Source organism: Bacillus sp. B1(2022) (assembly GCF_040259625.1).
GTDB lineage: Bacteria > Bacillota > Bacilli > Bacillales > Bacillaceae > Bacillus > Bacillus velezensis.
On the sequence record NZ_JANIFO010000002.1, the window covers coordinates 398,998 to 456,668 of the forward strand.

The following is a 57,671-nucleotide window of genomic DNA, read 5'->3' on the forward strand; positions in this document are numbered from 1 at the left end:
CTTCGGCAAAGGCTGCAAATGAGCATGACCGGCAGCTACGGCTTCTTGATCCATCTCTTTTATATCACTTGCCTCTAAAAAAAGATGGCGGTTATGAAACAGGCGTTTCTGCTCCAGCACGAAACCGAGAAACCGGCCGTCCAGAGAGAAACATACATCCGATATCATCCCGAGACTGCGCCCGGTGTTTTCGTCATATACTGTTCGTCCTTCAGCTGCATGGCATGTTCTCAAAGTGTGATCAACCACCTTTTGTTGAACACGTATAGGTTTTGCCAAGAAGCCGGGCAGCATACTTTGAAATGACTTCCACAGGCGAAAACCCGGCGCATGTTTATGCTCCGGGTTTTATTTACGCTTTTTCTTCCATAAAGTCAAACGGCGTGATGCCTTCCATTCCGATGTTCGCATCATATACACTGAACGGCAGCTCTTTTTGCAGGGCGGCCAGTTCTGCATCCATCTCTTCAGTCTGCTCTGTGAGCCTGTTTTTAAGCGACGTCTGTCTGACGGTGGCATCATTGTTTTTGACGCCCCATTCAAGCGCTTCTTCTTCTCCGCAAAGAATCAGAAATTTTTTCGCCCTTGTTATGGCGGTATAAAGCAGATTTCTCCTGAGCATTCGATAGTAGCCTTTGACGACAGGCAGGACGACAATCGGGAATTCGCTCCCCTGCGACTTATGAATGGAACAGCAGTACGCGTGGGTAAACTGGCTGAAATCCTTTTTCGTAAAGGTGATTTCGTTGCCGTCAAATGAGACGACGACCATGTCTTCTTTTTCCGTATTTTCTTTGGCATAAAAAATGGATACGATTTCGCCAATATCGCCGTTAAACACATTGTTTTCCGGCTGGTTGACAAGCTGTAATATTTTATCGCCCGTCCTGTAGACGACATCACCGAATTTCAGCTCCCGCCTTTTTTCTTTCGGCGGATTCATGATGTCTTGAAGAAGCATATTCAGCTCGTTAATTCCCGCTTTTCCCCTGTACATCGGGGCAAGCACTTGAATATCCCTGGAGGTATACCCCTTTTTTAACGCGTTCGAGACGACCTGATCCACGACTTCTTTAATCTGTGAAGAATTACAGCGGATAAATGAGCGGTCCTTAGTCGGCGCGGTCAGCCCCTTCGGAAGCAGTCCTTTTTTCATATCATGCGCAAGTTCCACAATGGATGATCCTTCAGCCTGACGGTAAATATCTGTCAGGCGCACGGTCGGCAGCACCTCAGAAGCCAAAAGGTCTCTGAGCACCTGCCCCGGTCCTACTGAAGGAAGCTGGTCTTCATCACCGACGACAATGAGCTGAATGTGCTTAGGAAGCGCCTTAAACAAATGGCTGGCGAGCCAGATATCGAGCATACTCGCTTCGTCTATAATGATCAGTTTCCCTTCTATCGGCTGATCTTCATTGTAGGTAAAGCCTTCAGCGCCATTCCAGCCGAGCAGCCTGTGTATCGTAACAGCCGGCAGACCCGTAGATTCGCTCATCCGTTTTGCGGCTCTTCCCGTCGGCGCGGCAAGCAGCACCGGGAACGCCTCGTCTTTTTTATAATCACCGGGGTCAAGCGATACTCCGTGCAGTTCACTGTATAATTCCACGATTCCTTTAATAACGGTCGTTTTCCCCGTCCCAGGTCCTCCGGTCAGTAAAAGCATCGGTGAAGACAGCGCTTTTTGAATGGCATCCTTTTGGCTTGGTGCGTATTGAACATTCATCCGTTCTTCCAGTTCACCGAGTGCAAGCAGAAATTCCGATTCAGGAAATTGATCGGCATACTCCGTCTGAGCCGCAATGTCGAGCACGCGTTTTGCGACATTTTGTTCGGCGTAAAACAAGGACGGAAAATAGCAGCGTTCTCCTTCTATGACGATATCCTTACTCTCCCCGAGGGCGATGATGCCGTCAGCCGCATCCATTTCCGTGACGCGGCCGCCTTCAGCTGACTGATTCAGGAGCGTTTGCGTATTGATTATCAGCTGCTTTGTTTCTATGTACGTATGGCCCTCTGAAAGACAGGTCGATTCAATTGTATATAAGATAGCCGCTTTGATCCGCTCCGGGTGGTTTCCTGACAGACCCATTTTTCCGCCCAGCTCGTCAGCTTTCACAAAGCCGATGCCTTCAACGTCTTTTACAAGCTGATAAGGATTTTCCTGAATTTTCTCCAGTGTTTCCGTTTCGTAGGCCTGATATATTTTCATGGATAGCTGGGGCCCGAAACCGTATTGGTTCAGAGAGATCATAATCTGCTCAAGCCCCTGATGCCGCTGCAGCTCTCCGGCAAGCTTATCCGCTTTCTTTTTCGACATTTTCGGCACATCGTAAAGCACCGACGCATCCGTCAGAATTTTATTGAGCGCGCCGTCTCCGAGCTTTTTGACGATTTCTTCCGCCGTTTTTTTTCCGATTCCTTCAAACAGATCACTTGATAAGTAGTGAATGATCCCTTCTTTTGTGGTCGGAATTTCTTTTTTAAAGTGTTCAGCCTGAAATTGCAGGCCGAACTTAGGATGCGTGGCGGTTTTTCCGTAAAATGTGTAGGTCTCATCTTCTTGCAGCAGAGGGAAGTAGCCCGTTACGGATACGACCTTGTCTTCGATCGCCTCAGACGTTTCTGCAACCTTGACTTTCAGCACTGTATACAGGTTGGTGTCATTGTGATAAATGACCGTATGAATGACGCCTTTTACATACGGCTGTTCTTCGATGTTCAGCTGATCCACGAGCCTTCCCTCCTTTTGTTATGACTGGGTGATAAGCTGTTTCGCATGAAGCGCAAGCATATGATCAGGCTGTATGCCGATTGCGCCTTCCAGCATCTCAAGCGCCTTTTCACGATTTTCTTTGTACGCGTAAGCGACCCCGGCATTATAAAATGCGTCCGCGTGGCTTGGGTCCTGCTCGATCACCGTCTCAAACTGCGCCAGAGCTTCATCCAGCATTTCTTCGTTTGCGAGGCACATTCCGAACTGGAAGCGTGCTTCCGTGTCATTTTCGTTTAATTCAACGGCACGCTGCAAATATGGCAGTGCAAGCTTCGGCTGCTCTAATTTAACGAGAACGGTCCCCAGCATATAAAACAAATCTCCGTTTTCCATTCCGGAGCGAAGCGCTTTTTCAAACATATCCTTCGCTTCGGAAAACGATTCTTTCATCACATATACGTTTCCCGCACCGTAATAAGCGGCTGCCGCCGAATTGTCCAATTCAAGCGCTCTGTTATAGAATGCAAGCGCCCGTTCGAGTTCGTTCACAGAAGAAAGCAGATTTGCGAAGTTGATATATGGCACCGGATCTTGGCCGTTTTCCTCAATCGCTTTCGTAAAAGCCTCTGCCGCTTTTTCAAAATCGCCCTCCTGCATGGCGTCAATCCCGATTTTATTATAATCCATTTTTAACTTCCTTTCGCTAAAAAACCCCAACATGCGAGTTGAGGTTTTTTACATGTGTTATACGTACCACAGTTTTGTTCCGTCTTTATAAACGTCATCTATCGTTCCGCCGCCGAGGCACTCTTCTCCGTCATAAAAAACGACGGCTTGTCCCGGCGTAACGGCGCGTACCTGCCCGTCAAAAATGACTTCCGCTTCATCATCACCCGTCATTTTCACCGTTACTTTGTGATCTTCCTGACGGTAGCGGAATTTCGCCGTGCATGTCATTTCGCCGCCGTCCATCAGACCGGGACGCGTCCAGCTGACATTTGTCGCCGTGATCTTATCAGAATACAGAAGCGGATTATGGAATCCTTGATCAACATACAGAATGTTTTTTTCAAGATCTTTACCGACGGCGAACCACGGCTCGCCGCTTCCGCCGATTCCAAGACCGTGGCGCTGTCCGATAGTATAATACATCAGACCGTCATGACGCCCTTTTACTTCTCCGTCCATTGTCATCATATCGCCCGGCTGAGCGGGGAGATATTGGCTGAGAAACGTTTTGAAGTTGCGTTCGCCGATAAAGCAGATTCCCGTGCTGTCTTTTTTCGCAGCTGTCGCAAGTTCCGCTTCTTTGGCGATTTCCCGCACGCGGCTTTTTTGCAGATCACCGATCGGGAACATGACTTTGCTGAGCTGTTCCTGATTGAGCTGATTCAGAAAATAAGTCTGGTCCTTGTTTTCATCCAGACCGCGGAGCATGCGCACTGTACCTGCGCTTCTGTCCACGCGGGCGTAATGGCCCGTCGCAAGATAATCCGCGCCGAGTGACAGAGCATGATCCAAGAAAGCCTTAAACTTAATTTCTTTATTGCACATGACATCCGGATTGGGGGTTCTTCCGGCTTTATATTCATCAAGGAAATATTGAAATACCTTTTCCCAATATTGCTTCTCAAAATTGACGGCATAATACGGAATTCCGATCTGGTTGCAGACCCGGATGACGTCTTCATAATCTTCCGTCGCCGTGCAAAAACCGTTTTCGTCCGTATCATCCCAGTTTTTCATAAAGATTCCGATTACATCGTAGCCCTGCTCCTTCAGCAGAAGGGCCGCCACGGAAGAGTCCACACCGCCGGACATGCCGACTACGACTCTTGTATCCTCCGGCCGTTTTTCCATTTGCATTCACTCCATTAAAAACGTAAGTCCGCCGTTTTAAGCAAGCCGTTTAACGACGGCGGCAAGCTTTTCGGCGGCTGTTTCGATTTGTTCCGCCGTATTGCCGAGGCCGAAGCTGAGACGGATTGACGAAGTCAGCCTGCCGCTCTCACTTCCGAACATGGCCGTAAGCACATGGGACGGAAGAACGGATCCCGCTGTACAAGCAGATCCGCTGGAGACGGCAATGCCTTCCATGTCAAGATTGACCAGCAGCGCTTCCACCGGCACACCGGGAAAGTAAAGGTTTAAAATATGAGGCAGGCATTTCTCGGCATCTCCGTTCACCTCCGCTGTGACGCCGGATTTTTCCAGCGTGCTCATGATAATGTTCTTAAACTCCTTATACTTCGCTGTTTTCTCTTCCCTCTCACGGTTTGAAAGGACGACCGCTTCTTTTAAGCCGGCGATGCCCGGTACATTTTCCGTCCCCGCGCGGCGCTTTCGTTCCTGCTCTCCCCCGAGAAGAATCGGTGACAGCTTCACCTCTTGATTTACATATAAAAAGCCTGTCCCTTTAGGCCCGTTAAGCTTGTGACCGGAAACAGACAGCATGTCAATTCTGCTTTTTTTCACGTCAATCGGCATATAACCGAATGCCTGGACGGCATCTGTGTGAAAATAGGCCTGATGCCCGCTTAACAGCTCTCCGATTTCGTCAATCGGCTGAATGGTACCGACTTCGTTATTGCCATACATGACGGTAACAAGGATTGTATCATCACGGAGCGCTTCTTTCACCTGATTTGCACTGATCCGTCCTGAAGGGCCGGGGATGAGGTATGTCACCTCAAAGCCGTCTTCTTCCAGCTTTTCGCAGGCGTGCAATACAGCATGATGCTCAATAGCGGTCGTAATGATATGCTTACCTTCATTCTTCCGGGCGGCAGCCGTTCCGAAAATCGCTAAATTATCAGCCTCCGTGCCGCCGCTTGTGAAAATAATTTCCTGTTCTTTCGCACTGATTTCGCGCGCGATGTCCGCTCTCGCTTCATCGACCCATTTCCGGGATTCTCTCCCGAATGAATGAATGCTTGACGGGTTGCCGAAACTGCCGAAGAAATGGGGCTTCATTTCTTCGAGCACACGCTCATCCATCGGGGAAGTCGCGGCATGATCTAAATAAATCCGTTCCATTGTCTGTACACCTCTGGTTTAAATATAGAACATATAAGCTTCCTGCTCGCCGTCCGTGTAGCTCGCAAGGTCTTCTAACGTCGTGCTGTCCAGCACGTCTTTTACAGCGTCGCGGATGCGGATCCATAACTCCCGCTTGGCAGGCTCTTCATCCTCAAGCACTTCTACCGGGCTGATCGGCCCTTCCAGCACTCTGATAATATCTCCGGCCGTTATCTCTTCAGGCTGGCCCCCGAGTACGTACCCCCCGTAAGCGCCTCTGATGCTTTTTACGAGTCCGGCGTTTCTGAGCGGTGATACAAGCTGTTCCAAGTAATGCTCAGAAAGGCTGTTTGTTTGGGCGATGCTTTTGAGCGACGTCGGACCGTCTCCGTGCTTTTTCGCCAATTCAATCATAATGGTGAGCCCGTATCTTCCCTTTGTCGATATTTTCAATATGAACACCCCAGTCAATTCTAATTGTTAATTTATACAAGTAAATGGATATGAATAATCTGTTTAGTATCTTATAGACCAACTGTTATTATAACATAACTTATCCTAATTTTCATTGAAACACAGGGCCCGCCGCAATTCGCTTTTCTAATCGTCCGTTTTCCGTTACCCTGTATATGTAAGGAGAGATGTACATGAAACCACTGGCGTATCGGATGCGGCCTGCCAATATCGAAGACATTATCGGCCAGGAACATTTGGTCAAAGAAGATAAAATCATCGGCAGAATGGTGCGTGCAAAGCACTTATCATCCATGATCCTGTACGGACCGCCGGGCATCGGAAAAACATCCATCGCCACAGCGATCGCAGGATCGACAAGCATCGCATTCAGGAAATTGAATGCCGTCATTCATAATAAAAAAGACATGGAGATTGTCGTACAGGAAGCGAAAATGTCAGGCCAGGTCATTTTAATCCTTGACGAAGTGCACAGGCTTGATAAGGGAAAGCAGGATTTTCTGCTGCCCTATTTAGAAAACGGCATGATTATTTTAATCGGCGCGACGACCGCCAACCCTTATCATGCCATTAACCCGGCCATCAGAAGCCGGACCCAGATATTTGAGCTTGAACCGTTAACACCCGATCTGATCAAGCAGGCATTGGAAAGAGCGCTCACAGATGAACACCGGGGGCTCGGTTCCTACAGCGTTTCGGTGGACGACGACGCGATGGATCATTTCGCGCAAGGGTGCGGAGGAGACGTCCGCTCCGCTTTGAACGCACTTGAGCTTGCCGTGCTCTCCACAAAGGAATCAAGCGACGGCACGATCCGGATTACACGGGAGACGGCGGAAGAATGTCTGCAGAAAAAAAGCTATACTCATGATAAAAACGGCGATGCGCATTATGACGTCTTATCCGCCTTCCAAAAATCGATCCGAGGCTCGGACGCAAACGCCGCCCTTCATTATCTGGCCCGTCTGATCGAAGCCGGCGACCTTGAAAGCATATCAAGAAGACTTCTCGTGATCGCCTATGAAGATATCGGCCTCGCAAGCCCGCAGGCAGGCCCCCGGGTGCTGAGCGCGATTCAGACCGCAGAACGGATCGGCTTTCCGGAAGCGAGAATTCCGCTGGCCAATGCGGTAATCGAATTATGCCTCTCGCCAAAATCAAACTCCGCCATCTCAGCCGTTGATGAGGCGCTCAAAGACATCAGGACGGGTAAAATCGGCGATGTGCCGAAACATTTAAAAGACGCCCACTATAAAGGGGCCCAAGAGCTCGGACGCGGGATCGGCTATCAATATCCACATGATTTCGAGAACGGATGGGTCGAACAGCAATATTTGCCCGATCCGTTAAAAAACAAACAATACTATAAACCGAAACAAACTGGGAAATTTGAAGCCGCCATAAAGCAAGTGTATGAAAAACTGATGAAGCAGAAAAAATAACCGGACAAGGACACCCTATGTGTTCTTGTCTTTTTTGATACCGGCCAAAATCTTTCGTGTAAACGGCGGATTCAAATAAAAAAAACAGCCTTTCCTGAAGAAGGCTGTTTTTCTTTTTATTTATCTTTAACCCGTTTAATGTCGATGTCCTTTAAGAGCTCCATGACAACATGTCCGCCCATAATCAGACCGGCCACTGACGGAACCCAGGCGTTGGAAGACGGCGGCATTTGCGCTTTGCGGATTTTCGCTTCATCATTCCCGACTTCTTTTCTGACGTCCTCACGGATGACGATCGGGCTTTCATCAGAAAAAATGACCTGTACGCCTTTTTTAATGCCCTCTTTGCGAAGCCTTGTGCGGACGACTTTGGCAATCGGATCGGTATGGGTTTTTGAAATATCAGCAATCTGAAAGCGTGTCGGGTCTGTTTTATTCGCCGCTCCCATGCTTGAAATCAGCGGAACATTCCGTTTCAGACATTCTTTCATCAGATGAATTTTATAATGAATCGTATCCGACGCGTCAATGACGTAATCAAGCGGATGCTCAAAGAACTGCTCATATGTCTCTTCCGTATAAAACATTTTTAAGGCGACGACATCGCAATCCGGATTAATATCCGCGATCCGCGCTTTCATCAAGTCTGTTTTCGGCTGTCCCACCGTCGACAAGAGCGCATGCAGCTGGCGGTTTACGTTTGTAATGTCAACATCATCTTTATCGACAAGCACGATCCGCCCCACTCCGGACCTCGCCAATGCTTCGGCTGCGAATGAACCGACTCCGCCGACGCCGAGAACGGCCACCGTGCTGTTTTTTAACGTGTCCAGCCCTTCTTTTCCAATCGCTAGCTCATTTCTGGAAAACTGATGTAACAAGAACCTCACTCCACATTCTGGTTTTATAAACTCGGCTTGTCAAAAAGCCGCTGGTTTTAGCGCACAAAAAATAAAGTCCCAATTGTGCCGTTGCAGCTTTCCTTCGTTTTGAACCCGCTCTCAGCAGGTGGGTGCCCTTTTTTAAATCTTGTAAGTCCTCTTAACGAATGAAAAGAGGCATGTACGCCATTTAAAAATGCGGGCTCCCAAATCAAAAAAATGTTCGGTCAAAACTAGGTGTACAACTAACACATCAGGACTTTATTTAACTTGTCAAAATCATATCACAGCAGATTTTGATTTTCAAGAAACAAACTGCTGATCTTTACTGTTTCACTTTTCTTTTGACAGAAAGGTGAAGTTCTTCAAGCTGGGCGTCGCTCACTTCGCCGGGCGCTTCCGTAAGAAGGCAGCTTGCGCTTGCCGTTTTCGGGAAAGCGATCGTATCTCTTAAGTTTGTGCGGCCTGCAAGAAGCATAACCAAACGGTCTAAGCCGAGCGCGATTCCGCCGTGCGGAGGGGCGCCGTATTCAAAGGCTTCAAGAAGGTATCCGAACTCCTCCTCCGCTTCTTCTTTTGTAAAGCCGAGAAGCCCGAACATTTTTTCCTGAACGTCTTTTTCAAAAATACGGATTGAGCCTCCGCCGAGTTCATAGCCGTTTAAGACAAGGTCGTAAGCCTGCGCTTTCATATCTTCAGGCGCCGTTTCAATCAGGTCAAGATCTTCACGGACAGGCATTGTAAACGGATGGTGAGCCGCATAGAAACGGCCTTCCTCCTCGTCATGCTCCAGTAACGGCCAGTCCACAACCCACAGGAAGTTGAAGAGGCTTTCGTCAATCAGGCCGCGTTCTTTGCCGAGCTTTAAGCGAAGCGCGCCGAGGGATTGGGCCACAACCTCAAACTTATCAGCGCCGAACAGGAGCAGATCGCCTTCAGAAGCATCAAGCGCTTCAGCCAGTTTTGCCTGCTTCTCTTCATCAAAGAATTTCGCAATCGGGCCTTTTACGCCGTCGGCTTCAACTTTCACCCAGGCGAGACCTTTCGCGCCGTAATTTCCGGCAAAAACGCCGAGCGCATCGATATCTTTTCTGGAATAGTCGCCGGCAGCGCCTTTGACATTGATCGCTTTTACAACGCCGCCGTTTGCCACGGCTGATGAGAACACCTTAAATTCAGTATCTTTCACTATGTCTGACACGTCCGTCAGCAGCATGCCGAAGCGGGTGTCAGGCTTGTCGGAACCGTAGCTGTTCATCGCTTCTTCATATGTCATTCGCGGAAGCGGCAGCGGTACTTCAACACCTTTTGTTTCAAGCATGACTTTCGCCATCATCTCTTCCGCCAGAGCCATGATGTCCTCTTGACTCATAAAGGACATTTCGATATCAATCTGCGTAAATTCCGGCTGGCGGTCGGCACGCAAGTCTTCATCGCGGAAGCAGCGGGCCACTTGATAATACCGTTCAAAGCCCGACACCATCAGAAGCTGTTTAAAAATCTGCGGCGATTGCGGAAGGGCGTAAAATTCTCCTTCATGCACCCGGCTCGGCACTAAGTAATCACGGGCGCCTTCGGGAGAGCTTTTTGTTAAAATCGGTGTTTCAATATCAAGAAATCCGTTTTCATCCAAGAAATGGCGGATGGATTTTGTGACTTGGTGGCGCATTTGCAATGTTTGAAACATCGCCGGGCGGCGCAAATCCAAATAGCGGTGTTTTAACCGGACGTCTTCAGAAACCTCAGCCGCCTGGTCACTGATCGGAAACGGAGGCGTTTTCGCCGTACTGAGCACCGTCACCGCTTCAGCTTTGATTTCAATTTTACCGGTTTTCAGGTTGGGATTCACCGTGCCTTCTTCACGGGCAGAAACCGTGCCTTCGATATCAAGCACATATTCGTTTCTGATTGCTTCCGCTGCGGCAAGGGCTTCCTTCGATACGTCAGGGTTGAACACAACTTGCACAATACCCGAGCGGTCGCGCAAATCAATGAAAATCAAGCCGCCGAGATCGCGCCGCTTCTGCACCCACCCTTTCAGTTTGACGGTTTCGCCAATCGCTTTTTCAGTTATCTCGCCACAATAATATGTTCTTCCAAACATAGCGTTCCTCTCCTTCACTGCTTTTGATCTGCCTTTAACACTTGTATCAGCTCGTCTAACACCACTTCACGCTGCTCTCCTGTTTCCGCATCTTTTACATTGATTTTATTTTGGGCAAGCTCATCTTCCCCTAAAATCGCAATAAAACGTGCGCCGAGACGGTCAGCTGTTTTAAATTGGCCCTTCATCTTTTTATTTTCATAATCGATTTCACTTGAGATGCCCGCTTCTCTCAGTTTGTACACGAGGGAAACGGAATAATCCTTCGCTTTTTCTCCGAGCGTCACGATGTAGCAGTCAATCCCCTGATTGACGGGAAGCTCTGTTTTCTCAGCGTCAATGGCTGCCAGCAGACGTTCGATGCTCATCGCAAATCCGATACCCGGCGCTTCAGGTCCGCCGATCTGTTCAACAAGCCCGTCATAGCGGCCCCCGCCGGCAAGGGTTGTAATCGCTCCGAATCCTTCGGCATTGCTCATAATTTCAAAAGCGGTATGGTTATAATAATCAAGCCCTCTGACAAGGTTCGGATCTATTTCGAACGGGATGCCGAGATCGTTTAAGTATTGTTTTACTTTCTCAAAATAAGCGGCTGATTCTTCATTTAAGTAATCAAGAATGGACGGAGCCGTTTTCATCAGTTCATGCTCTCTGTCTTTCTTGCAGTCAAGAATTCTGAGCGGGTTTGTGTGCAGGCGCGACTGGCAGTCTGAGCAAAACTCTCCGATGCGCGGTTCAAAATGTTTGACGAGCGCTTCCCGGTAGGATTTGCGGCTGTCCTGGTCACCAAGGCTGTTCAGCACAAGCTTGACATGTTTCAAACCGGCTTTACGGTAAATACTCATCGCAAGCGCAATGACTTCTGCATCCACGGCCGGATCTTTGGAGCCGATCGCTTCAATTCCGAATTGATAGAATTGGCGGAAACGCCCTGTCTGCGGACGTTCGTAACGGAACATCGGTCCGACATAATAAAGCTTCGTCGGCTGCACCGGGTTCGCAAATAATTTATTTTCATTGAACGCGCGGACTGCGGCGGCTGTTCCTTCCGGCCGAAGCGTCAGGCTTCTCCCTTTACGGTCTTCAAACGTGTACATTTCTTTCTGCACGATATCTGTAGACTCACCGACGCCTCTTGCGAACAATTCCGTATGTTCGAAGATCGGCGTGCGGATTTCTTTATATTGATAAGTGCGGCACGTCTCCCTCATAATTTGTTCGACGAACTGCCATCTGTCTGATTCACCCGGCAGTATGTCCTGTGTGCCTCTTGGAATGTGATATGCCATGTTACAGGCCTCCTTAATGTCTTTCTTCAAATAAAAAAACTCCCGCTCCTACTATACATGTATAGTAGGGACGAGAGTTATACCCGTGGTGCCACCCTAGTTGGAATGCCGAAGCATCCCCGCTCTGACCTTTAACGCAGGTTCACGTCCGCTGCCTAATGACTTACAAAAGCGTTCAGCAGGGAACCTCCGGAGTGTTGTTTCGAGAAAGATGCAGTGCGGATCCGCTTTCAGCCCGGGACGGTTCCTCTCTTCTCCATGCATTCTGACCTACTCTTCTCCATTATCGGTTCAAAATCGTTATCATGACTTATGTACATCAATTTCTATTATAATAATGGGATTGCACTCCCCTGTCAAGTTTTATTCCGTCTGTTTTTCCTTGCGACCGCATCTTTCGATAAAAGACCGAACTCCGTCGCCGTCTCTTCAAGAAAACCCGCCTTTTCTCTATCGCTCTGATCACTGAAGTGCAGATTTCCTTCCGCATCGTGCAGCGCGCGTCCCATTTTTGGTTGATATTTCATGATTTGCACACCTTTTCGCTGTATTTATGACTAGTATAAACAAACCATTTTATTTTTATTTAACATTCAGCAAGGAAAATACGATATTATACAAGAATGTATTTTAGTTAGTTCAGAAAGGAGGACAGCCATGAAGAAGAGAACTCTTGCTCTTATTTTATGCGGCGTCATCATCACAGCGCTTCTTCCGTCATTCCACACCGCAATCGCCGCAGAAGGAGAAGCGGTCATCGCGACAGACAAGATCAATGTCAGAGGCGGTCCCGGCCTGAGCTATGGAATTAAGGCTGAAGTAAAAAAAGGGGAAAGATACCCGATCGCTAAAGAAGAGGGAGACTGGGTGCAGCTTCAGCTGAGCCCCGGTAAAACCGGATGGGTCGTTTCCTGGCTGATATCAAAAACAGCCGGAGGAGCAGACCATTCATCCGCAACAAGCGGAACGGTCACTTCCACCGATCCTGACCTCCGCATCAGAAAAGGCCCGGGGACATCATATGAAGTCATCGGCAAACTTCCGCAAGGCGCACATGCATCCGTGCTTGACAAGAACAGCGGATGGGTGAACATTTCTTATCAAGGCACAACCGGATGGGTTTCTTCCGAATACGTCACCGCGGACAGCGGCGGATCGGATACGAAAGCAACTTCGGCCCGAAGCGGGTCAAAAAACGGGACTGTCGGCGTTTCTTCATTGAATGTCAGAAGTGCAGCGTCACATGATTCAGCGATTATGACTAAATTATCACGCGGAACAAAGGTTTCCATCTTAAGTGAAGACCACGGCTGGCTGAAAATTGAAGCAAACGGGCAAAAAGGCTGGGCAGCAAGCCACTACATCATAAAGGATTCTGACTCATCGGACAGCGCATCCGGCTCGGGAGACGGTTCTGCGGGCTCAGGCTCCTCGAAAAAAGCGTATATTGTTTACGGCGGCACCAACTTAAGGAGCTCGGCCTCGACTTCCGCTTCTATCGTAAAAAGAGCAGATAAAGGCGCAGCCTACCCGATTGTCGGCTCAAGCGGCAAATGGTATGAAGTCCGGCTTGAAAACGGACAAACCGCATATGTGGCAAACTGGGTCGTACAAACGTCAAAAAGCGGTGAGGAAACAGGTGAAGCACCTTCTCCCGACACGTCAGGCGGCAGCGGCTCACTTAAAAACAAAACGATCGTCGTTGATCCCGGACACGGAGGAAAAGACAGCGGAACGATCGGCTACTCCGGAAAGTTTGAGAAAAACGTAACCATTAAAACCGCTAAGCTGCTGGCCCAAAAATTGCGGGCGGCCGGTGCAAACGTGTATATCACCAGACAGGATGATACTTTTATCAGCCTGCAGGCTAGGGTTTCAACCTCTCATTACCGGAATGCGGATGCCTTTATCAGCATTCACTATGACAGCTATGCCGATACGTCAACACGGGGAAGCACGGCTTATTATTACAGTCCGTCTAAGGATCGCCAGCTTGCCTCAGACGTCCATTCTGAAGTAGTGAAGCGTTCCCCTATCCCGGATCGCGGCGTTCTGTTTGGCGATTATTACGTCCTGAGGGAAAATAAACGGCCTGCCATGCTGTATGAGCTCGGCTATCTCAGTCAACCGCAAGAAGAAACAATCATACATAGCGGCTCTTATCAGGAAAAAGTGACAGACGGAATTGAAAGCGGATTGGAACATTATTTTCAATCATAAAAAAAAGCTGCCGAACGGCAGCTTTTTTATTGTTTAGAATCCATAATCAATGTAATCGGCCCGGAATTCGTCAGCTGAACATCCATCATGGCTCCGAATATTCCGGTTTCCACTTTGACTCCTTTTTCCCGAAGGAGTTCGTTCCACTTTTCATAAAGGAGCACAGCCTGATCCGGTTTAGCCGCATTCATAAAATTCGGGCGTCTCCCTTTCTTCGTTTCGCCGTAAAGCGTAAACTGTGAAACGGATAAAATCTCCCCGCCCGTATCCAAAAGCGATAAATTCATCTTGCCGCTTTCATCATCAAAAATCCGAAGATTCACGATTTTATCCGCCAAGTAAGCGGCATCTTCTTCTGTATCTTCATGAGTGATGCCGACAAGCGCCATAATACCGGGTCCGATCCGGCCGGCAACAGCGCCGTCAACCGTCACACTCGCTTCTGTTACACGCTGAACAACTAATTTCATAGCAAGCTCCTTTTAGTTCATTACCCGGCGGACTGAATAGATGTCTCTGATCTGCTTAATCCGCTCGACCACTTTATGCAGATGATTGATGTTTTGAATAAAAATCGCCATATGAATCGTAGCGACTTTATTGCGGTCGGATTTGCCGGAGACAGAGGAGATGTTGGTTTTCGTTTCATTTACGGCTTGGAGCACCTCATTTAAAAGCCCGAGACGGTCATACCCCAAAATCTCAATCTCAACGTTATATTCTTTGCGTCTTTGAACCTGTGATTCATGCTCCCATTCAACGGGGATCAGACGTTCCTGCGCTTCATTCGTTTTGACGTTCGGACAGTCATCCCGGTGAACGGATACACCGCGCCCTTTTGTAATAAAACCGACGATATGGTCGCCCGGCACCGGGTTGCAGCATTTCGACAAGCGGACGAGAAGGTTGTCAATGCCTTTTACGCGCACACCCGCTTCCCGTTTTCTCCCTTGCGGATAATGTTTCGGCTCGGAAGTGACTTCCTGAACGATTTTTTCCTGCTCTTCCTGGTCACGCAGCTTCCGTTCTTTTTCGGTGAGCCTGTTGGCCACCTGAAGAGCGGTAATGCCGTTATACCCGACCGCCGCGTACATATCCTCTTCATTTGAGAAATTGAACTTGTCGGCAACTTTTTGAAGATTTTCGAGTGTTAAAACATCTTTCACTTCAAAATCAAGATTTTTAATTTCTTTCTCGACAAGCTCACGGCCTTTTTCGACGTTTTCTTCACGGCGCTGTTTCTTAAAGAATTGGCGGATTTTGTGTTTCGCCTGGGACGTCTGCGCCAGTTTGACCCAGTCTTGACTCGGACCGTATGAATGCTTGGACGTCAGAATCTCGACGATGTCGCCCGTCCGGAGCTTATGGTCAAGCGTCACCATTTTTCCGTTCACTTTCGCCCCGATTGTTTTGTTGCCGATCTCCGAGTGGATCCTGTAGGAAAAATCAATCGGCACAGAGCCTGACGGCAGTTCAATGACATCGCCTTTTGGCGTAAATACGTATACCATGTCAGAAAACAGATCGATTTTCAGCGATTCCATAAATTCTTCCGCATCGGTAGACTCGTTTTGGAATTCCAGAATTTCACGGAACCAGGACAGTTTTTTCTCAAATGTCGCTTCTTCGTTTGCAGCCTTGCCTTCTTTATATGCCCAGTGTGCGGCCACCCCGTATTCAGCGATCTCATGCATCTCAAATGTTCTGATCTGCACTTCCAGCGGATCGCCTTTAGGCCCGATTACGGTCGTATGCAGGGACTGATACATATTCGGCTTAGGCATTGCAATATAATCTTTGAATCTGCCCGGCATCGGCTTCCAGCACGTGTGAATAATGCCGAGTACGGCGTAGCAGTCTTTAATGCTTCCGACAAGAATACGGACGGCGAGCAGATCATATATTTCATTGAACTGTTTATTTTGCAGCGCCATCTTGCGGTAAATGCTGTAGATGTGCTTCGGACGTCCTGAAAAGTCCGCTTTGATATTCACTTCTTCGACGCGTTTTTTCACTTCATTGACAACCTCTTCGACATAAAGTTCGCGTTCCGCGCGCTTTTTCTTCATGAGGTTGACGATTCTGTAATATTGCTGAGGATTCAAATAACGGAGAGCGGTGTCTTCCAGCTCCCATTTGATTTTAGAAATCCCGAGCCGATGGGCCAGCGGAGCGAAAATTTCCAGCGTCTCATTTGAAATTCTCCGCTGCTTTTCCTGCGGAAGATGCTTTAACGTCCGCATATTGTGAAGGCGATCCGCCAGCTTGATCAATATGACTCTGATATCCTGAGCCATAGCGACAAACATTTTTCGATGGTTTTCCGCCTGCTGCTCCTCTTGAGATTTATACTTAATTTTACCGAGCTTCGTCACACCGTCGACAAGCATCGCCACTTCTTCAGAAAATGCTTCCTTCAGGTCGTCGAGGGTGACATCCGTGTCCTCTACCACGTCATGCAGAAATCCGCCCGCAATTGTGGAAGGGTCCATTTCCAGATCGACGAGGATCCCCGCCACCTGAATCGGATGAATGATGTACGGCTCACCTGATTTGCGGTACTGTTCGCGATGCGCGTTTTGCGCATACAGGTAAGCTTTCTCAACAAACGCAATCTGCTCCTCCGGCAGATAAGTGCGCGCTTTATCTATTACTTGCTCGGCAGTCAATACTTGTTCGTTCGCCATGGAATCACCTTTTTTAAATGTAAACTGTATTAGTTTATTATCAAGAAAAAAACGAGAGATGTAAAGGGCAGAAGTTCAAAACACCTAAAGAATCTGTCAGGATGATGAAATAATAGGAAAAAAGCACCCTGACACGAGTGCTTTTTTCCATATGCGGTTAATATTTCATTAATGTTAAAATATCGTAATCGTCAAGCTTGTCTCTGCCGTCAAGGTAAGAAAGCTCGATTAAGAACGCAATACCGGCTACAACGCCGCCCAGTTCTTCGACCAGCTTAATTGTTGCTTCGATCGTGCCGCCTGTTGCAAGCAAGTCATCAGTAATCAGCACGCGCTGTCCCGGCAGAATTGCATCTTTATGAATCGTCAGTACGTCTTTTCCGTACTCCAAACCGTAATCGACTTTAATGACCTCACGCGGAAGTTTTCCTTCTTTCCGAACCGGCGCAAAGCCGACTCCGAGAGCGTATGCAACCGGACAGCCGATAATAAAGCCGCGCGCTTCAGGCCCGACAACTAAATCAATTTCTTTTTCTTTTGCATATTCAACAATTTGGTCAGTGGCGTAACGATATACGTCGCCTTTGTCCATCAATGTCGTAATATCTTTAAATTGTACGCCTTCTTTCGGGTAATCGGGCACAATTGTTACGTATTTTTTAAGATCCATCTGTTCTATGTCCTCCTCGTACTTTCATAAGCTTCTGAACCTTGGTTCATCAGCTTATTCAGCCATTCCTTCAGCTCATGGGCTGCGGAATAATTGAGCTTCTGGTCTAATTCCATCAGCTGCTGTTTTACCTGATAGGTTTGCGAATCTGCCAGGTCGCGTTTTTTCGCGCCGCTCACGACAGACAGCACACCATCTTCTATTTTAACAAAACCGAGATCAAAAAACACCTTTGTCATGAAATTGATTGTGTCAATTGACCATCCTCTGTGTCTCGCAAGCTCTGAACCATGCTTGCCGAAGTCAAAAGCGCCCCTTTTCAAGAGAAATGCGTAAAACCACTTGAAATCATTCCGCGATGGAAATGAGGACAGGAAATGTTCTTCATGATTGATAAAAACAAAATAAATCCGTTCCGGCTTCTTTCCGTCAAGCAAATGCTGCAGGCGATCCGCTGACGGCGGCACATCCAGAAAAACGGCATATTTTCCGTCAAGCTGGAGAGCTTCCGCCTCGGATTCCGATGTGATCCCGGCCAGCTCGCCCGACAGCTCTTTTGCACGGAGCTTCTGAGCGGTTTTTTCGTTAAAGCTGATGAGCACCCGTTTTTCCTTCGGCAGCGCGGTGACCGTGTCTTCCCACGTCCGCTTGCCCCTGATATCAAAAAGCTGCCATTCCGGCACCGCAGCATCTTTAATCATCAGCTGGGGCTTCTTTCTGTTGTTCCATTCATTAATGGACATCTCGCCGACAATGGAAATCGTTGATCCGGGGACAATTCCGGCTTCAAGCTCTCCTTTGTTAAAGCCGACGCAGTCAAGGACGGCGGAATCACTTTTCACCGTCATTTTCACGTGGTTTTTATTCGCTCCGATCAGGCGCACATCATCAAGTACCGCATTTTTCACCATCACATGCGGTTTAGGGTTAAGCATGCCGAACGGCGACAGCATATTTAATTCTGTAATGCTTTCAACGGTTATGTCTTCAACGCCGCAGACAAGATCAACCTCCTGAACGGGAATAAAATCCTCTTCCGTAAGGGTTTCTTCAGCCATTTGATTCAGCCTGTCCCTTAATTCCGCCACATCTTCAGCCTTCAACGTCATTCCTGCCGCCATCGGATGCCCGCCGAAATGAGGAAGAATGTCTCTGCACTGTGAAAGGCTCGTAAACAGGTTGAAGCCTCTGATGCTTCGCGCCGACCCTTTAGCGATTCCCTGCTCCTCATCTATCCCAAGCACAACGGCGGGCCGGTAAAAACGTTCAGCCAGCTTCGATGCGACAATACCGACGACTCCCGGATTCCAGCCGGCTTTTGCCACTACAATGGCAGACGGGTTTCCGCCTTGCTGCTGAACCATTTCAACAGCCTCTTCGGTCATGGTTTTCACCATTTTCTGCCGCTCTTTATTCAGCCGGTCAATATCCGAAGCCAGTTCCTCCGCTTCAAACTGATCTTCGGTCATCAGCAGATGGACGGCGGGATCGGCCTGTTCTATTCTTCCGACGGCATTGAGCCTTGGCGCGACCTGAAATCCGATCGTTTCCTCATCAGCTTGTCCGATATCTCCGCCGGAAAGCTTAATCAGGGCTTTGAGGCCCGGCCGATTTGTCGTCCGAAGCCTTTCGATTCCGAGTGACGCAATTAATCTGTTTTCATCATGAAGAGGCACCAGATCTGCAACCGTACCGATTGCCGCCAAGTCCAGCATAGCTTCCGGCAAAGAACCCGTAAGCGCGTGGGCAAGCTTAAACGCCACACCGACGCCGGCCAATTCTTTAAACGGATAGCCGCAGCCCGGCTGCTTCGGGTGGATGATCGCAAATACGTCAGGAAGCTCGGGTCCCGGCTCATGGTGGTCGGTAATAATGACGTCTAAGCCCAGCTCTTTTGCGACTTCAGCTTCATGGACGGCGGCGATTCCCGTATCCACTGTAATGATCAGCGAAAATCCCCGCTCTTTTATGGAGCGGAAAGCTTGTTCATTCGGGCCGTAGCCTTCTGTGAAACGGTCGGGAATATAAAAGTCAACGTCCGCCGACAGCTGTCTCAGTGCCGTCAGCATCACCGACGTGCTTGTAACGCCGTCTGCATCGTAATCTCCGTAAATCATAATCGGTTCCCCTTGAGAAACCGCCAGTTTTATCCGATCAACTGCTTCCCGCATTCCCTTTAATTCATACGGGTCATAAAAGTCTGCATCCTTTGTATGTAAAAACAGCCTTGCGCTTTCGGCAGTATCAAAACCTCTTTTTACAAGCAGTGATGCCACAAGAGGTGTTATGTCCAATTGTTCTGTGAGTGATTTGACTTTTTCCTGATCCGGCTGCTGGATTTCCCAGCGCATTTTTGACGCTAACATAAATTCACCCCTCAACCACCCTATTATACTAGAGCGGACTGAGGGGTTTCAAATGTTATTCTGATCCTTTTTTCTCTTCAAGCATTTCTTCCGGCGGCGCGGCTGTTTTTTGGCCGTCCGAATCAGCCGTCAATTCACCTGCGGATCTGTTTTCTTTCCGCAGCATTTTAATTTCGCGCTTCAGCTTCATCACTTGAAAGATACCGGCTGAAAACACGATCAGCGCTCCCATTAACACAGAGCCTAAAATGACTAAAATCAGCGGCCATTCAGCGGTTCCGAACAGATAATCAACCTCAACCGCCCGCACGTTAATGACAGCAAAGATGGCGACAATCAAAGTAAATAGTAAAGCGAATATAATAGTCCATTGTTTATTCATGCGTCTGCCCCCAATTGTTCATTCTTATCTTTTCACCCATTTCCCCGGGAGTAAACCCCGGTCTCAGGAAATCCGGGCCGTTAATTGCTCGTGGACCAGCTTTTTCAGTCCGCTTCTTTCTCCCGATATGACGAGGGTGTCCCCTTCTTCAATTACGGTATCAATGCCGGGGCTCAGCTGTTTTTGCCGGTTTTTCTTTACGATCGCAATAATCTGGACGTTGTAATGTTTCTTGATCTCCAAATCTCCGATTGTACGGCTGACAGCCGGTGCATGAGATTCGGCTTTAAACCACTCAATGACGAGGTCATCAAGCGCGACTTCCACAGATTCCAGCGCTTTCGGCTTATACGTCATCCCGCCTAAAATAGCGGAAATCTGTCTCGCCTCTTCGTCGTTAAATTCAACGGATGCCAAGCATTCGTCATGATCATTCTCATCGAAGTAATAGAGCTCTTTTCTGCCGTCATCATGAAGAATAATACTGATTTTATCGTGATTTTTCGTAATGACTTCTACTTTCTGGCCGATGCCCGGAAGCTCCGACTCACGAACGTTCATAAGAACCCTCCTACATGTTTTTACAATGATGATTGATTATGTAAGCGTATGTCATTATAGCAAATGCAGGTTTTAAGTTCAATGCGGCCTGAAAAAACAGGCTGCCTTCTGCAAGACAGCCTGTTCCCATTTTACTCTTCGATTGATTTTTTCCCTTTAAATTCTTTACCTTTCCATACAAGCCACAGCTGCGCGGCGATGTAAAGAGAGGAATAAACGCCCGTCAATAAACCGACCAATAAAGCGACGGAGAAGTTTGTAATTGACGATGAGCCCAAAATGAGCAGCACGACGACAACAATCACAACGGTCAAGACCGTATTGATCGAACGTGTAAAGGTTTGCTGCAAGCTCAGATTCACGATATGTTCCAGATCGGCAAATGACTTCGGCTTACGTTTTTTCATCTGCTCGCGTATCCGGTCAAATGTAACGATCGTATCATTTATCGAGTAACCAATTATGGTGAGAATAGCGGCGATAAAGGTTACGTCAACCTCCAGCCTTGTAATGCTGAAAAACGCGACGATAAAGAAAGCGTCATACAGCAGGGATACAATCGCGGCGATAGCCATTCTGTACTCGAAACGTATTGATACGTAAATAATGATGCCGATTGATGCAATGGCGACAGCATATAAAGCATTACGGGCCAGTTCTTTTCCGACTGTCGGCGATACCGTGCTGACGTTCGGTTCAGATCCGTATTTGTCCTTAAAGTACGTTTTGATTTCAGCGATTTTTTCTTTAGATGGCTCTCCGACAAACCGGGCCGCGGCAACATGGTTCTCTTTACCAGAAAGCACGATGTTTTCCGGCTCCATGCCGAGAGAATCAAAATCTTTTTCAACCTGATGCGCCGTCAAAGAATGATTGCTCTGCACGTCAATCCGCGCGCCGCTTGCAAAATCGATTCCCAGGTTGAGCTTAAAGACCAGTAAGATGATAATTCCCGCAATGGTTACAGCGCTTGAGAAAATAAAGAAATATTTTCGCTTGCTCGTGAAATCCCATTTTTGGAATGCCGTATGCGGTTCAGTATTTTCATCCGTTTTTTGAATGTCCATAATATGTTTTTTCTTGACGCCGAACCAGCTTTTTTTCCGGTCAAGCCATCTGCTTTCCACGAGAAGGGAGAGCAGGAATCTTGAAAGGAAGACAGCTGTAATAAAGCTTGTCAGAATTGACAAAATCAGCATCGTCGCAAACCCTTTTACAGAGCTTGTCCCGAAAATAAAGAGCACGACCGCTGCGATGATCGTTGTGATGTTCGCATCGAAAATCGTCGCGAATGACCGTCTGTTCCCTGAACGGAAAGCTGAGCGGACGGATTTGCCGAGTTTCAATTCTTCTTTTATCCGTTCATAGGTGATGATGTTGGCGTCAACCGCCATCCCGACACCCAAAATGAGCGCCGCAATACCCGGAAGCGTCAGCACCGCCTGCATCCAGTCAAACACTTGAAGCGTAATATACACGTATACAGAAAGCGTAATTACCGCTATGAGTCCAGGCAGTCTGTAATAAAGCAGCATAAATAAGAAAACAATTGCAATACCGATGATGCCGGCCTCTACCGTATCATGCAAAGCCTGCTGTCCGAATTGCGCCCCTACTGAAGTAGAGTATTTTTCGGTCAGTTTCACAGGCAGCGCGCCCGCGTTTAAAATATTGGCCAAATCCTTCGCTTTTTGAACGGTAAACTGGCCTTCAATTGTGACATCCTTCGTGTTTAATTCCTGGCTCACATTCGGAGCGGATACATATTTCGGATGTTTTTTGCCGACTTCTTTTTTAAATGAATCGCCTTTTTGGTAATCAAGCCAGATCACAAGCTGATTATTAGGCGCCATTTTCTTGACTTTTTTCGTCACTTCGCCGAACTTATCCGCATCCTTCAGCTTAACGCTGACAATCGGTTCGTTCGTCGTCGGATCAAAGGTTTGCTTCGCGCCGTTTTCCACGAGATCAGAGCCGTTTAACAGCTCTTTATCATTCGTATCCCTGAACGAGAGCTGTGCTTCCGTTGACAGAATTTCGCGCGCCCTGTTCTGATTCGTGACGCCCGCCAGCTGTACGCGGATGCGGTTATTTCCTTCAATCTGAATGTTCGGCTCGCTTACGCCGAGAACGTTAGCCCGGCGGTTCAGCGCCTGCACCGTGCTGACGAGCACGTCTTTTGTGATTTTATCGCCTTTTTTGACGGGCTGCACATCGTACAGAACTTCAAACCCGCCGCGTAAATCCAATCCTAACGTAATATTATTGGCAGCCGGTTTTGTAAAATACCCCAGCCCTGTGCCGATCAATAATACAATCAGGAAAAACGCAATCAAGCGTCCTTTTTTCATTATGTATTTCCTCCTTAAACCTATGCCGTCAAATCATTATCTCAGCAGTTCATCTAAAGCTTCCTGACCCTCATCGCTTTCCAGCCAATTAGACGACTTAAAAGCTTCAACGGTTGCATAGTTCATAAAATCGCCAATTTTAACTGATAAAATATGACCGGCCAATTCATGCAGCGGCAGTTCCTTTTTCTGTTTCCACTTTTTATGTATTAAGTATGACCATAAACTCTCGTGCTCAACATCATCGTATCCGAGGATTTTGAACTCTTCAAGTTTACTGTACAAGAAAGGCCGCAAATGATCTTTGTACATTTCGGCGGGATGTTTCTCCACTGGGCGCTCGCTCCTTTTTCCATTTTTCTCGAAGACTTGTCATGCTCGGACGACATCGGCGCATATCTTTATTGTATATGATTCCAGGTAGTTTGAGAAGGCAGGGGTTTATAAAATGGCAAAACAGACTTTTTTAAGGGGCACTCTTATTCTCATCGCAGCCGGGATGATTACGAGAATGCTCGGCTTTGTCAACCGGGTGGTTATCGCCCGGTTTATCGGTGAAGAAGGGGTCGGTTTATACATGATGGCTGCCCCGACATTTTTCTTGGCCACCACTTTGACTCAATTCGGCCTCCCCGTTGCCATCAGCAAACTTGTCGCTGAAGCGAGCGCGCGGGGGGACCGGCAGAAAATGAAACATATTTTAGTGATGTCGCTTACCGTCACCGGGATATTAAGTCTCATCTTCACGCCGCTGTTTTTATGCTTTGCGCCGATTATGTCCGAAACGATGCTGACGGATCAGCGCACGGTTTACCCGCTTCTGGCGATTACGCCCGTCGTGCCGATTATCGCGATCTCCAGCGTGCTGCGCGGTTACTTTCAGGGCAGGCAGAATATGAACCCGCTGGCGTTTTCCCAAGTACTTGAGCAGATCGTGCGGATTTCACTTGTCGCAGTCTGCACGACGGTGTTTCTGCCGTACGGGATTGAATATGCCGCAGCCGGAGCCATGATTTCGTCTGTCATCGGGGAGCTTGCCTCTCTTATTTATTTATTCATTTGTTTTAAAGCAAATAAAACAATCAGAATCAGAAAACAATTTTTCAAGTCGATCGCAAATGGAAAAGAAACCTTCCGCCAGCTGATGAGCGTGTCGCTCCCGACAACCGGAAGCCGCTTCATCGGAAATTTATCTTGGTTTTTTGAACCTATTGTCGTCGCGCAAAGCCTTGCGATTGCAGGAGTGGCCACCGCTGCCGCCACCAGCCAGTACGGGGAGCTGACCGGATTTGCCATGACGGTTTTGACGCTGCCCAGCTTTATAACCTATTCTCTGTCAACGGCACTTGTTCCTGCGATCAGTGAAGGAATGGAGCAAAAAAAGCTGCAAGTTGTCGAATACCGTCTGGAACAGGCGATGCGGCTGTGTCTTTTAAGCGGAGGCATTTCGGTGGTTATTTTATTCTCTTTCGCTGATGAACTGATGTCCGTCATGTACGGATCAACTAATGCGGCGGTATTTGTTAAAGTGATGGCGCCGTTTTTTCTGCTTTATTATTTTCAGGGGCCCCTTCAGGCGGTGCTGCAGGCTCTCAATTTAGCCGGGGCCGCCATGATGAACAGTTTTATCGGCGCCGCTGTCAAAACTGGCCTAATTTTTGTTTTGGCGACCAGGCCTTCCTTGGGCATCATGGGCGCCGCACTTGCGATTGTAACGGGGATGGTCCTTGTCACCCTGCTGCATGCGGCCACCGTAAGCAAGGTGCTTCCGATCAGCATTAAAATAAAAGAATACGCGCTCTGTTTTGCCGTCATATTCATTTGCGGTTATGTCAGCCGCATCATCAAGCACACCGTTCATTTTTCAGGGTCAGAGGCTGTTAATCTCACAGGCTGGATTGCAATGACCGCGATTTTGTATATAGCGCTTCTTCTGTTATTCAGGCTGATTAAAAGGGAAGAGCTGATCCGGATTCCGGTCATCGGCAAGTTCGTGACGCGGTGAAACCGATTCACGGCTCCCCTTTTTCATCTTTAAGATCAATAAAAAAAGCGCCGTCCGTAAACGTGCAGAATGATATAACCGAAAGATCGCGATATCCTCTTTTTGCTAAATTTTTTTCGAGCCAGTGTTTATCTTTCCCGATTCTGTCCAGATGCTCGTTCTGAATGACCCCGTCAACGATAAGCGATGTTTCCATCTGCTTATCCTTATTGTTTTTCTTTTTGACGATCGACAGTTTGCCTGAAGACTCCAAAATGGCATATGACACGTCAGAGATTCTATCGATGTTATTCTCCCTCAGCTGCATAAGAAGATCGTCAAAATTGTAGCGCTGCGATCTCATCGCCCGTTCATCAATTTTTCCCTGTTTGATAATAATGGTGGGTTTTCCGTCAAGCAGCTGCCGTATTTTTTGGCTTTTGAGCGAAATAAAAGCAAGGCTTACTTGAATAATCATTAAAACGACAATCGGCACAATCGTATGCAAAAGCTTATCTTTTACATTTTCAATTGCCAATACGGCAATCTCGGCAATCATAATGGAGACGACAAGGTCTAAAATGCTCAGTTCTCCGATTTCCCGTTTTCCCATCAGTCTGAAAATCACAAGAATGATAAAATAAAGCACAATCGTACGAAACGTAATAATGAAAATATCTTCCATATCGCACCTCCAACGGTCATAGCATTTGCCATCGGCTCTGAATTATGTAAGAAACGGGCTGAACATCATGCATTTACGTCTAATTCGAACATTCAGAGAATACATTTAGAAAAAGACGGGCTCCGGCTTGTCATATATCAGGCCGCAGGGCGGAGAGGAGATAAAAATGGAAGAAACGAAACAAGTGGGAAGAGGCGTCTTGTACGGCTTAGTGGCTATCTTTGCGGTGATGCTTCTTACGAGTTTGGCGATTTCGCTTTTACTGACGGTTACCTCAATGGAAGAGTCATCTTTCAGCTGGCTGATCACCGCGCTTTCCTTTCTTTCTTTATTTGCGGGCGGTTTTATATCGGGCGGCAAAGCGAAGGAAAAAGGCTGGATGATCGGAGCGTTAACCGCCGTCTGTTTTTCATTAATCATCTTGCTGTTTCAATATTTAGGGTTCGGAAAAACGTTTACATCCGGTCAGCTTTTGTTTCATCTCGGCTTTTTGGGAGTCAGTATGCTGGGCGGCATTTTCGGAGTGAATTTGAAAGGAAGCAGATCAGCGTAATAAAAAAAGAGCGGATTCTCCGCTCTTTTTTTGTATGTATGAGCTTCGCTGTTATTCAGCGGAAGCTTCTCTGATTGCGCGGCGGTCAAATGTTAAACGGGTGTTATCACCTGTTTTAATGACGACCTTGCTTTCATCAATTGACTCAACAGTGCCGTGCAATCCTCCGATTGTCACCACTGAATCCCCTTTTTTCAGCTCTTCCTGCATCTGGCGTACGGCCTTCTGCTGCTTTTGCTGCGGACGGATGAGCAGGAAATAAAGCACTGCAAACATTAAAATAATAGGAACGATTGTACCTAAAGTACCCATCTGTTTCCCTCCCTTCAAGAATGGTTTTATTTAGAAGCTTTTCGCATTTGGCTTATTATAGCCGTAACGCTCAAAGAACTCTTCTCGGAAATCACCAAGACGATCCTCCCGGATGGCTTGTCTGACCTGCTCCATTAAGTGTAACAGAAAATGAAGGTTATGGTAAGTTGTTAATCGAATTCCAAACGTTTCATTACAGCGGATCAAATGTCTGATGTAAGCGCGGGAGTAATTTTTGCATGTATGGCAGCTGCACTCTTCATCAATCGGACGGAAATCACGCTCATATTTGGCGTTTTTCATATTCAGACGCCCTTCATTCGTAAACACCGTGCCGTTTCGGGCAATCCGGGTGGGCAGTACGCAGTCAAACATATCCACGCCGCGAATGGCGCCGTCAATTAAGGCATCCGGTGAACCCACACCCATTAAATATCTCGGCTTGTCCTTCGGTAAAAGCGGAGTTGTAAACTCAAGCACTCGGTTCATGACGTGCTTCGGCTCGCCGACAGATAACCCGCCTATGGCATAACCCGGAAAATCAAGCGAAACCAAGTCTTTTGCACTTTGTGTCCGCAGGTCTTCGTATTCTCCGCCCTGTACGATTCCGAACAGCCCCTGCTCACCTGAGCGCCCGTGCGCCTCCAGGCAGCGTTCCGCCCAGCGGCTGGTCCGTTCCACAGAGCGTTTCATGTAATCATACTCTGCCGGATACGGCGGACACTCATCAAACGCCATCATGATATCAGAGCCGAGGGCGTTTTGAATTTCCATCGCTTTTTCCGGAGATAAAAACAGCTTGTCTCCGTTTAAGTGATTGCGGAAATGAACGCCTTCTTCTTCTATATTACGAAACTTGCTCAATGAAAAGACCTGAAAACCGCCGGAATCCGTTAAAATCGCGCGGTCCCAGTTCATAAACTTATGAAGCCCGCCCGCTTCTTTTACAATGTCGTGTCCCGGGCGGAGCCATAAATGGTACGTATTGCTTAAAATAATGCCCGCATCCATAGATTTCAGCTCGTCCGGAGACATCGTCTTTACCGTAGCAAGCGTGCCGACCGGCATAAATACAGGCGTCTCAAAGGAGCCGTGGGGCGTATGGACTCTGCCCAGGCGCGCTCCCGTTTGTTTGCATTCCTTTATAAATTCATAACGTATCGGTTGTTCAGCCACTTTGTATGAGGCCTCCTGTCATTCAAATTAGATAATCAGCATGGCGTCGCCAAAGCTGAAGAAACGATATTCCTCTTCTACCGCATGACGGTAGGCGGATAGAACATGCTCTCTGCCGGCAAGCGCAGAAACGAGCATGATAAGGGAAGATTTCGGCAGATGAAAATTGGTGATCATGCCGTCAATCGCCTTAAATTCATATCCCGGATAAATGAAGATGGACGTCCAGCCGCTTGAAGCTGTAAATTCGCCGTCATGCTCGCCGGCAATGGTTTCCAGGGTGCGCGTGGATGTCGTCCCGACCGACACAATGCGCCCTCCCGCCTTTCTGACCTCGTTTAAAGAGGCGGCGGTTTCTTCCGTCATTTCATAAAATTCCGCGTGCATGTTATGCTCTTCCACATCATCCGCACTGACCGGGCGGAATGTGCCGAGTCCCACATGAAGTGTGATAAATTCAATCCGCACACCCTTTTGCTTCAGCTCGTCCAGAATCTCTTCCGTAAAATGAAGTCCGGCCGTCGGAGCTGCGGCAGATCCGATTTCTTTTGAAAAGACGGTCTGATACCGTTCTTTATCATCAAGCTGCTCTTTAATATAAGGGGGCAGAGGCATTTCACCGAGTGATTCAAGCACTTCGTAAAAAATCCCGTCATACCGGAATTCTATTTTTCTGCCTCCGTGATCAAGCTCCTCCGTGCAGACCGCTGTCAGCCGGCCGTCGCCAAATGTCAGGACCGTTCCTTTTTTTACGCGTTTCGCCGGCTTTACGAGCGTTTCCCATGTATCATTTTCTTCCTGTTTTAATAACAGAAGCTCCACTTTCGCTCCCGTATCTTCTTTTGTGCCGAATAATCTTGCAGGCAGCACACGGGTATTGTTCAAGACGAGGCAATCCCCTTCATTAAAAAAGCTTACAATCTCTTTAAATGAACTGTCCGTCAGCCCGCCCGTCTGTTTGTCGAGCACCATCAGCCGCGATGCGTCACGCTCTTTAAGCGGCACTTGGGCAATGAGGCGTTCAGGCAGTTCAAAATCAAATAAATCGACTTTCATCATTTCACCTTAATTCTGTCTATTGTTATTTCATTCTGCCGAAAAAATTAAGCAGAATGGATAGTATCACACTGATCACAATACAAGTGACAACGGGAAAGAAAAATGTAACATTTCCCTTCTTAACGAAAATATCTCCGGGCAGCCTTCCGACAAAGTGCCAGACTGCGCCGGCAATAAGCAAAACGGCACCGAGAACCATGAGAACCTTCGGAAAGTCAGTCACGGGCGGGCGCCTCCAATCGAAAATGTTCATACACAGCCGGAGTCACGACCCGTCCCCTCGGCGTCCTCTGAAGAAATCCGATCTGCAGCAGATACGGTTCGTACACATCCTCTATTGTATGCGGTTCTTCGCCGATTGTCGCGGAAATCGTATCAAGACCGACGGGACCGCCGCTGAATTTTTCGATCATGCCCATCAGCAGCTTATGGTCGATATGGTCAAGGCCGAGCGCATCGACTTGAAGACGTTCGAGCGCGTCGTGAGCGATTTCTTCCGTGATGCGGCTGTCGCCGAGCACCTGGGCAAAATCTCTCACCCTTCTGAGCAGACGGTTTGCAACCCGCGGCGTTCCTCTTGACCGTCTGGCGATTTCCAGAGCCGGGGCTTTTTCGATATCCACTTCAAAAACGTCAGCCGTTCTTGACACGATATCTGTCAGCTCTTCCTGCGTATAGTATTCAAGGCGCGACAGCACTCCGAACCGGTCTCTGAGCGGTGCGGTCAATAATCCGACCCTTGTCGTTGCTCCTACAAGCGTAAAAGGGGGAAGGTCGAGACGGACGGAGCGGGCGGACGGGCCTTTTCCAATGACGATATCAAGGCAGAAATCCTCCATCGCCGGGTACAGCACTTCCTCAATTGAGCGGTTCAGCCTGTGAATTTCGTCTATAAACAGCACATCCCCTGGTTCGAGCGCCGTCAAAATGGCTGCCAAATCCCCCGGTCTTTCGATGGCGGGACCTGATGTCGTCCGCATCTCCACACCCATCTCATTGGCCACGATAGACGCAAGCGTTGTTTTCCCGAGACCCGGAGGCCCGTATAAAAGAACGTGGTCCAGCGTTTCCTGCCTCATTTTCGCCGCATCGATAAACACGCGCAGATTTTCTTTCACCTTCTTTTGGCCGATATACTGGGCGAGATTCTGCGGCCTGAGGCTTTGCTCGATTATTGATTCATGGCTGTCTGCTTCACTTGAAACGAGCCGTTCATCCATGAACATCACCTTACTTTAATAATTTTTGCAATGCTTTTTTCACATATTGATCTGTTGAAAGCGCCGTTTCCTCTTTTAAGTGAGGAAGCACTTTTTTAATTTCTTTTTCGGCGTAGCCGAGAACCCGGAGCGCTTCAAGCGCCTCGTCAAGCGCCGTTTCAGCCTCTTGTTTTTCAATGCGCGCTTCATGATTGAACAGGTTGTCAATCATTTCAGGCACGACGTCGGCCAGTTTGCCTTTCAAATCAAGAATAATCTGCCGCGCCGTTTTTTTGCCCACACCCGGAAATTTCACCAAAAAGGCTTCATCTTCCTGTTCGATCGCTTCGATGACGGCTCCGGGATCACCGGAACCGAGGATGGCGAGGGCCCCTTTAGGCCCGATGCCGGTGACGTTCAGCAGCTTTGTGAAAAGCGCTTTTTCTTCTCGGGTTGAAAAACCGTACAAAGAAAAGGCGTCTTCTTTTATATGATGATACGTAAAAATGGTCTCTTGATTGCTTACCTTATAAATAAACGGATTCGGAGTGAAGACCTGATAGCCGATTCCGCCGTTTTCAATCACGATGTATTGGGGAGATACATAATCAATCGTCCCCTTCACGAATTCAATCACACCTATTCACCTCTTTGACTGCTTATCATTGTAACACAAAAACAGCCAAAGTCTTATAGAAAAGTTAACGTATGTTCGCTTTGACACCTTCCATTCAGAAAAAAAAGACATGTGTCACATGTCTTGCGTCAAAGTCAGCCGCTGTAAGTCTTAATATGATCGATCACGCTCTCAAACTCCGCTTTTGTCCTGTACGGTATGCCGTGTTCCAAGTGCTTTTGCAATCGGCTTTCCAGTCTTTCTATATCAATCTGGAAGAAAGATTGAATCGGCTCGGCCAGCGATCCGGGACGGCCGTGAAAAGTGGAGATGACGCCCCCGTCCGTGACCCCGATATAACCGTTAACCTTACTGAGCGGAGAAATGTCATCAACATGCTTACGGAAAAGGACGAAGCCTTTTTTCTGCTCAACGAGCGTCCAGCCGGCATATGCGGCCCAAAAATCCTCCATCGCCAAAACGGTTTCATCCGTATGTTCGATGCCGACATCACCGTCCAGATAGACCTTTTCCAGCTGGACGTGCACCCGAAGCGGCCCGTAATGCTCAACCTCCGCCCCGTATGCGCCTTTTCCTCCGCAAATCAGGACTGCAGCCGATAAGACAAGCATAAACAATAGACGAGCACCGCAAATTCGTTTCACCAATAACACCTCTTTATTCAATCAAACTCTTGATGCTAGTTTGACCAAAGATGCCGGTGCTTAACCGTTTTCTTTCATTTGTCTGTTTCAGCCGAAAAAAAGCAGCTCTCTAAATGAGGGCTGCTGCGATGATTATGCCCGGCCGGCTGAAATCAGTTTCATTTGTCCGGGCGTCAGTTTGAGCCGGTATCCCCTTACGGTCAGATACACAGTTTTTGCTCCGCGGCTTTTGTCATGCTCCGTTTTTTTCATTCCGGCCCCTCCGTTACGTTTTATTACTTTTATGTTAACACCGCAATATAAAGAGCGTTTTAAGAATATGTAAAGAAATGATGAAGCTTTATTCATAAAAATACTGCCGGATGAAATCATCCGGCAGTCCCGTTTAACGGCTGTTTCTGTTCATGTCTTGCAGCTTTGTAAAAGTAGCGTTGTCGGTAAACACTTGAATTGTACGGCCGTCCGCGAATTTTTTGGCCGCATGTTTGACATGTTTATCATCAGTTTTCGTAAAAGGATGATTTGTTCTGACGGCAATGACGACTCTCGTGTCAGTCACGATAACCTGACTATCCTGTACGCCTTTTACTTTTTTCACGCGGTTTGCAACTTTTGCCGCCAACCTGATGTTTTCGGCGTTGTCATACCCATTATAAGACATTGCTGCCGGCGGCGTATTGACATTTCGGCCATTATATGTGCCGTCCGTCGTTAACGGAACCCCGTCATTAGGCGCGTACTGATCGGACACGTTTGTCGTATTATGACGGCCGTTTCGGTTTTCCATCATTTCAGAAACGGGTCCTTGATGGTCCATGCCGTACTGGCCTCTGCCGTTACCATTATCATTCGAATAATATCCGACCGGACGTGTTGACTGGTTGTAGCGTCCGTCATTCATGGCATTATTTGCTCCGCATGCCGTTAAGCTTGCCGTCACGGCTAAAACGCCCGCGATCGTCATCAGTTTTTTACCCAATGGAAAAACCCCCCGTGGATTCATCGCTGTTTGAGCGTTTTCCGCTCATGTTTAGGATGTGCGGCGGGCGGCGGATTTAAGCTTGTCAGTTATGTCCATTCCTCGGTTGGACATAAAAAAAGGAACGACATACATCGTCCCGAAACATTAATCTTCTTCTTCCTCCGGCCGTCCGAATACTTGATTTGGACTCGGCTGATTCGGCGCGGCACTAGGATTTGCTCCGCCGTATGGCATAAAATATCCGGCGTTTGCACCCATATTCGGATACGGCTGCACAGGCATATTTGCGTGATGGTGATGTGAACCGTGGTGATGGTGGTGGTGATGATGTGAATCATGGCAGCCGCAATCATCATCCTTATATTTTCCATCATGATGAGGCGCGTTTGCGTAATGTGACGAATATCCGCCGTAATACGGCATTTGACCGTACGGAGCACCGCCGAAACCAGATGCAGAACCATCATAATGCTCTGCATTTTCATGGGCCTGGTTTTCAAATTCACCGTAACCCGCTTGCGGCCCAAATCCCGGATGATGGAATCCGTACGGTAACGGCATCGGCATGACCGGAAAGCCTCCAAAACCTCCTCCAAAACCGCCGAAACCTCCGCCTACCGGGAAGCACGGATGGCATAGTCCCGAACCCGGCAGCATCGGTGTCACCGGAACCGGACAAGGACAAGGCATGCACGGCATCGGGTAATGCATAAAAGACGGTTCAACGGCCGGCATATTCGGAAACGGGACATTCGGAATGTTTGGCATGTTCGGCAGATGATAAGCGGCGTTTTCTTCTTCCATCTTTCCGGCTTCAGGCGCCTTTGGCATATTCGGGTAATTCGCGTTTTCCATGTTGATCATTTCCTCCTGTTGTGGAATGTTATTGTCATGCTCTTTTTCTTTCGGCTCGACAAAATGTGTCACCGGTTCCTCCGGCTTAGGAGGCGACCACGGCTGAAACAGCTGATTGGACGGGTAATATTGGTTCATATCAGCTTCCGGCAGCACATTTTCATGCTTTCCAGGGATTGGCGGCACATACGGAATTGACGGCTTTGGTTCTTCCGGTATGGTGTCTTCAATGTCCACAACTGATTTCGGTTTTTCTTTGGCATATGGATGCTCATGCTTATGCGCAGACGTTCCGAAGCCGGCCTTAGGTTCTTTTCTGACCGGAACGGCTTCTGAAGGCACCTTTATCTTCATTCCAGGCATAATTAAGTCTGGATTGCTAAGCTGATGATTCAGTTTTTTTAACTCTTCAAGATCAACTCCGTATTTTTCAGCTATTTTCCAGAGCGAATCGCCTTTTTGAACGATATGAATTTTCAACGTTTTCCCCTCCTATGCACAAAACGTGAACGGTACATTTGTCATTACAATACGTTTCTTCACACTATATGCCGATGGACTGGGCATGATGATAAAAAATTTGGGAAGGAGGGGAAATTTTTATGATTACGTATGACTCAGCATTCTGTTCAAAGCACGAAGCGCTTCTGTCCGAACCGCTTCCGGAACTTTAATGACACCTTTCGGCTCGCCTTTTTCAAGCTGCTCAAGCGACCACAATAAATGCGGCAGGTCGATTCTGTTCATTGTCAGACACGGACACATATCGGGATTCAATGATTCAATCTGTTTATCCGGATGCGAGTGAATGAGGCGCTGGACAAGATTCATTTCCGTGCCGATCGCCCACTTGCTTCCCGGTTCAGCCTGTTCGATCGTATCAATAATGTATTTGGTAGACCCGCTGTCGTCACTGAGCGAGACCACTTCCCGCGAACATTCTGGATGAACGATAATGCGGATGCCGGAATCCCGCTGCCGCAGCTGAGAAATATTTTCCGCTGTAAACTTTTCGTGTACGGAGCAATGCCCTTTCCAAAGGATAACCTTAATGTTTTCCGGATGGTCAGTAAGCAATCGGTTCTGCACCGGGTCCCATACAGCCATTTCTGTCAGCGGAATGCCGAGGTCATAGGCCGTATTTCTGCCTAAATGCTGATCCGGCAAAAATAAAATTCTCTCTTTTTGTTTAAAAGCCCATTTCAGCACACTCCGGGCATTTGAAGAGGTGACGGTCGCTCCCCCGTGCCGTCCGACGAATGCTTTAATTTCCGCCGTCGAGTTAACATATGTTAACGGAATGATGGTGTTACCGTACAGTTCTTGAAGCTCTTGCCATGCTTTGTCCGTCTGCTGAATATCTGCCATATCAGCCATCGAGCATCCGGCGCGCATGTCGGGCAAAATGACGGTTTGGTTATCATCAGTCAGCATATCAGCGGTTTCCGCCATAAAATGCACGCCGCAAAACACAATATATTCCGCCTCTTTATTTTTTTCTGCCACTTGAGCAAGCTGCAGGGAGTCACCTGCCGTATCGGCGAATTGTATTACTTCGTCTTTTTGATAGTGATGCCCCGGAATGAACAGGCGCTTTCCGAAAGCCCGTTTAATGGCGGCGACCCGCTTTTCCATTTCTCCTGTGCTCATGTCTTTATAATGGCTCGGCATCATTTCGGCTGATGCAGTTAGCACTTCAAAAATAGACATTTTAAAAATCCCCCTGTTCCGCAGCCTCAACATCCATGCTGATGTCGGCGCTTTTTACTGAATGAGTCAGAAATCCGAGTGAAATATATTGGACCCCCGTTCCTTTATAAGCGGGCAACGTGTCGAGCGTTATGCCTCCGGATGCTTCCGTTTTGATATGGCCCGGTGTCATACCTGCAAAACGCCGGACGGACTCAGGCGGACAGTTGTCAAACATAATAACGTCTGCACCCGCTTCTATTGCCTCGAGCAGCTGTTGTTCGGATTCGATTTCGACTTCCACCGCAAGCATCTGCCCCGCCGTTTTTCTTGCCCGCTCCATGGCCGCCCTTATCGATCCGCAGGCGGCAATATGATTATCTTTTATCATGATGCCGTCATATAAGCCGAAACGATGATTAAAGCCGCCTCCGACCCGAACGGCGTATTTTTCCAGCATTCTGAGCCCGGGTGTCGTTTTTCTCGTATCACAAAGCTTGATAGTCGGATCATCAAGACGCCTTTTGGCCTCATCCGTCATTGTCGCAATGCCTGACATTCTTTGTATGAGATTCAGAATGACCCGCTCCCCCGTAAGAAGTGCCGCCGCCTGGCCTTCTATTTCAGCGAGCGCGTCTCCTTTTTTCATCCGTTCTCCGTCTTTTTTCAGGGAGCGGATGCGGATATCATCGTGTAAAAGCTTCCATCCTTCACGGATAACGGCTTCTCCGGCAAACACGCCGTCTGTTTTTGCGATGATTCGCGCTTTACATTGCTGATCAGAAAAAATCGCTTGTGACGTCGCATCACCCGTTCCGATATCTTCCTGAAAAAAATGAGTCAGCATTTGTTTCAGCTGCAGAATGTCCATAGTTCCCCAATCCTTTCGTTTTTTCTGATAGCTGTTCCAGATGTTGAATGAATGATTTGTTTTCCGTGCCACTCTTTCTCCGTCCCGGGAAAATCAGCGCGAAAATGAGCCCCCCTGCTTTCTTCCCGAATAAGGGCTGAGGTCACAACAAGTTGCGCAGTCTTCCATAGGCAGGATAGCTCGGCTTGTTCTATTGTGATTTCCTTCACATTTATATGACGCACAGATACGTTGTTAAGCCAGGATGCCAGCGCCTGCATGTTTTCTTTTTCCCTGACAATGCCCGCTCCGGTTGTCATTTTGGCTTGGAGCACATGAAGCGCTGTGTCCGGCACTTCTAAGATGACGTCAGATTTCTTCGGGGTTTTTTTATATCTTCCGTTTAACGGTGTTTGAGTGATATGTTCAGCACATCGTTTCCCGCTTGCCAGCGCTTCCAGCAGTGAGTTGCTCGCAAGGCGGTTCGCCCCGTGCAATCCTGTGCAGGCGGTCTCGCCTATGGCGTACAAATCAGGCACGGACGTTTTCCCCCATGTATCGGCTTTTACTCCGCCCATTAAAAAATGCATTCCGGGTGCTACAGGAATCCCGCTTTCAAGATCAACACCGGCTGTTTGACAAATTTCTGTTATGGTCGGAAAACGTTTCTTAAAATCGGCTATTCGACTGCAATTTATAAAAACAGGATTTTCTTTCATCATTTCTTCATAAATCGCCCGTGAAACCACATCCCGGGGCGCCAAATCTTCAAGCGCGTGTCTGCCAGCCATGATCCTGCGCCCGAAGCGATCCGCTAAATATCCGCCTTCTCCCCTCACTGCTTCAGAAACCAGGCCGTACACAGTCCCGTTTTTCACAAGGAGGGTCGGGTGGAACTGGGTGAACTCCATATCCGTGATCTCAGCTCCCGCGCGGAAGGCAAGAGTGATGCCGTCTCCCGTTATGGCGGAATCATTTGTGTGATATTGGTACAGACTGCCGCAGCCGCCTGATGCAAGCACTACACAATCCGCTCTTCTGTAAGAAACAGCGCCTGAAGCATCCTTTACGGCAACGCCTGCGCATCGTCCGTGTTCAATCAGCAGATCAACAACCGTCTCGTGTTCAATGATCCGTATGCCGTCCCTCAGCTGCTGAACCAGAAACTCAACTAACATCCGTCCGGTCGCATCTCCCCCGGCGTGCAGAATTCTCCTTTTGGAATGAGCGCCTTCCCTGCCGAGACAAAACGTCCCGTCCGACTTCGTATCAAAAGGGAAATGGCCTTCTATCAGCCTGTTTATCATGGTTTGTCCGCTTTTCAGCAAATGCCGCACGGCTGTCACGTCATTGTGTCCGCATCCCGCATACAGTGTATCGTTCACATGGGATTCTATAGAGTCATCTTTTGCATATGAAACAGCAATCCCGCCTTGAGCATAATGCGAATTGCTGTTCGTTACGTTTCTCTTTGTGATGACGGTCACTTGGTATGACGGAGGAAATGAGGAAGCACAGGCAAGGGCCGCCGTCCCCGAACCAATGACGATAATTGTTTTTTCAGACATACATCACCCTCCTGTTATGTTTACACCTGTCTTGACACCTATATTTACACAACGATAAAATAAACTCAAGCTTTTTTTAACATAAACGGATAGGAGACGGGCTGTATGATTTATCTTGATTACGCGGCGGGAGCGCCTTTAAGCAAAGAAGCCGCGAAAGTCTTTCAGCATCTCAGCACAGAGGTATACGGCAATGCAAGCAGCCTTCATGACGCCGGAGGAAGAGCGGCGGACGTGCTGGAATATTGCAGACATTCTGCAGGCAAATTGATCGGCGGAGCGGCAGACGGCATTTACTTTACAAGCGGCGGAACGGAAGCGAACATCCTGGCCGTCCAATCATTGCTGCACGGCCTGCCCGATCACAAAAAACATTTTATTACGACCGCAATGGAACACCATTCGATCCATAATGCCGCGGCGTTTTTAGCTGACCGTGGAATTAATGTCACCATCATATATCCCGACGAAAACGGCCTTATAACCGAGGACATACTGGCGGCTCATATCCGTCCTGACACGGGGCTTGTTTCCATACAGCACGCCAATTCAGAAACCGGCCTCATCCAGCCTGTGAATCGTCTGGCCGCTTTTCTTCACCAGAGAAACATTTTGCTGCATTGCGATTGTGTTCAAAGTTTCGGCAAACTGCCGATTGATGCGGATCAGGAGGGAATCGACGCCCTTTCCGTCTCCGGTCATAAAGTATACGGCCCGAAAGGCACCGGGGCTGTTTACATTCGGCCCGGTGTCAGCTGGAACCCGGTTTATCCGCATACCGTGCATGAAAACGGGTTCAGGCCCGGTACGGTGAATGTGCCGGCCATCGGCGCTTTTACCGCTGCTGCCGAGTATGCAGTGAAACATATGGAGGAACACCGTGAGCATGCTGACAGGCTGAGGAATTATTTGTATGACCAAATTCGGCGTCAAGGCCTCCCCATTTCATTTTCAGAGAAAGAAACCGGCGGTGAATGCCTGCCCCACATTGTCGGGTGTTTTTTTCACTCCTTTGAAGGACAATATATTATGTTAGAATGTAATCGTAACGATATTTGCATCTCAACCGGGAGCGCATGTTCCGCCGGCAGCCACGGCCCTTCTTCAGCTATGAAGGCGCTGGGAAAAACCGAACGGGAAGCGCGGCAGTTTTTCCGGATCTCATTCGGAAACGAAACAACATGTGAACAGCTCGATATGCTGATACATACATTTACGGCGCTATGGGAGCAAAAGAAAGGAGAATCAGCAATTTGACAGAAGGAACGAAGCTTACTGGGGAGAAAAGACGCGACATGCTGCTTCATTGGCTGAAAGAAGCCGGCTCGCCATTAACAGGAGGCGAATTGGCCAAAAAAGCAAATGTCTCAAGACAGGTGATCGTGCAGGACATATCGCTTTTGAAAGCAAAAAACGAGCCGATTATCGCGACGAGCCAAGGCTACTTATACATCAGCATGAATGCCGGCGGCGAAAAAAATGCCGAACGGATTGTCGCCTGTCTGCACGGCCCGGAGCGGACGGAAGAAGAGCTTGAACTCATTGTCGATGAAGGCGTCACCATAAAGGACGTCATTATTGAACACCCCGTATACGGCGATTTAACCGCCGCCATAAGAGTCAGTACACGGAAAGAAGTCAAACAATTCATGGAGCACATTAACTCGACAAATGCCGCTTACCTTTCACAGCTGACCGGAGGCGTGCACCTCCATACGTTAAGCGCCCCGACAAAAGAGCGGATTGACCAAGCCTGCCAAGCGCTGGACGACGCGGGTATTTTAATAAAAGATTAAAAAAAAAGCCCCCTGAAGGGCTTTTTTTATATCGAATAGGATTGATATGTTCCCAGAAGCTTGACCCGGCAGCCGAGGGCTTCCATCTCTTGAACGGCACCGGGAATGAGAACCTGATCCATCGCCTGTTCAATATCAATAATAAAGAAATAGTTGCCGAGACCCGTTTTTGTCGGGCGCGATTCGATCTTTGATAAATTCAGGTTTCTCCATGAAAAAGCGGACAGCACCCTGTGCAGCGCACCTGATTGGTCATCTTGGGGAAGCGTTACCATCATCGTCGTTTTCGGCCGTGAAGACAGTTTCGCATTCACTTCGAATGAGACGTCTTTTTCAGGCGAAAGAATGACAAATCTCGTGTGGTTGTCCTGATAATCCTGAATATCCCGCTTCACGATGCTCAATCCGTATGTAGCGGCGGCCATTTCATTTGCAATCACGCCGATCGGAAGGTCCGAATGCTCACTGACATACTTGGCAGCCGCACCTGTTGACTTCGCATACTCATAAGGAACGGACGAAAAATGCCGGTGAAGAAATTTGTGGCATTGCGCAATCGCATGGGAATGAGAATAAATTTTCTCAAGCTTTTTCCACTCATTTTCTCTCGAAGGGTGAACGAGCAGATGCTGGTGAATCGGCAGCGTCATTTCCCCCACGATCGCAAGAGGCTGCTCATGAATCAAATAGTCAATCGTTAAGTTAACCGAGCCCTCCAGCGCGTTTTCCAAAGGAACAAATGCAAGATCAACTTCTCCCGCAACCGCCGCATCCATGCATGCCGGTATTGTTTGATAAGGTGCTTGTGTCACGCTGTTTTGAAAGCAGGAACTGACTGCTAGATGTGTAAATGTGGCTTCTGGCCCTAAATAACCGACTTTCATGTCTCTTCTCTCCTTACGCGCCTGACCCTAAGATCTCAACTTTTTCTATAAAATCAAATTTTCTCAGTTTATTCATTAACGTATGAATGTTTTCTTCCATTGCGGACGTACTGATTGAGAGCGTGACATTCGCCCTGCCCTGAAGCGGAATCGTCTGGTGAATGGAAAGCACGTTGCTTCCTGAGTCAGCCACCGCCTGCAAAAGCTGGGATAACGCGCCTGACCGATCCTCCAAATGAAAGAAAAGTGTGATTATTTGTTCTTTAACCATCGTGTAAAAAGGGAAAACCGCATCTCGGTATTTGTAAAAAGCGCTTCTGCTTAAATCAACTTTCTGCACAGCATCTGCAACCGATTCAGCCTTTTTTCTGTCGAGCAGCTTTTTGACTTCAAGGGTTTTCCGCATCGCATCAGGCAGAACGTCTTCACGCACTAAATAAAATGTCTCTTCTTTCACCTGCACCCCTCCCTTTTACATCAGAGAGCCTGCATTGCAAGCTCTCCGTTTTTTTAATCAATAAATTCAAATTCAAATTCCAGAAGCCGGATGATATCGCCGTCTTTAGCACCGCGTTCTCTGAGCGCTTCATCAACGCCCATACCGCGCATCTGTCTTGCAAAACGCTTGACGGATTCGTCACGGGAGAAATCAGTCATTTTAAAGAGGCGTTCCAGACTGTCACCTGAAAGCACAAACGCACCGTCCGGATCACGCGTAATGTTAAATGGAATTTCTTCGTCTTCCATCGTGTACATTACGCGGTTTTCCGCCAGTTCTTCTTCATCATACAGCGGGAATTCAGGCGTTGTTTCCAGCTGGTTGGCGACTTCAAACAGAAGATCGCGGAGCCCTTCTCTCGTCACCGCGCTGATCGGGAAGACAGGATGGTCATCCTGAAGCTTTTCTTTAAACGCTTTAAGATTTTCAGCCGCTTCGGGCATGTCCATTTTATTCGCAACGATAATTTGCGGACGCTCCGTCAGCCGCAGATTATATTCACTGAGCTCCTGATTAATGGTGACATAATCCTCATACGGATCACGGCCTTCCATCGCTGACATGTCAATGACGTGAACGATGACGCGCGTCCGTTCGATATGGCGGAGAAATTGGTGGCCTAAGCCGACTCCTTCATGCGCTCCTTCAATCAAACCGGGCAGATCCGCCATGACGAAGCTTCTTCCGTCATCCGTTTCCACCATGCCCAGATTCGGAACAAGCGTTGTAAAATGATAATCGGCGATTTTCGGCTTTGCCGATGAAACGACAGACAGAAGCGTAGATTTTCCGACGCTCGGGAAGCCGACGAGACCTACGTCTGCAAGCACTTTCAGTTCAAGCACGATATAGCGCTCTTTTCCGGGCTCTCCGTGCTCTGACAGCTGCGGTGCCGGGTTGGCCGGTGTCGCAAAGCGGGTATTTCCGCGTCCGCCGCGTCCGCCTTTTGCGATGACGGCACGCTGCCCATGCTCAGTCAGATCGGCAATGACCTGTTTTGTATCGTCATCCGTTACGACTGTGCCGGGCGGAACTTTAACAACCATATCGTCCGCATTTCTGCCGTGCTGGTTTTTAGACATGCCGTGCTCGCCGCGTATCGCTTTGAAATGCCGCTGGTACCGGAAGTCCATGAGCGTGCGCAGTCCTTCATCAACCTCAAAAACGACGTCGCCTCCATTACCTCCGTCACCGCCGGCAGGCCCGCCTTTCGGCACATATTTTTCACGGCGGAACGCAACCATTCCGTTACCGCCGTCGCCGCCTTTTACATATACTTTCACCTGATCTACAAACATAATATCCTCCGTTCTAAACCGTAAAAAACCGCTAGTTCATTCCAATTTCGGCCACACATTCATGGCCGGTCAGCTCAAATTGCATGACATCAAAGTCCTCATGCCGGGATTTGCGAAATTCATCAAACACATCTGCATTTGCAATCGTTCCATGAAAATCGAGATATACAATAAGCTGTCTGTCAGGGTGATCCGTCTGCAGCGATACGGTCAGATGATTTTCACTTTCATTGTTTACCGCCAGACCGAACAGATGAAACAGTTTTCTCATCAGGTTCGACAGCTTTTGATCATATGCCGATAAATCTTTAATTTCTCCGAGCACTTCGTATTCGAGCCTCATATAACGGGACTTCCAATTAAATGTAAGAAAGTCAAACGCCAAGTGCGGGGTTTTCAGGTTTGAGAGCTTTGATTCGTGCTTTGCATCTATGACCATTTCGTCAATAATTTCAACGACCCTGTCATACTTCTGCAAACTTAAGTTTCCTTTTATCAGCTGCAGCTTATTCATCCAATCATGACGGAAATGGCCCATTAATTGGATCAGCTCATTGATCAGAGCCGCATCGCTTACAGGTTCTTCTTGTTTCTTCGATACATCCTTCATTTTCGCACTCCCAATCGTTTAATTTCTTTTTAGGAGTCTTGATAAGTGTGTACTATGAATTATAACAGAGAAGGCTTTGTTAAAAAAACACTTGTTTTTCCTGGTTCATCATGTTCCTTTTTCGGATCGCATACAATGCGGATGCCAGGCAGAAACATTTTTGGTATCACTGCTTGGGGAACATATCCAGTGGGTATGGGAAGCTGATGTCCTCATTCAAGGCGGGGTTCACTCACGCATCCTCTGCTTTTCATTCTTGATGTTACTCCGCTTACTGCAAAAAAAACTCCAGTCAACGACCGGAGTTTTTTGTGTCATTATTGAGCTACAGGATATACGCTCACTTTTTTGCGGTCACGGCCGAAACGTTCGAATTTAACAGTTCCGTCGATTTTAGCAAAAAGAGTGTCATCTCCTCCGCGGCCCACGTTTTCACCTGGGTAGATTTTCGTTCCGCGTTGACGGTAAAGGATAGATCCGCCTGTTACGAATTGACCGTCTGCACGTTTAGCGCCTAAACGTTTAGATTCAGAGTCACGTCCGTTCTTTGTAGAACCTACACCTTTTTTAGAAGCGAAAAACTGAAGATCTAATCTAAGCATGTAACTCACCTCCTATATTTGGTTTGCAGTCAACCGTAAGTGTTCACTGTAATCCCGCTCGATCGTTTCAAGAGAAACAATCATGCCTTCAATCAGCAGCTGCGCTTTTTGCAAAGCTTCCTGATCAGCGGCTTCAGGGAATTCAAAGTAGAAATAACCCCCGTCCTCGCCTATATCAAGAATCGGTTCGAGAGGAGCCAGCGCGATAACCGCATTGACCGCTCCGAAAACGACAGCCGTGACCCCGGCGCATACGAGATCTCGTCCATGTTCAGCAAAATCGGCATGTCCCGTCATTTCAAAGGACAATATGCTCCCGTCATTCCGGGATCTTCGAATTGTTGCCTCAATCATGCTTACGCGTTGATTTTTTCGATTGTCAATTTAGTATAAGGCTGACGATGACCTTGTTTTTTATGAACATTTTTCTTTGGCTTGTAACGGAAAACAGTGATTTTTTTCGCACGGCCTTGTTTTTCAACTTTAGCTGTAACTGTCGCGCCTGCAACTGTTGGGTTGCCGACTTTCACGCTGTCTCCGCCAACAAACAATACGTCTTCAAACGTCACTGTTTCACCTGCTTCAGCAGCAAGTTTTTCGATGTAAACAGTTTGACCTTCTTCAACTTTGATTTGTTTTCCGCCTGTTTTAATGATTGCGTACATTCTCTGCACCTCCTATTAGACTAAGACTCGCCAGCAACAGGGGGCTTTAAAGCTCTTATCACCTGTCCCGAGCGGTTGTAGCATTGGTGCTACATCCATAACATTAAAAAATATATCAGAACCAAAAGGATATGTCAATCTATTTCTAGTAAGGCAGCAGCAGGTCTTCCATAGAGGAATCTGTCCGTTTATCGGCAAAATACGCATGAAGCACTTCATTTTCATCGAGCTGGCTGAGCTTTTCGCCGGCTTTTTCAACGATAATGGGGTGCTTGCATCCCCGTTTGAATTCGGCCATGACATGCTTTACTTTGGCATCGGCCGCGACCGTCAAAGGATGCAGCATGGCGACATCGCGGTTTTTGCCGTAGTATCTCTCCAAAAGAAACCTCAGCTGAATATAATGCCGCTTCCGGTATTCATCCCATAAAGAAGCGGCGAGAAAGACGAACAGCACCCATGCGCTGACCTGAAGGGGGACGGCCAGCACAATCCAGCAGCAGAGCAAAAGCGCGGAAACGGCCGATGTCTGCAGGCTGAGGAGATGCGCTTTTTGAAAAGCCATTTGTTTAGAGAAGTATAAAAACACGAACTTTCCGCCGTCAAGCGGCCAGATCGGCAAAAGATTGATGAAAAGAATGGAGAGATTATAAAAGGTAAACATCTCAAATGTCTGCTCACTTGCAAAGCCTGACATGAAAAAGAGCCAGGCTGCCGCCTGAAGCCACACATGCTGAAGCGGGCCCGCCAGGATGACCGCGAATTCCTCTTTAAGCGGCCGGTTTCCGTGTTCCTCCACCTCAACCGTCCCGCCGAAAGGGAGCAGAAAGATTCGTTTAATGCGCCACGAAAAAAACACAGCCAGAGCAGCATGCCCCAGCTCATGAACGGATACGACCAGCAAAAGACACAGCAGCGCTTTGATGTGCCCCGTCATAAGACCAAGCCCCATGATAATCCAAAGAAAAGGATGGACATGAATTTTAAAAAGGAGGATGAGCCATTTATTCATCAAATGTGATCACCTGGATCGGATCTATGAATTTATCGCCATCCTGGATCGCGAAATAGTACTGGCCTTTACTTTTATCGTTGAGCTTGATCGAACCGATCTTTTTCCCTTTATCGACAAAGTCGTACAATGAAACGTTAACATCTTTTAGCCGGCCGTAAATGCTGCTGGTATTGTCGGCGTGCTGCACCTTCACCGTCAGCCCTGTTTTTTTATCTTTGCTCACTTCCATAATGTAGCCTTCTTTTACGCTGTCAATGGCTTCGCTGGCGGTTTCGACGACGACGCCTTCTCCGTTATTTTGAAAGTCCTGCTGGATTTTCCCCGCGGCAGGAACGGCCATATCCTGACTGACCGCCACCTGACCGTCCTTCTTTTTCGTTCCCGGCGTAAGAAAAGCGAGCGGGTTTCCGAAGGAAGATACGAACCAATTGCTTACGGCAGCAAACTGAAATTCTTTTTGAAAGGTTTGTGCGATCGCCGGTTTGATCTGACTCAGCGGCTGTTTGTCAGTTTTATAGGCAATAGCGGAGATCAGTACGAGACAGGCGGCCAGCAGGCATTTTAAAATAATAGAATGAGCGCTGATCAATGGATGCCGTCCGTTAAATTCGGGCGGGTGTTCCGTTTGATATTCGTAGTCCGGAAGAAGTTTGTGCTTTTCCTGCTCCTTGACCGTCTGCCACGCGGGAAAATTCTGCGTTTGGGCGTTTTGAACGAAAGTCCGTTTTGATTCAGGCCGCTGTTTTCTTCTTTTAGCCAGTCTTTTTCTAATTTCATCAGCTCTGTGACTCATCGCCATCATCCTTTGCAATCGTTGGGTTTGTACATCCTATGTCTTGTCCATTGCAAATATGCGCTCTTGAAAAACAAAAAGACCTGATAAGCTGGGCTTCATCAGATCTTTGTATTCTGGTATATATTATGAACGCACGCCGAAAAATGACTTGATTTTCGCCATCATCCCTTTTTGCTGCTCTTCAAGCACCTGCAAAGGAACGGATTCTCCTAAAATGCGCCGGGCGATATTGCGGTACGCAATGCTGGCGCGGTTTTTGGAATTCATGGCAATCGGTTCGCCGATATTTGAAGCCCTGATCACTTCATCATCGTCAGCAACGATTCCGAGGAGATCAATAGACAGATGATGAACAACTTCATCCACATCCATCGTGTCACCGTTTTTCATCAGGTGATTTCTGATGCGGTTCACGATAAGGCGCGGCGGTTCGATATCTTCCTGCTCCAAAAGTCCGATAATGCGGTCAGCGTCCCGCACCGCTGATATTTCCGGCGTCGTCACAACAATCGCCTTATCAGCTCCGGAGACGGCATTTTTATAGCCTTGTTCAATTCCGGCCGGACAATCAATAATGACATAATCAAATTCCTGCTTAAGCTCCTGCACAAGCGATTTGATCTGCTCAGGGACAACAGCCGTCTTGTCGCTTGTCTGGGCAGCCGGCATTAAATGCAGCAGATCATCAAAACGTTTGTCTTTGACAAGCGCCTGATGCGTCTTGCATCTGCCTTCAATTACATCTACTAAGTCGTAAATAATTCTGTTTTCAAGACCCATTACGACATCAAGGTTGCGCAGTCCGATATCTGTGTCTACCAAACAGACGCGCTTCCCTAAAATGGCTAAGGCGGTACCGAGGTTTGCAGATGTTGTTGTTTTACCTACTCCGCCTTTTCCCGAAGTTATTACGATAGCCTCACCCAATTTCACATTCCTCCCTCAAGCCTTGTTAGATCAGGTCTTAAATGAGCCAATTGCTGAAGGCGTTCAATGACCATATTTCCGTCAGTATCTAAATAAGCACATTCCATGTCGTTCCCTTTTTGAATGTGGTCTGGGGAGCGATTTAACACGTGATTGATCCTCAATTGTGTCGGCATCATTTCTGATGCGGCGATCACAGCCCGGTTATTTCCGTTATAACCCGCGTGGGCAATCCCTTTTAATGAACCGAGAACAAATATATTTCCTCCGGCTCTGATCGTACCGCCGGGATTCACATCTCCGATTAAAAGCAAATCTCCCGTCACGTGAAGCACCTGGCCCGAACGGACGATTTTGGAAACAGAAACAATTTCCTGCTCCTCTTTCATCCGCTGCGCTTCTTCTTTGGCGATGACTTCACTGTCAATTGAATGCACGACTAAATCTTTCTTTGACGCGATCAGATCAGTCAGCTGCTCTGCCTGTTCCTGATACAGATACCGATGCCCGAGTTTAATATGAACACTGATTTTTTGGCCTTTGCCATCAGTATATTGTTCAATCGACAGCATGTTTTGAAGACCATCGAGAAGCTCATCAAAAGAACACGCATCATCCAGATGCAATGTTAAGCCGTTTTTTGTTCCTTTTATTGTTACATATTGCTGCTTTTTGGTCTTCATCAATGTTCACCTCAACAACATACTCTTTTCGTCAAAAAAAGATAAAATCCTTTTTACTCATCTCTTAATTCTTTCTTCAGACTTATATAAAACAGCCTGAAGGGCAGGACTAATATAACGGCTCCCGCAATATTCAGCAAAGCGGTCGGCAAGAACCTCTGAATGACAAAATCGTTAAATGTCATTGTGCCGCTGCGGATTAACGTCTGAATGCCGTAGACGTAAAATTCAAGCACACATACGCTCAGCACCGCAACCAGAATGACCATCAGGGCGTTTGTCTGCAGCACTTTAAACGCTTTGGCCGCCAGATAGCATAAACCGGCAAAACCAAACATATAAACGCCTAAAACACCCGTATAATTGATGTCATAAAGAAATCCGAAAATCAAACCGTAGATCACCGCATGCTTTTGGTTGATATAAGCGGACATAAAAATCAGCGCAAGCAAAAGAAAATGCGGAACGACCTGCTGCTCGACGGAAACGAAAGGAAAACGCACCAGATCGGTATAGATGCTTTCCGCACAAAAGACCAAAATCATAATCAAAGGGAGAAGGAAACGTTTCACGATCCTTCCTCCCCTGTTGCTACGCTTCGGTTCACGACGATGACATGGTCAAGATCGTACAGGTCGGCAGCCGGTTTCACGTAAGCGATTTTCGTCAGGCCGTAAGCATCTGATTCTACATCGGTCACTTCCCCGACCGTCAGTCCTTGAGGAAATACGCCGCCCGTTCCGGATGTCTCCACGAGGTCGCCTTTTTTCACTTCACGTTTTTCATCCGGCTCAAGGATGGTCATTTTCAGAGTCTGCTTCTTTTTATCATACCCTTCAATTAAACCGTAGCCTTTGCTGCCCTTTTTGCCGGAGATTTTGGTGGCCACTCTGTTATTGCGGTCAACATCGCTCAGCAGCTGAACGGCGGATGTGAAACTGTTGAGTCCGCTGCTTTTGATCTTCCCGACCAGCGCACCCTTTTCGTTCGTGACAGCCATGTCTTTGGCCACTTTCTGCTTCGTTCCCTTATTGATCATGATCTGCTTGTACCATTGATCAGGGTTTCTGGCGATAACGGTCGCTAAAATCGGATCATAGTCAGAAATTGATTTGACATGCCCGAGTTCATCACGCAGCTTCTTGTTTTCATCTTTGAGTTCTTGGAGCTTCGCTTCATATTGTGTCTGTCCGTCCAGCTTTTGTCTTAAACGTTCGTTTTCCTTGTACGTGTTTTTCAGGTCTTTTATGTCCCCGAAGAACCCTGCAAAATATTCGGCAGGCGTGTGAAAAATGTTTTGAAATACTCCCGTCGTATCACCGATCAGCTTTTCAGGCCAGGTGGTATTACGGCCGTTCTTCAGCGAGAATCCAATCATAGCCACCAATATGATAATACACAGAAGTAATAGCATTAACCGTTTGTTCGGCATCGTGATACACCTCTTCTATTTAACTCCTGATTATCTTGTTTTTCCTTTGAAAAGATGGATGTGTTCCAGTGCTTTTCCAGTGCCGATCGCAACACAATCCAGCGGATCTTCAGCGATAAGAACAGGCATTTTCGTTTCGTCACTGATGACTTTGTCGAGATTGCGCAGCAGGGCGCCTCCCCCTGTTAATACAATACCTCTGTCCATAATATCAGCGGCCAGCTCAGGCGGTGTTTTTTCAAGCGTGCTCTTCACCGCGTCAACGATTGAGAGAACTGTATCACGCAGTGCATTTGCAATTTCCGTTCCCGTGATTTCGATCGTTTTCGGCAGACCTGTCAGAAGATCGCGGCCGCGGATTTCCATTGACGCATTTTCTTCACCGGTTTCTGCTGAACCGATCTCCATTTTAATAGCTTCCGCCGTACGGTCACCGATCATCAGATTATATGTTTTTCTGATATAGCTGATGATTGAGTCGTCCATTTCGTCACCGGCTACGCGGATTGACTGAGACGTGACAATGCCGCCTAAAGAAATGATCGCCACTTCAGTTGTTCCGCCGCCGATATCAACGACCATGCTGCCCGTCGGCTCCCATACCGGAAGATTCGCGCCGATTGCTGCCGCAAACGGTTCTTCAATCGGATAAGCGTCACGTGCGCCCGCTTGTCTTGTCGCGTCGATGACCGCCCGTTCTTCAACGGCCGTAATACCTGACGGCACACACACCATAACGTAAGGCTTTCTCGCAAACAATCCTTTATTTTTCACAGCCTGATTAATGTAGTATTTCATCATTGTCGCAGTTGTTTCATAGTCAGCAATAACGCCGTCTTTCATCGGACGGAGCGCAACCACGTTGCCCGGAGTTCTTCCGATCATATTTTTCGCATCGTTACCGACCGCAACGATGGACTTCGTATCCGTTTGCAGAGCAACGACAGACGGCTCTCTCACTACGATTCCTTTTCCTTTAACAAACACAAGCGTATTCGCGGTTCCCAAATCTATACCAAGGTCTCTTGTACCAATTCCGAACATATGTATGTATCTTCCTTTCTTAAAGCAAAAATACCCTAAAGGGAAAAACTCATAAAATCTATTATATCTTAAATCAACGAAAAAAAAAGTGTTACAAATATCCTTTTTCCTTTAAACTCACAAATTTTTTGTCACCAATGACCAAATGATCCAGCAGCTCGATGCCGATTAAATTTCCGCACTCAAAAAGCCGCCTGGTTACCTCTATATCTTCCCTGCTCGGTGTAGGATCTCCTGAAGGATGATTGTGAACGCAAATGAAGGACGCGGCGGATCGTTTGAAAGCTTCTTTAAACACCTCCCGCGGGTGGACAATAGATGAATTCAGACTTCCGATAAAAACGGTGCGTTTATGAATGACTTGATTTTTGGTATTTAAATATAAACAGACAAAATGCTCCTGGGATAAAAAGCGCATATCCTCCATCACATACTTCGCCCCGTCTTCCGGAGAGCGGATGACGCAATGCTCCCCGGCGGATGTCTTATGAATGCGGCTCCCCAGCTCAATTGCGGCAAGAATCTGAACGGCTTTCACCGTGCCGATTCCCGGAATGCTGGAAAGCTCCTGGGCAGAGGCGCCTTTTAACAGTCGCAGCCCGTCAAACGTCCGCAGCAGCCGGTGAGCGAGGTTCATGACGGACTCATGTTTCGTTCCCGTCCGCAGCAGGATGGCGAGCAATTCATTGTTAGAGAGATGTTCGGCTCCGAAGTGCAGAAGCCGCTCTCTCGGTTTTTCTTTTTCGGGGAAATCTCTTAATTTTAACGGCAGATCACGGATGATCAACCCCTCCTTGTTCCCCTTCCCGGTTTGAACATCAAGCTTTTATATTAAATTCTTTCAAGGCTCTCATTGTTTTAGCGACAGGAAGCCCGACGACAGAATAAAAATCACCGTCTATTTTTTTCACTAAAAGCGCGCCTTTTCCTTGGATGCCGTATGCACCTGCTTTATCCATCGGTTCTTTTGTTTCAATGTAGAGCTGTATGTCGTCTTCACTGAGCGGCCAAAACGTCACTTCCGTCGTGTCACAGAACGTTTCTTTCCGGTCATGCGTCTGAATGCTGACCGCCGTAATGACTTGATGGCTTCGGCCGGAAAGCCTCCGCAGCATGTGTGCCGCTTCTTCCCTGTCACGCGGTTTGCCGAGGCATTCGCCGTCTATGCACACCATCGTGTCAGCCCCGATAACGACTGCATCGGGATTTTCGGCCAATACAGCTCCGGCTTTTTGCTCGGCCAAACATTGGACGTTTTCTTCCGGCGAAAGGTTTCGATTTAATTTTTCTTCTGTGCGGCTTGCAATAATGCTGTAAGGAATCTGAAGAAGAGTAAGGAGTTCTTTTCTTCGCGGAGATTGTGATGCGAGTATTAAGCGTTTTGTCATGATTGTCATCCTTTCAGGGTTTGCTTAAGAAAAAAAGATACTTGTCTATCCTACCAAATCAAACGGGCAACCACAATTTCAGAAAAATAACTTTTTGATGACAAAATAAAAAATCCCGCCGGATGACGGGAAATGAGATACTATTTTACAACACTTAAAAGCTCTTTTTGGGCTTTCCAGCCGGATTCCGAACCCGACGTTTCCAGTTCTTTCAGCGCTTGAAGCACGGCCTCTTTCTGCTTTTTGTCAGCGGAGTCTGCACCGTCTGCCGCTTTTGCCGCTTCAGCCACTTCCGTTTTTGAAAGATCTTTGCCGGTAATCGCTTTGGCGGAGAGCTCAGATGCTTGTTTAAAAGAGTCTTCCAGTCCTGAATCGACCGCAAAGCTGAGCTCTTTTCCGCCCCAAGCCTCAAAATCATGGTCTATCAGTGTCTGACCCAATTGCTGTGATAAGCTTTTTTCCGCTGCCAGCCCGGCGATCACGTATGTGTATCCGTCTTCTTTAGCCAGAGAGACGGCCGAGTATCCTTTTTCAGTCAGCTGGTCAACAAGCGTTTGCGCTCCTTTTTCTGATGAAAATTTTCCGGCCTGCACCGCATATGTTTTATAGTTTCCCTCTGAAGATTCCGCATCTCCTGTGCCGGCTGTTTCAGATTTGTCTTTAGAAACATCTCCCGCTTTCGCCGTCTGCCCTTGTGAACCTTTGTCAGCTGATGCTGGAGCGGAGGCTTCTTTACTTCCCGACATATTTAAGGCGACAAGGCCGAGCCCGGTGCCTAAAACAGCCGCAACGGCAATTGTCGTGACCGCTTTTTTTACTGGAGAAGACGGCTGCTTTTTTTTCGGAAAATGAGGGCCGTTTTTTTTCTTCTGGTATGGCGGAACGACTTTCGGGTCATCTTCAAATACCTCAGAATTCTTCTCATGATCCCAATTGAAATCTTCTTCTTTCGGATCTTCATGGGATGCGGCGGTCTCCTGCTCCGCCTTTTTTGTTTCTTCCCAATTTGAAAATGTGACGGTTTTCTCCCCGCCTTCTTTCACATCTTCTTGTCCATACATCGTTTCTTCTTGTCCGTTAATGGTTACTTTAAGGGCATTGTTTTTTGCGTTGCTGTGCTTTTTGCTCTTCCTTTTTTTCAACGTCTCTTCCCCCTTGCATTCGTCTTGGCCGTACCTTGAACTGATCATGGTTCACACTTTAGCATAGGCGAAAAAAAAAAGAACAAGACTTTTGTCGTCTTGTCCAAAAAACGTTCGCCAAATTTTTCAAGCCCCGCCTGAAGCGAGCTTGATGTAAAACGAAAACAGCTCTTCACCGTATAAATAACTCAAAGCGCTCCCGGCTGAGATGGCCGGCGCAAACGGAAATGGCTGCTTTTTACCAAGCCTGCCCCGGGCTGCGGCGCACATACCGTATACGGCTCCGATCATAACGGAGAGAAAGAATGCAATGAGCACGAGCTTCACGCCGAGCGTCAGGCCGATCACCCCAAACAGTTTCACATCACCTGCGCCGATGCCTCCTTTACTGACAAACATGATAAAAACAAGCAGAAAAAATCCGCAAACGGCTCCGGCAAACCCTGCATACCATGAATCCAGCGGAGAAAACATACGGCCGGCGATGAAAAGCGGAAGAAAAAACAGCAGAACCTTGTCAGGAATCAGCATATATTGCAGATCCGTCATAGTAACAATCATGAGCAGAGACAGAAATAACAGCGCGACTAACAGTTCTTTTGAGAAACCGAAATGAATGCCTGCAGCCGTGAATAAACATGCCGTCCAGCATTCCGCCGCCGGATACATAACCGACAGCTTCGCACGGCAGTTTCTGCATCTGCCTCTTTGCAGAATATAGGAAACGACGGGCACAAGCTCCCCCCAGGAGAGCGGCAAGCGGCAAAACGAACAGGCTGAACGCGGCGAAATAACCGAGATTCGCAGCGGGATACGGCACGCTGCTGTATAAAAAAAAGAACCGAAAATCAAGCCGAGAAAAAACAGAATCAAAAGCACTCAGACCACACCTTTACTATCAATCTGGCTCAGATTATAGCAAAGAAAAACACCATGACTGAAATGGCTGAAAATATATTTTCAGCATAAAAACACTCGGCAAAACCGTAAAATGGTCTGCCGGGCATCCGAGGGGCTGTCAGATAAGCCGCTTTCTCATTTCTGAAATAAAATATAAGGAGCCGGTAATGATGATGACATCATCCGCCCCGTCTTTTTGTTCTATCCATTCTTTCACACTGTCCGGGTTCTCATCGAAGCTCTTATCCGCTAGACTGCTTGCGTTATAAAGGGCTTCGGCGCTTGAAGCACGCGGAAAGTCAAATGATACAAAGTGAATGGAATCCGCTTCGGTTTCAAGCTTTTCAATCATTTCTTGATACGGTTTGTCTTTTAATGCGCTGAATACGACATGGACGTTTTTACCGGCAAAGCGCTGCCGGATCGTTTCTGTCAGCGTTTCAACGCCCTCTTCGTTATGCGCGCCGTCCGCAAACACTAAAGGGCGGCTTTGAAGACGTTCAAACCGGCCCGGCCACGATGCTTTTTTCAGGCCATTTCGCATCGCTTCTTCAGAAACGGCTGCGGCTTCCAGGCGATTCAGCCATTCAGCGGCCAATATCGCCAATGCCGCATTCTGCCTTTGGTGAATGCCGATCAGCGACGTTTGAATGTTTTCATAGCATTTCGTTTCCGTTTCCAGCGAAAAGCTTTCACCGGACGGAAGCGCCGCTTCATTAAACAGTCTGCACGTTTTATATAGTGACTGATACGGAGCCTGCTTTTTTTCGGCTTCCGCTTCAATAACGCCGAGTGCTTCCGGCTGATTGACGCCCGTAATGACCGGAATGGAATTTTTAATGATACCGGCTTTCTGCCCGGCGATCTCCTCGATGGTATTGCCTAAAATCGCCATATGGTCATGTCCGATACTTGTAATGACCGACAGGAGCGGATTCACAATATTGGTTGAATCAAATGTGCCGCCGAGCCCCGCTTCAAAAATGACAAAATCGATATCAGCCCGCTCCGCAAAATATAAAAATGCACACGCTGTAATGATTTCAAATTCTGTCACCGTTCCGGCATCGGTCTTATCAAGCTCATCGACTATCGGTTTTATGTCATTAACGAGCGTTCTCCATTCCTCATCAGAAATCGGCGTGCCGTTGACGCTGATACGCTCATTAAACGTAATAATGTAAGGCGATGTGAACGTGCCGACCGTATAACCGGCTTCTTGAAGCACGGAACGGATAAAAGCGACGGTCGATCCTTTGCCGTTTGTGCCCGCCACATGAATGGCGCGAATGTTCTTTTCCGGGTGTTCCAGTTTTTCCATCAGCTTTTCCATACGGAGAAGGCCCGGCTTAACGCCGAACTTGAGTCTGCCGTGAATCCAGCTGATCGCTTCTTTGTACGTATTAAACAATGAAATCCCCTCTTTTATACAACAAGGCGGTTTCTTAGGAAACCGCCCCGCTGTTTTATCAGCCTTTCAGCTCTGCAATCCGCTGCCGGACAGCTTCGCGTTTTGCCGCGTAGTCTTTCTCTTTTCCGCGTTCTTCTTCAATGACATGCTCAGGAGCTTTTTTAATGAATCCTTCGTTGCCGAGTTTTTTCTGAACGCGTTCGACTTCTTTTGTCAGCTTGTCGAATTCTTTTTGCAGACGGGCGATCTCCTCATCAATGTTAATCAGCCCTTCAAGCGGCAGAATGACTTCCGCTCCGGTGACGACCGCTGTCATCGCTTTGTCTGCCGCAGTGATATCCGTCCCGATTTTCAGCGTGCTCGGATTCGTAAAGCGTTCAACGTAAGAACGGTTCTTCTCAAGGCGGCCGGCAATGTCTTCGGTAGCTGTTTTAATGTAAAGCTCAACCTGCTTGCTCATCGGCGTGTTGACTTCGCTCCGGATATTGCGGACAGAACGGATTAATTCAACGAGCAGTTTCATATCCGCCGCTGCCTCTTTATCCGTATGTTCCGGCACCGGAACCGGCCAAGAGCTGATCGTGATTGACTCGCCTTCATGAGGAAGGTGCTGCCAGATTTCTTCCGTTAAGAATGGCATAAACGGGTGAAGAAGACGCATCGTCTGGTCAAGCACGTATGCCAGAACAGAACGGGTTGTTTTCTTCGCCGCTTCATCTTCCCCGTACAGCGGAAGCTTTGCCATTTCGATATACCAGTCGCACACATCGTCCCAGATAAAGTTGTACAGGTGGCGTCCGACTTCGCCGAATTCATAACGATCCGCAAGCTGGGTTACGTCTTCTATCGTTTCATTCAGTCTTGTGAGGATCCACTTATCAGCAACTGATTTTTCACCGGACAGATCAAGCTCGTCATACGTCATGCCGTCCATGTTCATTAATGCAAAACGGGAGGCGTTCCAAATTTTATTTGCGAAATTCCATGTGGATTCCACTTTTTCATAGCTGAAACGGAGATCCTGTCCCGGTGAACTTCCGGTTGCCAGGAAATAGCGCAGGGAATCCGCTCCGTACTTGTCGATGACATCCATCGGGTCCACGCCGTTCCCAAGGGATTTACTCATTTTTCTGCCCTGCTCGTCACGGATTAAGCCGTGAATCAGCACGTCTTTGAACGGACGCTCGCCGGTAAATTCAAGACCTTGGAAAATCATCCGGGATACCCAGAAGAAAATGATGTCATATCCCGTTACAAGAACATCGGTTGAGTAATACCGCTTAAAGTCTTCAGCGTTTTCATCAGGCCAGCCCATTGTAGAAAACGGCCAAAGCGCGGAGCTGAACCATGTATCAAGCACGTCTGAATCCTGTTCCCAATTTTCACTGTCCTCAGGCGCCTCAAGGCCGACGTACACTTCTTTTGTTTCTTTATGATACCAAGCCGGGATGCGGTGGCCCCACCACAGCTGACGGGAAATACACCAATCACGGATATTTTCCATCCAGTGCAGGTACGTTTTCTCGAAACGGTCTGGAACGAAGTGAACTTTCTCTTCTTTTGACTGAAGGTCAACCGCAGCATCGGCCAGCGGCTGCATTTTGACAAACCATTGTGTGGACAGGTACGGCTCAACAACGGCGCCGCTTCTCTCACTATGTCCGACAGAATGCATATGGTCTTCGATTTTAAAGAGAACACCGGATTCCTGAAGATCTTTGACGAGTTTTTTGCGGCATTCAAACCGGTCCATGCCGTTATATTGCAGCGCTTTTTCATTCATTGTTCCGTCTTCATTCATGACGAGAATCCGCTCTAAATTGTGGCGGTTTCCGAGTTCAAAATCATTCGGGTCATGGGCAGGCGTGATTTTAACGGCTCCTGATCCGAATTCCATATCAACATAATCATCGCCGACAATCGGAATTTCACGGTTTGTAATCGGCAGAATCACCGTTTTGCCGATTAAGTGCTTGTAGCGCTCATCTTCAGGATGAACCGCGACAGCCGTGTCGCCAAGCATCGTTTCCGGACGGGTGGTCGCGATTTCAATTGAGCCTGAACCGTCTGCTAACGGATAGCGCAAATGATAAAACGCGCCCTGTACGTCTTTGTAAATTACTTCAATATCGGATAAAGCCGTTTTTGTGGCAGGGTCCCAGTTGATGATATATTCGCCTCTGTAAATCAAGCCTTTTTTGTACAGCTTGACGAATACTTCCCGCACGGCTTTGTTCAGCCCTTCATCAAGAGTAAAACGTTCGCGTGAATAATCGAGTCCGAGTCCCATCTTAGCCCATTGGCTGCGGATGAAATCAGCATACTCTTCCTTCCACTTCCACGTTTCTTCTAAAAACTTTTCACGGCCGAGGTCATAACGGCTTGTGCCCTGTTCGCGGAGCTTCGCTTCGACTTTTGCCTGAGTGGCGATGCCGGCGTGGTCCATGCCCGGAAGCCAGAGCACGTCATAGCCCTGCATGCGTTTCATACGCGTAACGATATCTTGCAGCGTCGTATCCCACGCATGTCCGAGGTGCAGCCTGCCCGTCACGTTCGGCGGCGGAATAACGACAGAATACGGCTGTTTCGTTTGATCGCCGCCCGCTTCAAAATATTTTCCTTTCAGCCAAAAATCATAGCGGCCTTTTTCAATCGCAGACGGATCATATTTTGTCGGCATTGTTTGTTCGTTTGTATCCATGATAACCCTCCAGCATGTTTAGAAATGGCTGAGCAACTAAAAAAGAGCCTTCATCCTGATAAAGGACGAAAAGCTCTTTCGCGGTACCACCTTTTTTCATGAACAGATTTGTTCATGCACTTAAACGGATAACGGGTGCGGCCCGAATTTCTCTACTGTATGTTCAAGAAATTATGCTCCCGGGCGACCTTCCAATGAGACGGCATAAGAAGCCTTTCAGCACAGTAGCTTCTCTCTCTTCATGCGTCTTTCTTGTACTCTTCCCGTTCAAAGCAGGTGTATTTATATCAGCTCATGATCTTATTTATTATGTTCTTTATTATAGTAAAAGTGTTTTTGATTCGTCAATCATCTTTTCCAAAAACCGCTGCCGTCATACATAAATGGGCATGCACCCCGCCCTTTCCCTTACATACGATACATAGAAAGGCGAATGTGAGGAGGAATTGCCCGTGAGAAAAAAATTCAATTCTTATTCGCTCCCCCAGTGGGCCAGACAGGTCCGCCTTGTATCCGTGCAAGTCATT

59 protein-coding genes, 1 other RNA gene and 3 other annotated features (2 of these 63 only partly in view) are annotated in these 57,671 nt (G+C 47.9%); of the genes, 7 read left to right on the forward strand and 53 right to left on the reverse strand.

Features of this window, described 5'->3' with window-relative positions; genetic code table 11:
• The 6 genes from NQS30_RS05735 to cymR form a co-directional block, all read right to left on the reverse strand.
• Window positions 1-234 carry the 5' portion of a PRC-barrel domain-containing protein gene (locus NQS30_RS05735; protein ID WP_007408205.1) on the reverse strand. Its footprint begins 225 nt before the window's first position, so the window shows 234 of its 459 coding nt (coding positions 1-234); it begins with the start codon at window positions 232-234; the stop codon falls past the left edge of the window.
• Window positions 235-352: 118 nt separating this feature from the next.
• Window positions 353-2,731 (reverse strand): SF1B family DNA helicase RecD2, encoded by a 2,379-nt coding sequence (gene recD2, locus NQS30_RS05740; RefSeq protein WP_007408204.1) that lies wholly within the window; start codon window positions 2,729-2,731, stop codon window positions 353-355.
• Between the two features lie 18 nt (window positions 2,732-2,749).
• Window positions 2,750-3,370, reverse strand: coding sequence for a tetratricopeptide repeat protein (locus tag NQS30_RS05745; RefSeq protein ID WP_095532179.1), 621 nt, complete (start codon window positions 3,368-3,370; stop codon window positions 2,750-2,752).
• A gap of 87 nt (window positions 3,371-3,457) precedes the next feature.
• Window positions 3,458-4,573: a tRNA 2-thiouridine(34) synthase MnmA gene (gene mnmA, locus NQS30_RS05750; protein WP_012118077.1), complete on the reverse strand. Its 1,116-nt coding sequence runs from the start codon at window positions 4,571-4,573 to the stop codon at window positions 3,458-3,460.
• A gap of 36 nt (window positions 4,574-4,609) precedes the next feature.
• Window positions 4,610-5,749, reverse strand: a complete 1,140-nt coding sequence (locus NQS30_RS05755) for a cysteine desulfurase family protein (RefSeq protein ID WP_007408201.1) — start codon at window positions 5,747-5,749, stop codon at window positions 4,610-4,612.
• Window positions 5,750-5,767: 18 nt separating this feature from the next.
• A complete protein-coding gene (gene cymR, locus NQS30_RS05760) occupies window positions 5,768-6,184 on the reverse strand; it encodes a cysteine metabolism transcriptional regulator CymR (RefSeq protein WP_003152730.1) in 417 nt (138 codons plus the stop codon).
• A 194-nt stretch (window positions 6,185-6,378) separates the two neighbouring features.
• Here cymR and NQS30_RS05765 point away from each other — a divergent pair, with 194 nt between their 5' ends.
• The gene (locus tag NQS30_RS05765; protein ID WP_015240288.1) at window positions 6,379-7,647 is read left to right on the forward strand and encodes a replication-associated recombination protein A; all 1,269 of its coding nucleotides are present in this window, start codon (window positions 6,379-6,381) and stop codon (window positions 7,645-7,647) included.
• A 116-nt stretch (window positions 7,648-7,763) separates the two neighbouring features.
• Here the strand turns inward: NQS30_RS05765 and NQS30_RS05770 are convergent, their stop codons facing one another.
• The 5 genes from NQS30_RS05770 to NQS30_RS05790 form a co-directional block, all read right to left on the reverse strand.
• A complete protein-coding gene (locus NQS30_RS05770) occupies window positions 7,764-8,528 on the reverse strand; it encodes a tRNA threonylcarbamoyladenosine dehydratase (protein WP_015240289.1) in 765 nt (254 codons plus the stop codon).
• 71 nt (window positions 8,529-8,599) lie between these two features.
• Window positions 8,600-8,791: non-coding RNA, 6S RNA (gene ssrS / locus NQS30_RS05775), on the reverse strand.
• 62 nt (window positions 8,792-8,853) lie between these two features.
• A complete protein-coding gene (gene aspS / locus NQS30_RS05780) occupies window positions 8,854-10,632 on the reverse strand; it encodes an aspartate--tRNA ligase (protein ID WP_020956140.1) in 1,779 nt (592 codons plus the stop codon).
• A gap of 14 nt (window positions 10,633-10,646) precedes the next feature.
• Window positions 10,647-11,921, reverse strand: coding sequence for a histidine--tRNA ligase (gene hisS, locus NQS30_RS05785; RefSeq protein WP_012118082.1), 1,275 nt, complete (start codon window positions 11,919-11,921; stop codon window positions 10,647-10,649).
• Window positions 11,922-11,984: 63 nt separating this feature from the next.
• Window positions 11,985-12,217, reverse strand: a binding site (T-box leader).
• A gap of 60 nt (window positions 12,218-12,277) precedes the next feature.
• Window positions 12,278-12,448 (reverse strand): YrzK family protein, encoded by a 171-nt coding sequence (locus tag NQS30_RS05790; protein ID WP_020956141.1) that lies wholly within the window; start codon window positions 12,446-12,448, stop codon window positions 12,278-12,280.
• A 130-nt stretch (window positions 12,449-12,578) separates the two neighbouring features.
• Here NQS30_RS05790 and NQS30_RS05795 point away from each other — a divergent pair, with 130 nt between their 5' ends.
• Complete coding sequence (locus NQS30_RS05795) at window positions 12,579-14,141, forward strand: N-acetylmuramoyl-L-alanine amidase family protein (protein WP_015240291.1); 1,563 nt, start codon at window positions 12,579-12,581, stop codon at window positions 14,139-14,141.
• 26 nt (window positions 14,142-14,167) lie between these two features.
• On the opposite strand, the gene dtd is transcribed toward NQS30_RS05795, so the two are convergent.
• The 8 genes from dtd to NQS30_RS05835 all read right to left on the reverse strand — a co-directional run bounded on the left by dtd (window position 14,168) and on the right by NQS30_RS05835 (window position 23,491).
• Complete coding sequence (dtd, locus tag NQS30_RS05800; protein WP_007408194.1) at window positions 14,168-14,611, reverse strand: D-aminoacyl-tRNA deacylase; 444 nt, start codon at window positions 14,609-14,611, stop codon at window positions 14,168-14,170.
• Window positions 14,612-14,623: 12 nt separating this feature from the next.
• Window positions 14,624-16,828 carry a GTP diphosphokinase gene (gene relA, locus NQS30_RS05805; protein ID WP_003152716.1) on the reverse strand — a complete coding sequence of 735 codons (2,205 nt, stop codon included), beginning with the start codon at window positions 16,826-16,828 and terminating at the stop codon, window positions 14,624-14,626.
• 157 nt (window positions 16,829-16,985) lie between these two features.
• Window positions 16,986-17,498, reverse strand: a complete 513-nt coding sequence (locus NQS30_RS05810) for an adenine phosphoribosyltransferase (protein WP_003152714.1) — start codon at window positions 17,496-17,498, stop codon at window positions 16,986-16,988.
• 5 nt (window positions 17,499-17,503) lie between these two features.
• Window positions 17,504-19,864 (reverse strand): single-stranded-DNA-specific exonuclease RecJ, encoded by a 2,361-nt coding sequence (recJ, locus tag NQS30_RS05815; RefSeq protein ID WP_015240292.1) that lies wholly within the window; start codon window positions 19,862-19,864, stop codon window positions 17,504-17,506.
• 55 nt (window positions 19,865-19,919) lie between these two features.
• A complete protein-coding gene (locus tag NQS30_RS05820; protein ID WP_014418528.1) occupies window positions 19,920-20,246 on the reverse strand; it encodes a LapA family protein in 327 nt (108 codons plus the stop codon).
• A gap of 63 nt (window positions 20,247-20,309) precedes the next feature.
• The gene (locus NQS30_RS05825) at window positions 20,310-20,807 is read right to left on the reverse strand and encodes a cation:proton antiporter regulatory subunit (protein ID WP_218791304.1); all 498 of its coding nucleotides are present in this window, start codon (window positions 20,805-20,807) and stop codon (window positions 20,310-20,312) included.
• A 131-nt stretch (window positions 20,808-20,938) separates the two neighbouring features.
• Window positions 20,939-23,158, reverse strand: coding sequence for a protein translocase subunit SecDF (gene secDF / locus NQS30_RS05830; RefSeq protein ID WP_033574175.1), 2,220 nt, complete (start codon window positions 23,156-23,158; stop codon window positions 20,939-20,941).
• A 36-nt stretch (window positions 23,159-23,194) separates the two neighbouring features.
• On the reverse strand, window positions 23,195-23,491 hold the full coding sequence (locus NQS30_RS05835) for a post-transcriptional regulator (RefSeq protein ID WP_007408189.1): 297 nt from the start codon (window positions 23,489-23,491) through the stop codon (window positions 23,195-23,197).
• A 115-nt stretch (window positions 23,492-23,606) separates the two neighbouring features.
• Here NQS30_RS05835 and spoVB point away from each other — a divergent pair, with 115 nt between their 5' ends.
• Window positions 23,607-25,163: a stage V sporulation protein B gene (gene spoVB, locus NQS30_RS05840; protein WP_038459361.1), complete on the forward strand. Its 1,557-nt coding sequence runs from the start codon at window positions 23,607-23,609 to the stop codon at window positions 25,161-25,163.
• Between the two features lie 7 nt (window positions 25,164-25,170).
• Here the strand turns inward: spoVB and NQS30_RS05845 are convergent, their stop codons facing one another.
• A complete protein-coding gene (locus NQS30_RS05845) occupies window positions 25,171-25,827 on the reverse strand; it encodes a DUF421 domain-containing protein (protein WP_003152699.1) in 657 nt (218 codons plus the stop codon).
• Between the two features lie 166 nt (window positions 25,828-25,993).
• On the opposite strand from NQS30_RS05845, the gene NQS30_RS05850 reads away from it, so the two are divergent.
• Window positions 25,994-26,380, forward strand: a complete 387-nt coding sequence (locus NQS30_RS05850) for a TIGR04086 family membrane protein (protein ID WP_003152697.1) — start codon at window positions 25,994-25,996, stop codon at window positions 26,378-26,380.
• A gap of 51 nt (window positions 26,381-26,431) precedes the next feature.
• Here the strand turns inward: NQS30_RS05850 and yajC are convergent, their stop codons facing one another.
• The 13 genes from yajC to nadB all read right to left on the reverse strand — a co-directional run bounded on the left by yajC (window position 26,432) and on the right by nadB (window position 37,351).
• Entirely contained in the window at window positions 26,432-26,692 is a 261-nt protein-coding gene (yajC, locus tag NQS30_RS05855) for a preprotein translocase subunit YajC (protein WP_012118091.1), read from the reverse strand.
• Window positions 26,693-26,722: 30 nt separating this feature from the next.
• The gene (gene tgt, locus NQS30_RS05860; RefSeq protein WP_025285051.1) at window positions 26,723-27,868 is read right to left on the reverse strand and encodes a tRNA guanosine(34) transglycosylase Tgt; all 1,146 of its coding nucleotides are present in this window, start codon (window positions 27,866-27,868) and stop codon (window positions 26,723-26,725) included.
• 27 nt (window positions 27,869-27,895) lie between these two features.
• The gene (queA, locus tag NQS30_RS05865) at window positions 27,896-28,924 is read right to left on the reverse strand and encodes a tRNA preQ1(34) S-adenosylmethionine ribosyltransferase-isomerase QueA (protein ID WP_012118092.1); all 1,029 of its coding nucleotides are present in this window, start codon (window positions 28,922-28,924) and stop codon (window positions 27,896-27,898) included.
• A gap of 25 nt (window positions 28,925-28,949) precedes the next feature.
• Window positions 28,950-29,150 carry a DUF2905 domain-containing protein gene (locus NQS30_RS05870; protein ID WP_003152687.1) on the reverse strand — a complete coding sequence of 67 codons (201 nt, stop codon included), beginning with the start codon at window positions 29,148-29,150 and terminating at the stop codon, window positions 28,950-28,952.
• A complete protein-coding gene (ruvB, locus tag NQS30_RS05875; RefSeq protein ID WP_007408185.1) occupies window positions 29,143-30,147 on the reverse strand; it encodes a Holliday junction branch migration DNA helicase RuvB in 1,005 nt (334 codons plus the stop codon). Before ruvB ends, NQS30_RS05870 begins: the two co-directional genes overlap by 8 nt.
• A 10-nt stretch (window positions 30,148-30,157) precedes the next feature.
• On the reverse strand, window positions 30,158-30,763 hold the full coding sequence (ruvA, locus tag NQS30_RS05880; protein WP_003152683.1) for a Holliday junction branch migration protein RuvA: 606 nt from the start codon (window positions 30,761-30,763) through the stop codon (window positions 30,158-30,160).
• Window positions 30,764-30,897: 134 nt separating this feature from the next.
• Window positions 30,898-31,407: an intercompartmental signaling factor BofC gene (locus NQS30_RS05885; RefSeq protein ID WP_025285052.1), complete on the reverse strand. Its 510-nt coding sequence runs from the start codon at window positions 31,405-31,407 to the stop codon at window positions 30,898-30,900.
• A 132-nt stretch (window positions 31,408-31,539) separates the two neighbouring features.
• The gene (locus NQS30_RS21400) at window positions 31,540-31,659 is read right to left on the reverse strand and encodes a hypothetical protein (protein ID WP_007612850.1); all 120 of its coding nucleotides are present in this window, start codon (window positions 31,657-31,659) and stop codon (window positions 31,540-31,542) included.
• Window positions 31,660-31,792: 133 nt separating this feature from the next.
• The gene (locus tag NQS30_RS05890; protein ID WP_169510417.1) at window positions 31,793-32,386 is read right to left on the reverse strand and encodes a YhcN/YlaJ family sporulation lipoprotein; all 594 of its coding nucleotides are present in this window, start codon (window positions 32,384-32,386) and stop codon (window positions 31,793-31,795) included.
• A gap of 147 nt (window positions 32,387-32,533) precedes the next feature.
• Complete coding sequence (gene safA, locus NQS30_RS05895; protein ID WP_218791305.1) at window positions 32,534-33,724, reverse strand: SafA/ExsA family spore coat assembly protein; 1,191 nt, start codon at window positions 33,722-33,724, stop codon at window positions 32,534-32,536.
• 126 nt (window positions 33,725-33,850) lie between these two features.
• Complete coding sequence (nadA, locus tag NQS30_RS05900; protein WP_069006951.1) at window positions 33,851-34,954, reverse strand: quinolinate synthase NadA; 1,104 nt, start codon at window positions 34,952-34,954, stop codon at window positions 33,851-33,853.
• 1 nt (window position 34,955) lies between these two features.
• Window positions 34,956-35,804 carry a carboxylating nicotinate-nucleotide diphosphorylase gene (gene nadC / locus NQS30_RS05905; protein ID WP_069006952.1) on the reverse strand — a complete coding sequence of 283 codons (849 nt, stop codon included), beginning with the start codon at window positions 35,802-35,804 and terminating at the stop codon, window positions 34,956-34,958.
• Window positions 35,786-37,351, reverse strand: coding sequence for an L-aspartate oxidase (nadB, locus tag NQS30_RS05910; RefSeq protein WP_015240302.1), 1,566 nt, complete (start codon window positions 37,349-37,351; stop codon window positions 35,786-35,788). Before nadB ends, nadC begins: the two co-directional genes overlap by 19 nt.
• Before the next feature lie 105 nt (window positions 37,352-37,456).
• Here nadB and NQS30_RS05915 point away from each other — a divergent pair, with 105 nt between their 5' ends.
• Together NQS30_RS05915 and NQS30_RS05920 are read left to right on the forward strand one after the other, a co-directional pair.
• Window positions 37,457-38,608: an IscS subfamily cysteine desulfurase gene (locus NQS30_RS05915; protein WP_218791306.1), complete on the forward strand. Its 1,152-nt coding sequence runs from the start codon at window positions 37,457-37,459 to the stop codon at window positions 38,606-38,608.
• Window positions 38,605-39,147, forward strand: coding sequence for a transcription repressor NadR (locus NQS30_RS05920; RefSeq protein ID WP_033574182.1), 543 nt, complete (start codon window positions 38,605-38,607; stop codon window positions 39,145-39,147). Before NQS30_RS05915 ends, NQS30_RS05920 begins: the two co-directional genes overlap by 4 nt.
• Before the next feature lie 26 nt (window positions 39,148-39,173).
• On the opposite strand, the gene pheA is transcribed toward NQS30_RS05920, so the two are convergent.
• The 20 genes from pheA to NQS30_RS06020 all read right to left on the reverse strand — a co-directional run bounded on the left by pheA (window position 39,174) and on the right by NQS30_RS06020 (window position 57,144).
• Window positions 39,174-40,031 (reverse strand): prephenate dehydratase, encoded by an 858-nt coding sequence (pheA, locus tag NQS30_RS05925; protein WP_003152668.1) that lies wholly within the window; start codon window positions 40,029-40,031, stop codon window positions 39,174-39,176.
• Between the two features lie 13 nt (window positions 40,032-40,044).
• The gene (thrR, locus tag NQS30_RS05930) at window positions 40,045-40,488 is read right to left on the reverse strand and encodes a transcriptional regulator ThrR (RefSeq protein ID WP_007408173.1); all 444 of its coding nucleotides are present in this window, start codon (window positions 40,486-40,488) and stop codon (window positions 40,045-40,047) included.
• A gap of 53 nt (window positions 40,489-40,541) precedes the next feature.
• On the reverse strand, window positions 40,542-41,828 hold the full coding sequence (obgE, locus tag NQS30_RS05935; RefSeq protein ID WP_007408172.1) for a GTPase ObgE: 1,287 nt from the start codon (window positions 41,826-41,828) through the stop codon (window positions 40,542-40,544).
• A 31-nt stretch (window positions 41,829-41,859) separates the two neighbouring features.
• The gene (locus NQS30_RS05940) at window positions 41,860-42,438 is read right to left on the reverse strand and encodes a sporulation initiation phosphotransferase B (protein WP_007408171.1); all 579 of its coding nucleotides are present in this window, start codon (window positions 42,436-42,438) and stop codon (window positions 41,860-41,862) included.
• Window positions 42,439-42,755: 317 nt separating this feature from the next.
• A complete protein-coding gene (gene rpmA / locus NQS30_RS05945) occupies window positions 42,756-43,040 on the reverse strand; it encodes a 50S ribosomal protein L27 (protein ID WP_003152662.1) in 285 nt (94 codons plus the stop codon).
• A gap of 12 nt (window positions 43,041-43,052) precedes the next feature.
• Window positions 43,053-43,394, reverse strand: coding sequence for a ribosomal-processing cysteine protease Prp (locus NQS30_RS05950; RefSeq protein ID WP_160242183.1), 342 nt, complete (start codon window positions 43,392-43,394; stop codon window positions 43,053-43,055).
• Window positions 43,395-43,396: 2 nt separating this feature from the next.
• Complete coding sequence (rplU, locus tag NQS30_RS05955) at window positions 43,397-43,705, reverse strand: 50S ribosomal protein L21 (protein ID WP_003152660.1); 309 nt, start codon at window positions 43,703-43,705, stop codon at window positions 43,397-43,399.
• A gap of 13 nt (window positions 43,706-43,718) precedes the next feature.
• Window positions 43,719-43,792 (reverse strand) — a sequence feature (ribosomal protein L21 leader region).
• Between the two features lie 58 nt (window positions 43,793-43,850).
• A complete protein-coding gene (locus tag NQS30_RS05960) occupies window positions 43,851-44,717 on the reverse strand; it encodes a M50 family metallopeptidase (protein ID WP_007408169.1) in 867 nt (288 codons plus the stop codon).
• Window positions 44,710-45,513 (reverse strand): M23 family metallopeptidase, encoded by an 804-nt coding sequence (locus NQS30_RS05965; RefSeq protein WP_007408168.1) that lies wholly within the window; start codon window positions 45,511-45,513, stop codon window positions 44,710-44,712. The genes NQS30_RS05960 and NQS30_RS05965 overlap by 8 nt, the downstream gene beginning before the upstream one ends.
• 126 nt (window positions 45,514-45,639) lie before the next feature.
• Window positions 45,640-46,443 carry a septum site-determining protein MinD gene (gene minD / locus NQS30_RS05970; protein ID WP_016938784.1) on the reverse strand — a complete coding sequence of 268 codons (804 nt, stop codon included), beginning with the start codon at window positions 46,441-46,443 and terminating at the stop codon, window positions 45,640-45,642.
• A gap of 2 nt (window positions 46,444-46,445) precedes the next feature.
• Window positions 46,446-47,126 (reverse strand): septum site-determining protein MinC, encoded by a 681-nt coding sequence (minC, locus tag NQS30_RS05975; RefSeq protein ID WP_003152653.1) that lies wholly within the window; start codon window positions 47,124-47,126, stop codon window positions 46,446-46,448.
• A 53-nt stretch (window positions 47,127-47,179) separates the two neighbouring features.
• Window positions 47,180-47,698 carry a rod shape-determining protein MreD gene (mreD, locus tag NQS30_RS05980; RefSeq protein ID WP_007408167.1) on the reverse strand — a complete coding sequence of 173 codons (519 nt, stop codon included), beginning with the start codon at window positions 47,696-47,698 and terminating at the stop codon, window positions 47,180-47,182.
• The gene (gene mreC, locus NQS30_RS05985) at window positions 47,695-48,558 is read right to left on the reverse strand and encodes a rod shape-determining protein MreC (protein WP_007408166.1); all 864 of its coding nucleotides are present in this window, start codon (window positions 48,556-48,558) and stop codon (window positions 47,695-47,697) included. Before mreC ends, mreD begins: the two co-directional genes overlap by 4 nt.
• A 30-nt stretch (window positions 48,559-48,588) precedes the next feature.
• Complete coding sequence (mreB, locus tag NQS30_RS05990) at window positions 48,589-49,602, reverse strand: cell shape-determining protein MreB (RefSeq protein ID WP_003152647.1); 1,014 nt, start codon at window positions 49,600-49,602, stop codon at window positions 48,589-48,591.
• Window positions 49,603-49,693: 91 nt separating this feature from the next.
• Window positions 49,694-50,389, reverse strand: a complete 696-nt coding sequence (radC, locus tag NQS30_RS05995; protein ID WP_007408165.1) for a RadC family protein — start codon at window positions 50,387-50,389, stop codon at window positions 49,694-49,696.
• Between the two features lie 31 nt (window positions 50,390-50,420).
• Window positions 50,421-50,990 carry a Maf family protein gene (locus tag NQS30_RS06000; protein ID WP_218791307.1) on the reverse strand — a complete coding sequence of 190 codons (570 nt, stop codon included), beginning with the start codon at window positions 50,988-50,990 and terminating at the stop codon, window positions 50,421-50,423.
• A gap of 140 nt (window positions 50,991-51,130) precedes the next feature.
• Window positions 51,131-52,132, reverse strand: a complete 1,002-nt coding sequence (locus tag NQS30_RS06005) for an SPOR domain-containing protein (protein WP_061860762.1) — start codon at window positions 52,130-52,132, stop codon at window positions 51,131-51,133.
• A 126-nt stretch (window positions 52,133-52,258) separates the two neighbouring features.
• Window positions 52,259-53,011, reverse strand: a complete 753-nt coding sequence (locus NQS30_RS06010; RefSeq protein WP_012118107.1) for a prepilin peptidase — start codon at window positions 53,009-53,011, stop codon at window positions 52,259-52,261.
• A 139-nt stretch (window positions 53,012-53,150) separates the two neighbouring features.
• A complete protein-coding gene (locus NQS30_RS06015; protein WP_218791308.1) occupies window positions 53,151-54,443 on the reverse strand; it encodes a bifunctional folylpolyglutamate synthase/dihydrofolate synthase in 1,293 nt (430 codons plus the stop codon).
• A gap of 58 nt (window positions 54,444-54,501) precedes the next feature.
• Window positions 54,502-57,144, reverse strand: coding sequence for a valine--tRNA ligase (locus tag NQS30_RS06020; protein ID WP_015417930.1), 2,643 nt, complete (start codon window positions 57,142-57,144; stop codon window positions 54,502-54,504).
• Between the two features lie 58 nt (window positions 57,145-57,202).
• Window positions 57,203-57,424: a binding site (T-box leader), on the reverse strand.
• Window positions 57,425-57,596: 172 nt separating this feature from the next.
• Here NQS30_RS06020 and NQS30_RS06025 point away from each other — a divergent pair.
• Window positions 57,597-57,671, forward strand: partial view of a hypothetical protein gene (locus NQS30_RS06025; RefSeq protein WP_003152639.1) — the 5' portion only. The gene runs 117 nt beyond the window's last position; only the first 75 of its 192 coding nucleotides appear in the window; it begins with the start codon at window positions 57,597-57,599; its stop codon lies off the right edge, out of view.

Coding starts and splice junctions, on each gene's coding strand:
- NQS30_RS05745 (WP_095532179.1), bottom strand. CDS start 3,370: ATGCAGGAGGGCGATTTTGAAAAAGCGGCAGAGGCTTTTACGAAAGCG.
- mnmA (WP_012118077.1), bottom strand. CDS start 4,573: ATGGAAAAACGGCCGGAGGATACAAGAGTCGTAGTCGGCATGTCCGGC.
- NQS30_RS05755 (WP_007408201.1), bottom strand. CDS start 5,749: ATGGAACGGATTTATTTAGATCATGCCGCGACTTCCCCGATGGATGAG.
- NQS30_RS05765 (WP_015240288.1), top strand. CDS start 6,379: ATGAAACCACTGGCGTATCGGATGCGGCCTGCCAATATCGAAGACATT.
- aspS (WP_020956140.1), bottom strand. CDS start 10,632: ATGTTTGGAAGAACATATTATTGTGGCGAGATAACTGAAAAAGCGATT.
- hisS (WP_012118082.1), bottom strand. CDS start 11,921: ATGGCATATCACATTCCAAGAGGCACACAGGACATACTGCCGGGTGAA.
- NQS30_RS05790 (WP_020956141.1), bottom strand. CDS start 12,448: ATGAAATATCAACCAAAAATGGGACGCGCGCTGCACGATGCGGAAGGA.
- NQS30_RS05795 (WP_015240291.1), top strand. CDS start 12,579: ATGAAGAAGAGAACTCTTGCTCTTATTTTATGCGGCGTCATCATCACA.
- dtd (WP_007408194.1), bottom strand. CDS start 14,611: ATGAAATTAGTTGTTCAGCGTGTAACAGAAGCGAGTGTGACGGTTGAC.
- relA (WP_003152716.1), bottom strand. CDS start 16,828: ATGGCGAACGAACAAGTATTGACTGCCGAGCAAGTAATAGATAAAGCG.
- NQS30_RS05810 (WP_003152714.1), bottom strand. CDS start 17,498: ATGGATCTTAAAAAATACGTAACAATTGTGCCCGATTACCCGAAAGAA.
- recJ (WP_015240292.1), bottom strand. CDS start 19,864: ATGTTAGCGTCAAAAATGCGCTGGGAAATCCAGCAGCCGGATCAGGAA.
- NQS30_RS05820 (WP_014418528.1), bottom strand. CDS start 20,246: ATGAATAAACAATGGACTATTATATTCGCTTTACTATTTACTTTGATT.
- NQS30_RS05825 (WP_218791304.1), bottom strand. CDS start 20,807: ATGAACGTTCGTGAGTCGGAGCTTCCGGGCATCGGCCAGAAAGTAGAA.
- secDF (WP_033574175.1), bottom strand. CDS start 23,158: ATGAAAAAAGGACGCTTGATTGCGTTTTTCCTGATTGTATTATTGATC.
- spoVB (WP_038459361.1), top strand. CDS start 23,607: ATGGCAAAACAGACTTTTTTAAGGGGCACTCTTATTCTCATCGCAGCC.
- NQS30_RS05845 (WP_003152699.1), bottom strand. CDS start 25,827: ATGGAAGATATTTTCATTATTACGTTTCGTACGATTGTGCTTTATTTT.
- NQS30_RS05850 (WP_003152697.1), top strand. CDS start 25,994: ATGGAAGAAACGAAACAAGTGGGAAGAGGCGTCTTGTACGGCTTAGTG.
- yajC (WP_012118091.1), bottom strand. CDS start 26,692: ATGGGTACTTTAGGTACAATCGTTCCTATTATTTTAATGTTTGCAGTG.
- queA (WP_012118092.1), bottom strand. CDS start 28,924: ATGAAAGTCGATTTATTTGATTTTGAACTGCCTGAACGCCTCATTGCC.
- ruvB (WP_007408185.1), bottom strand. CDS start 30,147: ATGGATGAACGGCTCGTTTCAAGTGAAGCAGACAGCCATGAATCAATA.
- NQS30_RS21400 (WP_007612850.1), bottom strand. CDS start 31,659: ATGAAAAAAACGGAGCATGACAAAAGCCGCGGAGCAAAAACTGTGTAT.
- nadA (WP_069006951.1), bottom strand. CDS start 34,954: ATGTCTATTTTTGAAGTGCTAACTGCATCAGCCGAAATGATGCCGAGC.
- nadC (WP_069006952.1), bottom strand. CDS start 35,804: ATGGACATTCTGCAGCTGAAACAAATGCTGACTCATTTTTTTCAGGAA.
- nadB (WP_015240302.1), bottom strand. CDS start 37,351: ATGTCTGAAAAAACAATTATCGTCATTGGTTCGGGGACGGCGGCCCTT.
- NQS30_RS05915 (WP_218791306.1), top strand. CDS start 37,457: ATGATTTATCTTGATTACGCGGCGGGAGCGCCTTTAAGCAAAGAAGCC.
- pheA (WP_003152668.1), bottom strand. CDS start 40,031: ATGAAAGTCGGTTATTTAGGGCCAGAAGCCACATTTACACATCTAGCA.
- obgE (WP_007408172.1), bottom strand. CDS start 41,828: ATGTTTGTAGATCAGGTGAAAGTATATGTAAAAGGCGGCGACGGCGGT.
- NQS30_RS05940 (WP_007408171.1), bottom strand. CDS start 42,438: ATGAAGGATGTATCGAAGAAACAAGAAGAACCTGTAAGCGATGCGGCT.
- rpmA (WP_003152662.1), bottom strand. CDS start 43,040: ATGCTTAGATTAGATCTTCAGTTTTTCGCTTCTAAAAAAGGTGTAGGT.
- NQS30_RS05950 (WP_160242183.1), bottom strand. CDS start 43,394: ATGATTGAGGCAACAATTCGAAGATCCCGGAATGACGGGAGCATATTG.
- rplU (WP_003152660.1), bottom strand. CDS start 43,705: ATGTACGCAATCATTAAAACAGGCGGAAAACAAATCAAAGTTGAAGAA.
- NQS30_RS05960 (WP_007408169.1), bottom strand. CDS start 44,717: ATGAATAAATGGCTCATCCTCCTTTTTAAAATTCATGTCCATCCTTTT.
- NQS30_RS05965 (WP_007408168.1), bottom strand. CDS start 45,513: ATGAGTCACAGAGCTGATGAAATTAGAAAAAGACTGGCTAAAAGAAGA.
- minC (WP_003152653.1), bottom strand. CDS start 47,126: ATGAAGACCAAAAAGCAGCAATATGTAACAATAAAAGGAACAAAAAAC.
- mreC (WP_007408166.1), bottom strand. CDS start 48,558: ATGCCGAACAAACGGTTAATGCTATTACTTCTGTGTATTATCATATTG.
- mreB (WP_003152647.1), bottom strand. CDS start 49,602: ATGTTCGGAATTGGTACAAGAGACCTTGGTATAGATTTGGGAACCGCG.
- NQS30_RS06000 (WP_218791307.1), bottom strand. CDS start 50,990: ATGACAAAACGCTTAATACTCGCATCACAATCTCCGCGAAGAAAAGAA.
- NQS30_RS06020 (WP_015417930.1), bottom strand. CDS start 57,144: ATGGATACAAACGAACAAACAATGCCGACAAAATATGATCCGTCTGCG.